This window comes from Streptomyces sp. NPDC088910 (assembly GCF_044749865.1).
Lineage (GTDB): Bacteria > Actinomycetota > Actinomycetes > Streptomycetales > Streptomycetaceae > Actinacidiphila.
The window spans coordinates 225,875-283,545 of sequence record NZ_JBIVIV010000011.1; the positions used below are offsets into that span (position 1 = coordinate 225,875).

At 72.6% G+C, this 57,671-nt stretch carries 45 protein-coding genes and 1 pseudogene (1 of these 46 cut by a window edge); 22 read left to right on the top strand and 24 right to left on the bottom strand.

Features of this window, described 5'->3' with window-relative positions:
• The 3 genes in view from ACIP4Z_RS25100 to ACIP4Z_RS25110 are tightly spaced (at most 19 nt apart) and all read left to right on the top strand, a layout consistent with a single transcriptional unit that may run on beyond the window.
• Positions 1–553 carry the 3' portion of a sugar ABC transporter permease gene (locus tag ACIP4Z_RS25100; protein ID WP_355338998.1) on the top strand. 446 nt of this gene lie to the left of the window's left edge, so the window shows 553 of its 999 coding nt (coding positions 447–999); its start codon lies off the left edge, out of view; the stop codon is at positions 551–553.
• Complete coding sequence (locus tag ACIP4Z_RS25105) at positions 546–1,415, top strand: carbohydrate ABC transporter permease (protein WP_355338995.1); 870 nt, start codon at positions 546–548, stop codon at positions 1,413–1,415. The genes ACIP4Z_RS25100 and ACIP4Z_RS25105 overlap by 8 nt, the downstream gene beginning before the upstream one ends.
• Before the next feature lie 19 nt (positions 1,416–1,434).
• Positions 1,435–2,790 (top strand): GH1 family beta-glucosidase, encoded by a 1,356-nt coding sequence (locus ACIP4Z_RS25110; protein ID WP_355338992.1) that lies wholly within the window; start codon positions 1,435–1,437, stop codon positions 2,788–2,790.
• A gap of 74 nt (positions 2,791–2,864) precedes the next feature.
• On the opposite strand, the gene allB is transcribed toward ACIP4Z_RS25110, so the two are convergent.
• Positions 2,865–4,226, bottom strand: coding sequence for an allantoinase AllB (gene allB / locus ACIP4Z_RS25115; RefSeq protein WP_401311639.1), 1,362 nt, complete (start codon positions 4,224–4,226; stop codon positions 2,865–2,867).
• Between the two features lie 233 nt (positions 4,227–4,459).
• Between allB and ACIP4Z_RS25120 the strand changes: the two genes are divergently transcribed.
• Complete coding sequence (locus tag ACIP4Z_RS25120) at positions 4,460–5,236, top strand: IclR family transcriptional regulator C-terminal domain-containing protein (protein ID WP_391049472.1); 777 nt, start codon at positions 4,460–4,462, stop codon at positions 5,234–5,236.
• Positions 5,237–5,315: 79 nt separating this feature from the next.
• On the opposite strand, the gene ACIP4Z_RS25125 is transcribed toward ACIP4Z_RS25120, so the two are convergent.
• On the bottom strand, positions 5,316–5,633 hold the full coding sequence (locus tag ACIP4Z_RS25125) for a DUF5955 family protein (RefSeq protein WP_355338983.1): 318 nt from the start codon (positions 5,631–5,633) through the stop codon (positions 5,316–5,318).
• A 72-nt stretch (positions 5,634–5,705) separates the two neighbouring features.
• Positions 5,706–7,424: a hypothetical protein gene (locus ACIP4Z_RS25130; protein ID WP_401311643.1), complete on the bottom strand. Its 1,719-nt coding sequence runs from the start codon at positions 7,422–7,424 to the stop codon at positions 5,706–5,708.
• Between the two features lie 118 nt (positions 7,425–7,542).
• Here ACIP4Z_RS25130 and ACIP4Z_RS25135 point away from each other — a divergent pair, with 118 nt between their 5' ends.
• The 3 genes from ACIP4Z_RS25135 to ACIP4Z_RS25145 all read left to right on the top strand — a co-directional run bounded on the left by ACIP4Z_RS25135 (position 7,543) and on the right by ACIP4Z_RS25145 (position 10,522).
• Positions 7,543–8,208 carry an NTP transferase domain-containing protein gene (locus ACIP4Z_RS25135; protein ID WP_401311646.1) on the top strand — a complete coding sequence of 222 codons (666 nt, stop codon included), beginning with the start codon at positions 7,543–7,545 and terminating at the stop codon, positions 8,206–8,208.
• Positions 8,209–8,337: 129 nt separating this feature from the next.
• Positions 8,338–9,957: a malate synthase A gene (gene aceB, locus ACIP4Z_RS25140; protein ID WP_355338974.1), complete on the top strand. Its 1,620-nt coding sequence runs from the start codon at positions 8,338–8,340 to the stop codon at positions 9,955–9,957.
• Between the two features lie 76 nt (positions 9,958–10,033).
• Positions 10,034–10,522, top strand: coding sequence for a GNAT family N-acetyltransferase (locus ACIP4Z_RS25145; RefSeq protein ID WP_401311650.1), 489 nt, complete (start codon positions 10,034–10,036; stop codon positions 10,520–10,522).
• On the opposite strand, the gene ACIP4Z_RS25150 is transcribed toward ACIP4Z_RS25145, so the two are convergent.
• The 8 genes from ACIP4Z_RS25150 to ACIP4Z_RS25185 all read right to left on the bottom strand — a co-directional run bounded on the left by ACIP4Z_RS25150 (position 10,503) and on the right by ACIP4Z_RS25185 (position 17,135).
• Entirely contained in the window at positions 10,503–11,294 is a 792-nt protein-coding gene (locus ACIP4Z_RS25150) for an NAD(P)H-binding protein (RefSeq protein WP_391163761.1), read from the bottom strand. The genes ACIP4Z_RS25145 and ACIP4Z_RS25150 overlap by 20 nt on opposite strands.
• Before the next feature lie 378 nt (positions 11,295–11,672).
• Positions 11,673–13,043: an 8-oxoguanine deaminase gene (locus ACIP4Z_RS25155; protein WP_401311653.1), complete on the bottom strand. Its 1,371-nt coding sequence runs from the start codon at positions 13,041–13,043 to the stop codon at positions 11,673–11,675.
• A gap of 11 nt (positions 13,044–13,054) precedes the next feature.
• Complete coding sequence (gene pucL, locus ACIP4Z_RS25160) at positions 13,055–13,993, bottom strand: factor-independent urate hydroxylase (RefSeq protein ID WP_401311656.1); 939 nt, start codon at positions 13,991–13,993, stop codon at positions 13,055–13,057.
• Between the two features lie 5 nt (positions 13,994–13,998).
• A complete protein-coding gene (gene uraH, locus ACIP4Z_RS25165; RefSeq protein WP_391163606.1) occupies positions 13,999–14,376 on the bottom strand; it encodes a hydroxyisourate hydrolase in 378 nt (125 codons plus the stop codon).
• Positions 14,373–14,960, bottom strand: a complete 588-nt coding sequence (uraD, locus tag ACIP4Z_RS25170) for a 2-oxo-4-hydroxy-4-carboxy-5-ureidoimidazoline decarboxylase (RefSeq protein ID WP_401311660.1) — start codon at positions 14,958–14,960, stop codon at positions 14,373–14,375. Before uraD ends, uraH begins: the two co-directional genes overlap by 4 nt.
• Before the next feature lie 102 nt (positions 14,961–15,062).
• Entirely contained in the window at positions 15,063–15,458 is a 396-nt protein-coding gene (locus tag ACIP4Z_RS25175; RefSeq protein WP_317452687.1) for a helix-turn-helix domain-containing protein, read from the bottom strand.
• On the bottom strand, positions 15,455–15,724 hold the full coding sequence (locus tag ACIP4Z_RS25180) for a hypothetical protein (protein WP_355338956.1): 270 nt from the start codon (positions 15,722–15,724) through the stop codon (positions 15,455–15,457). Before ACIP4Z_RS25180 ends, ACIP4Z_RS25175 begins: the two co-directional genes overlap by 4 nt.
• A 22-nt stretch (positions 15,725–15,746) precedes the next feature.
• Positions 15,747–17,135, bottom strand: a complete 1,389-nt coding sequence (locus ACIP4Z_RS25185) for an amidohydrolase (protein WP_391049458.1) — start codon at positions 17,133–17,135, stop codon at positions 15,747–15,749.
• Positions 17,136–17,350: 215 nt separating this feature from the next.
• Here ACIP4Z_RS25185 and ACIP4Z_RS25190 point away from each other — a divergent pair, with 215 nt between their 5' ends.
• Positions 17,351–17,539, top strand: coding sequence for a thiazolylpeptide-type bacteriocin (locus tag ACIP4Z_RS25190; protein ID WP_093711265.1), 189 nt, complete (start codon positions 17,351–17,353; stop codon positions 17,537–17,539).
• A 116-nt stretch (positions 17,540–17,655) separates the two neighbouring features.
• Here the strand turns inward: ACIP4Z_RS25190 and ACIP4Z_RS25195 are convergent, their stop codons facing one another.
• The 9 genes and pseudogenes from ACIP4Z_RS25195 to ACIP4Z_RS25235 all read right to left on the bottom strand — a co-directional run bounded on the left by ACIP4Z_RS25195 (position 17,656) and on the right by ACIP4Z_RS25235 (position 34,452).
• The gene (locus ACIP4Z_RS25195; RefSeq protein ID WP_401311666.1) at positions 17,656–19,755 is read right to left on the bottom strand and encodes a TOMM precursor leader peptide-binding protein; all 2,100 of its coding nucleotides are present in this window, start codon (positions 19,753–19,755) and stop codon (positions 17,656–17,658) included.
• Complete coding sequence (locus ACIP4Z_RS25200; protein ID WP_401311669.1) at positions 19,752–20,513, bottom strand: ABC transporter permease; 762 nt, start codon at positions 20,511–20,513, stop codon at positions 19,752–19,754. Before ACIP4Z_RS25200 ends, ACIP4Z_RS25195 begins: the two co-directional genes overlap by 4 nt.
• A 125-nt stretch (positions 20,514–20,638) precedes the next feature.
• A pseudogene (locus tag ACIP4Z_RS25205) lies at positions 20,639–21,553 on the bottom strand (ABC transporter ATP-binding protein); the annotation flags it as partial.
• A 1,568-nt stretch (positions 21,554–23,121) separates the two neighbouring features.
• Positions 23,122–24,291 carry a lantibiotic dehydratase C-terminal domain-containing protein gene (locus ACIP4Z_RS25210; protein WP_401311672.1) on the bottom strand — a complete coding sequence of 390 codons (1,170 nt, stop codon included), beginning with the start codon at positions 24,289–24,291 and terminating at the stop codon, positions 23,122–23,124.
• Positions 24,288–27,095, bottom strand: a complete 2,808-nt coding sequence (locus ACIP4Z_RS25215) for a lantibiotic dehydratase (RefSeq protein WP_401311675.1) — start codon at positions 27,093–27,095, stop codon at positions 24,288–24,290. The genes ACIP4Z_RS25210 and ACIP4Z_RS25215 overlap by 4 nt, the downstream gene beginning before the upstream one ends.
• 173 nt (positions 27,096–27,268) lie before the next feature.
• Complete coding sequence (locus ACIP4Z_RS25220) at positions 27,269–28,864, bottom strand: nitroreductase family protein (protein ID WP_391163597.1); 1,596 nt, start codon at positions 28,862–28,864, stop codon at positions 27,269–27,271.
• A gap of 178 nt (positions 28,865–29,042) precedes the next feature.
• Positions 29,043–31,094: a TOMM precursor leader peptide-binding protein gene (locus tag ACIP4Z_RS25225; protein WP_401311680.1), complete on the bottom strand. Its 2,052-nt coding sequence runs from the start codon at positions 31,092–31,094 to the stop codon at positions 29,043–29,045.
• Positions 31,091–33,400 carry a TOMM precursor leader peptide-binding protein gene (locus ACIP4Z_RS25230; RefSeq protein WP_401311683.1) on the bottom strand — a complete coding sequence of 770 codons (2,310 nt, stop codon included), beginning with the start codon at positions 33,398–33,400 and terminating at the stop codon, positions 31,091–31,093. The genes ACIP4Z_RS25225 and ACIP4Z_RS25230 overlap by 4 nt, the downstream gene beginning before the upstream one ends.
• Before the next feature lie 5 nt (positions 33,401–33,405).
• A complete protein-coding gene (locus ACIP4Z_RS25235; protein WP_401311686.1) occupies positions 33,406–34,452 on the bottom strand; it encodes a BTAD domain-containing putative transcriptional regulator in 1,047 nt (348 codons plus the stop codon).
• Between the two features lie 732 nt (positions 34,453–35,184).
• On the opposite strand from ACIP4Z_RS25235, the gene ACIP4Z_RS25240 reads away from it, so the two are divergent.
• The 4 genes from ACIP4Z_RS25240 (at position 35,185) to gcl (ending at position 39,970) form a co-directional block, all read left to right on the top strand.
• On the top strand, positions 35,185–36,021 hold the full coding sequence (locus ACIP4Z_RS25240; RefSeq protein ID WP_355338931.1) for a TIM barrel protein: 837 nt from the start codon (positions 35,185–35,187) through the stop codon (positions 36,019–36,021).
• Between the two features lie 72 nt (positions 36,022–36,093).
• Entirely contained in the window at positions 36,094–36,993 is a 900-nt protein-coding gene (locus ACIP4Z_RS25245; RefSeq protein ID WP_355338928.1) for a 2-hydroxy-3-oxopropionate reductase, read from the top strand.
• A 246-nt stretch (positions 36,994–37,239) separates the two neighbouring features.
• Complete coding sequence (locus ACIP4Z_RS25250) at positions 37,240–37,986, top strand: hypothetical protein (RefSeq protein ID WP_391049440.1); 747 nt, start codon at positions 37,240–37,242, stop codon at positions 37,984–37,986.
• A 196-nt stretch (positions 37,987–38,182) separates the two neighbouring features.
• Complete coding sequence (gene gcl, locus ACIP4Z_RS25255) at positions 38,183–39,970, top strand: glyoxylate carboligase (RefSeq protein ID WP_401311691.1); 1,788 nt, start codon at positions 38,183–38,185, stop codon at positions 39,968–39,970.
• 78 nt (positions 39,971–40,048) lie between these two features.
• On the opposite strand, the gene ACIP4Z_RS25260 is transcribed toward gcl, so the two are convergent.
• Together ACIP4Z_RS25260 and ACIP4Z_RS25265 are read right to left on the bottom strand one after the other, a co-directional pair.
• Entirely contained in the window at positions 40,049–41,695 is a 1,647-nt protein-coding gene (locus ACIP4Z_RS25260) for an AMP-binding protein (RefSeq protein ID WP_391163592.1), read from the bottom strand.
• Positions 41,692–43,368 carry an AMP-binding protein gene (locus tag ACIP4Z_RS25265; RefSeq protein ID WP_401311694.1) on the bottom strand — a complete coding sequence of 559 codons (1,677 nt, stop codon included), beginning with the start codon at positions 43,366–43,368 and terminating at the stop codon, positions 41,692–41,694. The genes ACIP4Z_RS25260 and ACIP4Z_RS25265 overlap by 4 nt, the downstream gene beginning before the upstream one ends.
• A 210-nt stretch (positions 43,369–43,578) precedes the next feature.
• Between ACIP4Z_RS25265 and ACIP4Z_RS25270 the strand changes: the two genes are divergently transcribed.
• The 4 genes from ACIP4Z_RS25270 to ACIP4Z_RS25285 all read left to right on the top strand — a co-directional run bounded on the left by ACIP4Z_RS25270 (position 43,579) and on the right by ACIP4Z_RS25285 (position 48,559).
• Entirely contained in the window at positions 43,579–44,400 is an 822-nt protein-coding gene (locus tag ACIP4Z_RS25270) for a LuxR C-terminal-related transcriptional regulator (RefSeq protein ID WP_355339491.1), read from the top strand.
• A gap of 123 nt (positions 44,401–44,523) precedes the next feature.
• A complete protein-coding gene (locus ACIP4Z_RS25275; RefSeq protein ID WP_391049584.1) occupies positions 44,524–45,171 on the top strand; it encodes a LysE family transporter in 648 nt (215 codons plus the stop codon).
• A gap of 256 nt (positions 45,172–45,427) precedes the next feature.
• The gene (locus ACIP4Z_RS25280) at positions 45,428–46,966 is read left to right on the top strand and encodes a DHA2 family efflux MFS transporter permease subunit (RefSeq protein ID WP_391163590.1); all 1,539 of its coding nucleotides are present in this window, start codon (positions 45,428–45,430) and stop codon (positions 46,964–46,966) included.
• Positions 46,967–47,317: 351 nt separating this feature from the next.
• Positions 47,318–48,559 (top strand): MFS transporter, encoded by a 1,242-nt coding sequence (locus ACIP4Z_RS25285; protein ID WP_401311698.1) that lies wholly within the window; start codon positions 47,318–47,320, stop codon positions 48,557–48,559.
• Between the two features lie 30 nt (positions 48,560–48,589).
• Here ACIP4Z_RS25285 and ACIP4Z_RS25290 read toward each other — a convergent pair whose 3' ends face one another.
• Positions 48,590–49,174, bottom strand: a complete 585-nt coding sequence (locus ACIP4Z_RS25290; RefSeq protein ID WP_391049429.1) for a putative glycolipid-binding domain-containing protein — start codon at positions 49,172–49,174, stop codon at positions 48,590–48,592.
• 221 nt (positions 49,175–49,395) lie between these two features.
• Between ACIP4Z_RS25290 and ACIP4Z_RS25295 the strand changes: the two genes are divergently transcribed.
• Positions 49,396–49,899, top strand: coding sequence for an SAV_915 family protein (locus ACIP4Z_RS25295; protein WP_401311703.1), 504 nt, complete (start codon positions 49,396–49,398; stop codon positions 49,897–49,899).
• Between the two features lie 69 nt (positions 49,900–49,968).
• Here the strand turns inward: ACIP4Z_RS25295 and ACIP4Z_RS25300 are convergent, their stop codons facing one another.
• Entirely contained in the window at positions 49,969–50,811 is an 843-nt protein-coding gene (locus ACIP4Z_RS25300) for a UTRA domain-containing protein (RefSeq protein ID WP_391163588.1), read from the bottom strand.
• 353 nt (positions 50,812–51,164) lie between these two features.
• On the opposite strand from ACIP4Z_RS25300, the gene ACIP4Z_RS25305 reads away from it, so the two are divergent.
• The 5 genes from ACIP4Z_RS25305 (at position 51,165) to ACIP4Z_RS25325 (ending at position 57,631) form a co-directional block, all read left to right on the top strand.
• Complete coding sequence (locus ACIP4Z_RS25305; protein ID WP_401311706.1) at positions 51,165–52,463, top strand: extracellular solute-binding protein; 1,299 nt, start codon at positions 51,165–51,167, stop codon at positions 52,461–52,463.
• Between the two features lie 78 nt (positions 52,464–52,541).
• A complete protein-coding gene (locus ACIP4Z_RS25310; RefSeq protein ID WP_391163586.1) occupies positions 52,542–53,513 on the top strand; it encodes an ABC transporter permease subunit in 972 nt (323 codons plus the stop codon).
• Complete coding sequence (locus ACIP4Z_RS25315) at positions 53,510–54,424, top strand: carbohydrate ABC transporter permease (RefSeq protein WP_401311711.1); 915 nt, start codon at positions 53,510–53,512, stop codon at positions 54,422–54,424. The genes ACIP4Z_RS25310 and ACIP4Z_RS25315 overlap by 4 nt, the downstream gene beginning before the upstream one ends.
• Positions 54,425–54,565: 141 nt before the next feature.
• Positions 54,566–56,152 (top strand): beta-N-acetylhexosaminidase, encoded by a 1,587-nt coding sequence (locus ACIP4Z_RS25320; RefSeq protein ID WP_401311713.1) that lies wholly within the window; start codon positions 54,566–54,568, stop codon positions 56,150–56,152.
• Positions 56,153–56,206: 54 nt separating this feature from the next.
• Positions 56,207–57,631 (top strand): cellulose binding domain-containing protein, encoded by a 1,425-nt coding sequence (locus ACIP4Z_RS25325; RefSeq protein WP_401311716.1) that lies wholly within the window; start codon positions 56,207–56,209, stop codon positions 57,629–57,631.
• The last annotated feature ends 40 nt before the right edge of the window (positions 57,632–57,671 follow it).

A 57,671-nucleotide genomic window follows, 5' to 3' on the forward strand; every position in this document is an offset into this window, starting at 1 on the left:
GTACGCGCTGCCGGTCTACGCGGCCGTCATCACCTGGGCGTTCATGTTCCAGCAGGACACCGGCCTGGTGAACCACGTACTGCACGACCAGTTGCACCTCACCTCCAACAAGCCGTTCTGGCTGATCGGTGACAACAGCTTCTGGGCGCTGGTCATCGTGTCGGTGTGGAAGTCCTGGCCGTTCGCGTTCCTGTGCCTGATGGCCGGTCTCCAGAACATCCCGCGCGAGCTGTACGAGGCCGCGGCGATGGACGGCGCGGGCATCTGGCAGCAGATCCGCAAGATCACCCTGCCGTCGCTGCGGCCGGTGAACCAGGTACTGGTCCTGGTGCTCTTCCTGTGGACGTTCAACGACTTCAACACGCCGTTCGTGCTCTTCGGCAACTCCGCACCGCACGCGGCCGACCTGATCTCCATCCACATCTACCAGTCGTCGTTCATCACCTGGAACTTCGGCTCGGGCTCGGCGATGTCCGTGCTCCTGCTGCTCTTCCTGCTCGTGGTGACCGCGTTCTACCTGCTGTTCACACGGAAGCGGGAAGTCGATGCCTAGGATCCCCGTGCAGCCGTCGCCGATGGCCTCCCCGAAGTCCTTCCTGTGGACCCGCCGGGTCGTTCTGACCCTGCTGCTGCTCTTCGTGCTCACTCCCGTGTACGTGATGCTCAGTTCGTCGCTGAAGCGGTTGCAGGACGTGCAGGGCACGTTCCACTGGATACCGAACGGCCTCACCCTGCGGCCGTACGTCGACATCTGGAAGACCGTGCCGCTCGGGCACTACTTCATGAACTCGCTGATCGTGTCGGTGAGCGCCACCCTCTTCTCGGTGGTCATCGCGATCTTCGCGGCGTACGGCGTGAGCCGCTACCGCTTCCCCGGCCGCCAGTTCTTCACCGTCACGGTGCTGTCGACACAGATGTTCCCCGGCATCCTGTTCCTGCTGCCGCTGTTCCTGATCTTCGTCAACATCGGGAACAGCACGGGCATCCAGCTCTACGGCAGCAGGCTCGGCCTGATCATCACGTATCTGACCTTCTCCCTCCCCTTCTCCATCTGGATGCTGGTCGGGTACTTCGACTCCATCCCGCGCGACCTCGACGAGGCCGCGAAGGTGGACGGCTGCGGCCCGCTCGGCGCGCTGTTCCGGGTCGTCGTGCCGGCCGCCATCCCCGGCATCGTCGCCGTGTGCGTCTACGCGTTCATGACGGCGTGGGGCGAAGTGCTCTTCGCGTCCGTCATGACCAATGACTCGACCAGGACACTCGCCGTGGGTCTGCGCGGATACGCCAGCCAGAACGACGTGTACTGGAACCAGGTCATGGCCGCGTCGCTCGTGGTGAGTGTGCCGGTGGTCGCCGGATTCCTCCTCCTCCAGCGTTACCTCGTCGCCGGGCTCACCGCCGGCGCCGTCAAGTGACCCCACCGAAAGGCTGCTTGTGAACGACCTCAGCTCTCTTCCCGCCGATTTCGTCTGGGGCGCGGCCACCGCCGCCTACCAGATCGAGGGCGGGGTGGACGAGGACGGCCGGGCCCCGTCCATCTGGGACACCTTCTCCCGAACCCCCGGCAAGGTCGCGGGCGGCGACACCGGCGACGTCGCCTGTGACCACTACCACCGCTGGCCCGAGGACCTGGAGCTGATGCGCGCCCTGGACCTCGACTCCTACCGCTTCTCGATCGCGTGGCCGCGGGTGATCCCGCAGGGTTCCGGCGCCGTCAACGCCGCCGGACTCGCCTTCTACGACCGGCTGGTCGACGCCCTGCTCGAAGCGGGCATCACGCCCAACGCCACGCTGTACCACTGGGACCTGCCGCAGGCGCAGCAGGACAGGGGCGGCTGGCCAGAGCGGGAGACCGCCGAGCGGTACGGCGAGTACGCGGCCGTCGTCGGGCAGGCGCTCGGCGACCGGGTCAAGGACTGGGCGACGCTCAACGAGCCGCTGTGCTCGGCGTGGATCGGCCACCTGGAGGGCACCATGGCCCCCGGCTGGACGGACCTGACGGCGGCGGTCCGCGCCTCGTACCACCTGCACGTCGGCCACGGCCTGGCCGTGCAGGCGCTGCGCGCGGCCCACTCCGATCTGCGGATCGGCATCGTGAACAACCTCAGCCCGTGCGAGCCCGCCACCGACCGCGACGCCGACGTGGCCGCCGCCCGGCGCGCGGACGGACACACCAACCGCTGGTGGCTGGACCCGATCCACGGCCGCGGCTACCCGCAGGACATGGTGGAGCTGTACGGCGTGGACCTGCCGATCAAGGACGGCGACCTGGAGTCGATCGCCGCTCCGCTGGACTGGCTGGGTCTGAACTACTACTTCCGCAATGTCATCACGGACGACCCGACGGGCCCCGCGCCGTACGCCAAGTCGGTGTACCTGCCGGGCGTCCGGCGGACCGCGATGGACTGGGAGGTCAACGCCGACGGCCTGGAGCAGCTTCTGGTCCGGCTCTCCGAGGAGTACGGCGCGAGCCGGATCTTCGTGACGGAGAACGGTTCCGCCTACCACGACACCGTCGGTCCCGACGGACAGGTCGACGACCCGGAGCGGGCCACCTACCTGGAGGAGCACCTGGCCGCCTGCGCAAGGGCGGTCCGCCGCGGGGTGCCGCTGGCCGGTTACTACGCCTGGTCGCTGCTGGACAACTTCGAGTGGGCGTACGGCTACGACAAGCGCTTCGGTCTGGTGCACGTCGACTACCCGACGCAGAAGCGCACGATCAAGGGCAGCGGTCGCCGCTACGCGGACATCATCGCCGCCCACCGGCGCCGGGTGCGGCGCGCGGCCTGAGATCGCGGTCGCGGATGAGGGGTGCCGTCCCGGGGATGCGGCACCCCTTCCGCGCGCCCGCCCCTGACGGGGCCTCAACTCCCGTCGGCCGGCCGTTCGATGAGCCGGCCGACGGGCTCGCCGGTCACCGCGCCGTGGTCGGCGATCCGCTCGCCGCGCAGCCAGGTGCCGCGTACGACACCGTGCAGGGTCCTGCCCGCGTAGGCGGTGATCGGGTTGCGGTGGTGCAGACGGCCCGGGTCGACGGTGAAGGTCTCCTCGGGGGCGAGGACCGCGAAGTCGGCGTCGTAGCCCGCGGCGATGGCGCCCTTGGCGGTGAGTCCGGCGAGCCGGGCGGGTCCCGCGGACATCCAGCGGGCGACGTCGGCGACGGTGTGGCCGCGGCGCCGGGCCTCGGTCCAGACCGCGGGCAGGCCGAGTTGCAGCGAGGAGATGCCGCCCCAGGCGGCGGCGAAGTCGCCGGTGTCCTTGCGCTTGAGGTCGACGGTGGACGGCGAGTGGTCGGAGACCACGCAGTCGATGGTGCCGTCGGCCAGCGCCCGCCAGAGCGCGTCCTGGTTGGCGGCCTCGCGGATCGGCGGGCAGCACTTGAACTCCGTTGCCCCGTCCGGGACTTCCTCCGCGGTCAGGGTGAGGAAGTGCGGGCAGGTCTCCACGGTGACGCGGACGCCCTCGCGCTTGGCCGCGGCGATCAGCGGCAGCGCCCCGGAGGAGGACAGGTGCAGCACATGGACGCGGGCGCCGAGCCGCTTGGCCAGCGCGATCAGACCGGCGACGGCGGTGTCCTCCGCGGCGCGCGGCCGGGAGGCGAGGAAGTCGGCGTAGTGCGGGCCGCCGCGCCGCGGGGCGCCGTCGATCAGCCCCGGGTCCTCGGCGTGCACGATGAGCAGGGCGTCGAACCGGGTCAACTCGGTGAGGGCTTCCTCCAGTTCGGCCGGGTCGAGCTGCGGGAACTCGTCGACGCCGGAGTGCAGCAGGAAGCACTTGAAGCCGAAGACGCCCGCGTCGTGCAGGGGTTGGAGGTCCTTGACGTTGCCGGGGACGGCGCCGCCCCAGAAGCCGACGTCGGTGTGCACCCGGCCGCGCGCGGTGTCCCGCTTGACCGTCAGATGCGCGATGGTGGTGGTCGGCGGGACGCTGTTGAGCGGCATGTCGACGAGCGTCGTGATGCCGCCCGCCGCAGCCGCCGCGGTGGCCGTCGCGAAGCCTTCCCACTCCGTGCGGCCGGGGTCGTTGATGTGCACGTGGGTGTCGACCAGGCCGGGCAGCAGGACGTCGTCGCCGAGGTCGACCACGCGCGCACCGGCCGGGTCGGGGGCCTCGTACGGCCGCACCGCGCTGATCACTCCGCCGCTGACGGCGACCGCCGCGGGCCGTTCGCCCTCCGGCGTCACGACGCGCCGCGAGCGCAGGATCAGTTCCTCCGCGTCCTTCACGTACCCTCCCACCACACCTTCAACAATTCGTTGAAACGCAATGTGCAGGAAGATCCCGCACACCGTCAAGGGCGTGTAAGCTTCCGCAGAGCGGAAACAGCATTTCGCAACACCGTCGGCACGGCTGGTGACCTGGCCGCCGACGCCTTCACGCACTGCCGTACCGCCGCACCGCCGTACCACCGCACCGCCATGATTGCCGACGAACGCCGACCTTGCCGAGGGGATCGCACGTGTCTGCTGACCGCGCCGGGGGCGTCCAGTCCCTCGAACGGGCCTTTGACCTGCTGGAGCGCATGGCGGACGCGGGCGGCGAGGTGGGGCTCAGCGAGCTGTCCTCCAGCAGCGGGCTCCCGCTGCCGACCATCCACCGCCTGATGCGCACCCTCGTGAGCTGCGGATACGTCCGCCAGCAGCCGAACCGCCGCTACGCGCTCGGCCCCCGCCTGATCCGCCTCGGCGAGACCGCCTCCCGCCTGCTCGGCACCTGGGCCCGCCCCTACCTCGCCGAACTGGTCGAGGCCACCGGCGAGACCGCCAACATGGCGCTGCTCGACGGCGACGAGGTCGTCTACGTGGCCCAGGTCCCCTCCCGCCACTCCATGCGGATGTTCACCGAGGTCGGCCGCCGCGTCCTCCCCCACTCCACCGGCGTCGGCAAGGCCCTGCTCGCCGACGTTCCCCCGGAGGAGGTACGCGCCCTGCTCGCCCGTACCGGTATGCCCGCCGCCACCGACCGCACCATCACCGACCCGGACGACTTCCTCACCGAACTCGGCCGCATCCGCGCGATGGGCTACGCCGTGGACGACAACGAACAAGAGGTCGGCGTCCGCTGCCTCGCCGTCACCGTCCCCGACTCCCCCACCGCCGCCGCCATCTCCATCTCCGGCCCGGCCGGCCGCGTCACCGAATCCGCCACCGACAAGATCATCCCCGTCCTCCACGAGGTGGCCCAGGCCCTGTCGCTCGCCCTGGCCACCACCACGGCGCCGTCGCCGTCCTCCTGAGGCGCACCGCCTCCGCCCGTCCATGGACCGGGACCGGCCCACGCACGGGCGGCGCCCGCGAAGAACGGCACCCGCACGGTCAGCACGTCGGCGTCGCGCGCTCCACCGTTTCGTGCAGCTCCGCGAGCGGTTCGGTCAGGGCGCTGACCGAACCGAGAGCGGCGGCGACGAGTAAAAGAGAGTGCCGAACGGCCTCGGCGTCGCGTATCGCGGCCGGCGCCGGCTGCGCGGCGAGCCTGGCCAGGACGGCCAGTTCGTCCTCCGCGACGGCGCGGTCCGGCAACGCCGGGCGATACGCCGCGAGTTCCCGTTGAACGCGAGCCACCGCCGCCCGTAATTCCGCCGCCCCCGGCGCACTGACCACCTGTGTCTCCCCCAGCGCGTACTTCTGTCTCACACCCACTCCGCCCCCGGTTCTCCGACGTGGCCTCCGGGGCCGATCAGTTAACGCGAAGCGAAGCCGGTCGCGCTATACGGTCTTCGAAAAATGCGCCAAATTCACTGTGCCGAGCGCTTGTGGGTTTGGAATGCCGTCCTGGTTGGCCTCGGCGCTGCGCCCCTCGGTCCGCCACACGGTGACGTCCAGACTGGCACTGGGTGCCGGAGCGCCCTTCGGCGTCAGCGTGCGGAAGACGACCAGCGCGACCGTGCCGTCGGCGGACTGTACGCAGACGCGCGAGCCCGCGCTCACCGAGTCCCGCGGGATGGAAGGGCTTGCGGCGGCGGCGCCGCGGCAGCCCGCGAGGGTGTCGGGCGCGGCCGGGTCCAGCAGGGCGACGGTGCCGTGGGCGGGGTCGGTGCCGAACGCCTCGGGCTCCGGGGTGAAGCCGATGTCCCCGGTGAAGGGGCCGGGGAGCACCACGGGCGGGTCCTGGGTCAGCGACAGGCCCGAGCCCGCCGGGAGCCGTATGCCCGCGTAACGGATGCCGCTCGGCTGCTCGGGTGCGCCGGTCGCGTCCCCGCCTCCTGCGCCGGAGTCCGGCGGCGCGGTGGTGGGCGCCGCGGCGGGCGCGGTGGAGGCGGTGGACGCGCCGCTCGCGCGGTGGTCGTCGTCGGAGCGGTCGAGGAGGACGGCCCCGACGGCGGCCACGACCGCCAGGGCGGCGACCGCCGCCAGGACGGTGCCGCCCCGGCGCCGGGCGGGCGGGCGCGGGAGGTGCGGCAAGTGCGGCAGGTGGGGGCGGTACGGTACGTGCCCGGCGCTCGGCCGCGCCCACCCGTAGTGCAGCGATCCCGGATGCCCGGTCGGCGGCGCCACCGGTATCGGCGGCGCGGGCGGCGGCATCGCCGGAACGATCGCCGCCAGCAGCGCGGGCGGCAGCCACCGGTCCGCCCGCCGCCGCGACGCGTCGGGCGCCGCCTGCGCGCACATCGCGATGATCTGCGCGGGCGACGGCCGCAGCGCGGGGTCCTTGATCAGGCACCGCGTCACGATCTCCCGCAGCTCCCCCGGCAGCTCGTTGAGATCCGCCTCCCCGCCCCCGACGGCCGCCCCTCCGACGGCCGCGTACGCGGCGATCAGCCCCAGCGAGAACACATCGGCCGCGGGCCCCCCGGTCTTCCCCGCCAGCTGCTCGGGCGCCAGGAACGCCGCCGCGGCGGGCGGCTCGTCGGCGACGGGTTCCCCCATGAGCGAGACGGGCGCCGGTCCCTGGGCGGGCGAGCCCTCCGCGGCGCCCGCGGGCGCCGTCCGGCTCGCCGACGACGCGGCGGCTGACGTATCGGACGCGGCCGCGCCCGTCAGGGCGAAGTCCTTGACGCGCGGGCCGTCGGCGGCGAGGAGGACGTGGGCGGGGGTGAGGGCGGCGTGGGTGAGGCCGCGGTGGTGGATGGTGCGCAGCGCTTCGGCGATTCCGGCGACGAGCCGCAGCACGCTGGGGACGGGGAGCGGCCCTGTGGTGGTGACGGCGGTGCGCAGCGAGAGGCCGGGGACGTAGGCGGTGGCGAGCCAGGGGCCCGCGCCGGAGTCGTCGGTGCCGCCGTCGACGAAGGGGACGACGTAGGGCCCGTGCACCTGCCGCAGGGCGTGGACGTCGGGCGGGAGCCGGTCGATCAGGCGGAGCGCGACCGGTATGCCGCCCGGCGCGTGCGCGAGGTAGACGCGCCCGCCGAGCCGCGCGCTGATCCGGTAGCCCGGGACGCCGGTCGGATCCTCGGCCGTCAGCGGCTGGAAGTGCTGAGCGCCCATCAGTCCCCGTTCCCTCGGCCGGTCACCGCCCCTTCCGGCCCTCACGCCGACGATACCGGAACACGCCACGCCGACCGCGGCCTGTTCGGCCATGGTCCCGTCACGGTATGCAGGAGTTATGCACACAAAGGGCGAGGTAGCCGGACTGCTGCTGGCGGCCGGTGGCGGGCGGCGGCTGGGCGGGCGGCCGAAGGCGCTGCTGCCGTACGAGGGGCGGCCGTTGGTGGAGCACGCGGTACGGGTGCTGCGCGCGGGCGGCTGCGGCCCGGTGCACGTGGTGCTGGGCGCGGCGGCCGACGAGGTGGTGGAGCGCGCCGACCTCTCCGGCTGCGTGGTGGTGCGCAATCCGCGCTGGGAGGAGGGCATGGGCTCCTCGCTGCGGGCCGGGCTCGCCTCGCTCGCGGCGTCGGCCGACGCCCCGGCCGCGGCGCTGATCGGCCTGGTGGACCAGCCCGGCGTGGGCGCGGCTGCCGTCGCCCGCGTGCTGGCGGCGGCCGGTGGAGGCGAGGCCCTGGCATCGGCCCTGGCCTGCGCGGTGTACGACGGCAGGCGCGGCCACCCGGTGCTGATCGGGGGCGCCCGCTGGGCCGGGGTCGCGGGCAGCGCCACCGGGGACCGCGGGGCGCGTACGTATCTGCGCGAGCACGCCGACCACACCGTGCTCGTGGAGTGCGGGGACATCGGCGACCCGGCCGATATCGACACCCCCGCCGACCTGGGGCTTCTCCGGCCCGCCCCGGACCCGGCGGAGCCTGCGGCTGCACCCCGTGCCACAAAGCGTTGAACTTCCGCACTGTGAAATCTATACTCCACCTTGCAGAACCGCCCGTACCTCGGACCGGCCCTGGCACCCGGTGCCAGTCCCGCACCCCGGCGGGCGCCAGACACACTCGCACTCTGGAGCAGTGACAGCATGTCCGCATCAGCGCCGTCTCCGGCCGTCGTCTCCGAGGCCGCCGGGCCCGTCCCCCGCGCGGAGGAGGTGCTGACCCCCGAGGCGCTGGTGTTCCTCGCCGAGCTGCACCGCCGTTTCGCGCCCCGCCGCGCCGAGTTGCTGGCCCGCCGCCAGGAGCGGCGCGCCGGGATCGCCCGCACCGGCACCCTCGACTTCCTCCCGGAGACCGCGCACATCCGGGACGGCGACTGGCGGGTCGCCCCCGCGCCCGCCGCGCTCGACGACCGCCGGGTGGAGATCACCGGCCCCACCGACCGCAAGATGACCATCAACGCGCTGAACTCCGGTGCGCGGATCTGGCTCGCCGACTTCGAGGACGCCTCCGCCCCCACCTGGGAGAACGTCATCGGCGGCCAGGTCAACATGATCGACGCCTACGAGCGCAGGATCGACTTCACCTCCCCCGAGGGCAAGTCGTACGCGCTCGGCGACCCGGCGGACCTGGCCACCGTCGTGATGCGCCCGCGCGGCTGGCACCTGCCGGAACGCCACCTCACCGTGGACGGCGAGCAGATCCCCGGCGGCCTGGTCGACTTCGGCCTGTACTTCTTCCACAATGCCCAGCGGCTGATCGACCTCGGCAAGGGCCCGTACTTCTACCTGCCCAAGACCGAGTCGCACCTCGAAGCCCGGCTGTGGAACGACGTGTTCGTCTTCGCGCAGGACTACGTGGGCGTCCCGCAGGGCACCGTGCGTGCGACCGTGCTGATCGAGACGATCACCGCCGCGTACGAGATGGACGAGATCCTGTACGAACTGCGCGACCACGCTTCGGGGTTGAACGCGGGCCGCTGGGACTACCTCTTCTCCATCGTCAAGAACTTCCGTGACGGCGGCGCCCGTTTCGTGCTCCCGGACCGCAACGCGGTGACGATGACGGCCCCGTTCATGCGTGCGTACACCGAACTGCTGGTGCGCACCTGCCACAAGCGCGGCGCGCACGCGATCGGCGGGATGGCCGCCTTCATCCCGTCCCGGCGCGACGCGGAGGTCAACAAGGTCGCGTTCGAGAAGGTCAGGGCGGACAAGGACCGTGAGGCCGGGGACGGTTTCGACGGCTCGTGGGTCGCGCACCCCGACCTGGTGCCGATCGCCCGCGCCTCCTTCGACGCGGTCCTCGGCGACCGGCCGAACCAGAAGGACCGGCTGCGCGAGGACGTGCACGTCACCGCGGCCGAGCTGATCGACATCGCCTCGCTGGACGCGAAGCCGACCTTCGACGGGCTGCGCAACGCGGTGCAGGTCGGCACCCGTTACATCGAGGCGTGGCTGCGCGGCCTCGGCGCGGTGGCGATCTTCAACCTGATGGAGGACGCCGCCACCGCCGAGATCTCCCGCTCGCAGATCTGGCAGTGGATCAACGCGGGGGTCGTCTTCGAGAACGGCGAGAAAGCGACCCACGACCTCGTGCTGCGGGTGGCCGCCGACGAACTCGCCGCGATCCGCGAGGAGATCGGCGAGGAGGCGTTCGCGGCGGGCAAGTGGACCGAGGCCCATGAGCTGCTGCTGCGCACGGCGCTCGACGCGGAGTACGTCGACTTCCTGACGCTGCCCGCCTACGAGTTGCTGGCGGACTGAGCCCCGGTGCCCGGGAACGGCCGCCGCGCCGAAACGCGCTTGCACCCGGCGCCGGCGGCCGTTCATGCTGCTCCGCATGCTCATCCGTGATGTGACCGAGGCCGACTGGCCGCGGATCTGGCCGTTCCTGCGGCGGATCTGCGCGGACGGCGAGACCTTCAGCTATCCGACGGACATCCCGGAGGCGACGGCCAGGGACTACTGGCTGCTCGCGCCGCCCGCGCGGACGGTCGTGGCCGTCGGCGACGACGGCACGGTGCTCGGCACCGCCAAGATGAACGCCAACCAGGGCGGCAACGCCGCCCATGTCTCCAGCGCCAGCTTCATGGTCGACCCCGCGCACCGCGGCCGCGGTGCGGGCCGCGCGCTGTGCGAGGAGGCGCTGCGCTGGGCGGAGCGCGAGGGCTTCCGCGCCATGCAGTTCAACGCCGTGGTGGAGTCCAACACGTACGCGGTGAAGCTGTACGAGTCACTGGGCTTCCGGGTGATCGGTACGGTCCCCGAGGGGTTCCGGCATCCGCGTCTGGGCTATGTCGGCCTGCACATCATGCACCGGGCGCTGTGAGCCCCGGCTTCCTCGGCGGGGTGCGGGCGGCGAGCCAGGAGTCGTAGGTGATCCGGCCGTCGGCGTGATCGGGGGTGAGGTTGCCGCCCGCGCGCAGCGCGCCCGCCAGGGCGCCGGGCAGCCGCAGCGGTACGACGAGCCTGCGGCGGCCCGCCGCGCGCAGGGTCGCGCGGGTCAGATCGGCGGCGCTGCGGATCTGCGGACCGCCCAAGTCCGGTGCGTGGCCCACGGGTTCGCCTCCGGCCAGGTCCGCGAGCCGGTCCGCGACCTCGGTGACGTCGACCGGCTGGAAGCTGACTCCCGACAGCGTCAGGATCGCGGGCAGCCGCCGCTGCGCGACGGTGAGCCGGGCCACCAGGTCGTGGAACTGCGTGGTGCGCAGCACCGTCCACGGCAACCCGCACTGCTCCACGACGGTCTCCGCGGCGAGTTTGGCGCGGTAGTAGCCGAGCGGGACGCGGTCGACGCCGACGATCGAGATGTACACCAGGTGCGGGTCGCCGCCCGCGCGCACCGCCGCTCCGGTCAGCCGCTCGGTGGCCTCGACGTCGCCGCGGCCGTTGGTGGTCGCGCAGTGCGCGATCGTGCCGACGCCGTCGAAGAGCGCGCCGTCGATGCCGACGCCGGTCCGCAGGTCGCCGACCGCCCACTCGTACGGCCGCGCGTCGTCGGCCCCGCGCGGGCCGCGGCTGAGCACGCGTACCGGGCGGCCGGCGGCGAGCAGCCGGTCGACCAGCGCGCGGCCGAGGGTGCCGGTGCCGCCGGTGACCAGGGTGACGGCCCCCGTGGCGGGCTCGGCGGCGGAGCCTTCGGCGGATACGGGCTCGGTCGGGCTCACGGGCGCTCACCTCTGGCTGTGGCGGGATCCTGCCTGCCGCGCCCCGCACCCGGCGGGGTGCGGACGTCCGGCTGAACGCATAGTAAACGGCGCGGAGCGGGAGTTCGTCGCGTACCCGCCGTGGCGCCCTGTCCGGTGCGCGCCGGGGTGCGGGCCGTGGTTTCGGGGAGGCGCCGCCCCCGGAGCCGCGGGGCCGACCGTGGTCCCACGGTCCGGGGGCGGTGTCGCCGGACCCGTGTCAGGACAGGGTCCGGCTACCGGTCGGGGGCCGTCCCTCCCCGACCGGTCGCTTTCGCGGCGGTGCCTACGGTGTTACGCCAGGCCCGCGATCCGCGCGAGGCGCTGCGCCTCGGTCCTGGTCAGCCGCGCGATGGCGTCCTCGTCGGCGCGGGTGAGCCGGTTGTTCTCGACCACCGGCACACCGTTGACCAGCGACAGGGTGACCGGGGCCGCCGCGCCGAAGACCAGCGCGGCGACGGGGTCGGCGATCGAGGCGTGCGCGATGCCGTCCAGCTTCCACAGCACGAGGTCGGCGAGCTTCCCGGCCTCCAGGGAGCCGATCTCGGCGGTACGGCCGAGCACGCGCGCGCCGCCGTAGGTGCCCAGGCGCAGGGCCTGACGGGCGTTCAGCGCCTTCTCGCCGCCGCCGAGGCGGTTGATGAGCAGGGCGTTGCGCAGTTCGGTGTGGAGTTCACCGGACTCGTTGGACGCGGTGCCGTCCACGCCGAGGCCGACCGGGACCCCGGCGGCGAGCATGTCGGGCACCCGGGCGATGCCCGCGGCGAGCCGGGCGTTGGACGACGGGCAGTGCGCGACGCCGGTCCCGGTCCGGGCGAAGGCGGCGATGTCGGAGTCGTTCATGTGGACGCAGTGCGCCATCCACACGTCGTCGCCGAGCCAGCCGGTGGACTCGAAGTAGTCCGTCGGGCCCATGCCGAACAGCTCGTGGCAGAACTTCTCCTCCTCCACCGTCTCGCTGCCGTGCGTGTGCAGCCGGACGCCCTTGCGGCGGGCCAGCACCGCGGCCTCGCGCAGCAGTTCGGTGGAGACCGAGAAGGGCGAGCAGGGCGCGGCGGCGATGTGCAGCATCGAGCCGAAGGAGGCGTCGTGGTGGGTGTCGATGGCCTCCTCGGTCGCGAGCAGCGCGCCCTCGGTGGTCTCCACGGCGAAGTCCGGCGGCAGTCCGCCGTCGCTCTTGCCGCGGTCCATCGAGCCGCGGGCGGCGGTGAAGCGCACGCCCAGTTCGGCGGCGGCGCGGATCTCGGCGCCGAGCAGGTCGCCCGCGCCGCGCGGGAAGACGTAGTGGTGGTCCATCGCGGTGGTGACGCCGCCGCGGGCCATCACGCCGAGCGAGCCGGAGGCCGCCGCGTAGACCATCCGCTCGTCGATCCGCGCCCAGGTCGGGTACAGCTCGACCAGCCAGTTGAAGAGGTTGCTGTTCTGGGCGAGGCCGCGGGTGATCCACTGGTAGAAGTGGTGGTGGGTGTTGACCAGGCCGGGGGTGACGAGGTGTCCGGTGCCGTCGATCCGGCGGGTGACGTTCTCCAGACCGGCCGGTGCGGGGCCCGCTCCGACGGACTCGATCAGATTGTCCGCGACGACGACGTGCCCGGTGGCGTACTCGGTGTCGTCGGCGTCGACGGTCGCGACGGCGCAGTTCTCGATGACGATGCGGTTGCTCATGGTGGTGCCTCTCAGTCCGTCACCGGGATGCGGGGCTCGGCGCCGTCACGCAGCACGGTGCCCTCGATGAGGCCGTACGGACGGTCGGCCGCGAGATAGACCTCGTTGTCGTTCTTGAGGCCGAACGGCTCCAGGTCGACCAGGAAGTGGTGCTTGTTGGGCAGCGAGAGCCGGACCTCGTCCACGTAGGAGCGGCTGGTGATGACCCGCGAGCCCATCGCGTAGAGGGTCTGCTGGAGCGAGAGCGAGTACGTCTCGGCGAACGCCTCCAGCAGGTCCGTGCGGACCTGCCCGTACGCCTTCTCCCACTGCGGGGCGCGCCGCTCGTCGCTGGTCCAGTTGAACCGCCAGCGGGCGGTGACCTCGGTGGCGAGGATGCGGTCGTACGCCTCTTTGAGGGTCGTGTACTCGTCCTTGACGAAGCCCCAGAACTCGGAGTTGGTGGAGTTCATGACCACCAGGTCCTTCAGGCCGGAGACGACCTGCCAGTTCTCGCCGTCGTAGCCGACCTCGGTGGTGCGGGTCTCCTGGCCCTTGCGGACGAAGGAGTGCTGGATCTCGTCGGCGCCGATGAAGCGGGAGCCCGCCTCGGAGGCGGCGATCCGCTCCCAGGAGTACTCCTCTATCCGTATCCGCGCCCGCTTGATCGGCTCCTGGCTGGTGACGAAGTGCCGGGCGAGGTGGATGCCGAACTGCTCGGCGGACTCGATGCCGCGTTCCTTGGCGAAGGCGAACACCGTGTTCTTGGTGGTGTCGGTCGGCAGCACGTTGGCGTTGGAGCCGGACAGGTGCACGTCGTCCATGTCGCCGGAGAGCGCGACCGAGACGTTCAGGTCCTTGATGTGGTGCGTGCCGCCGTCGCGGGTGATCCGGACGACGCGGTTCTCTGCCTTGCCGTACTGGTTCTGGCCGAGAAAAACCGGGTGGGACGGGCGGGAAGTGGCGGTCATCGGTGCTAGCTCCCTCGGTATACGGAGTAGCCGAACGGATTGAGCAGCAGCGGTACGTGATAGTGCTCGCCCGGCCTGACGGCGAAGACGATCGCCACCTCCGGGAAGAAAGCTCCGCTGTCCCTTGCGCGGGGGGCGTCCTGCTGTGCGTTGGCTTGGCGGGTGAGGTACGGCTCCACGTCGAAGTGCAGCCGTACGTGGGTGGTGCCTTCCGGCAGGGCCGGGAGATCCTTGCAGCGGCCGTCGGCGTCGGTCTTCGACGACCCGTGCGGCGACCAGATCCCGCCGGACGAGGCGCGCACCGACAGATGGACGGGCACGCCTTCCGCCGGGCGGCCGACGCTCGTGTCCAGGATGTGCGTGGACACCGACGTGTCGGTCATGAGGGATCTCCTTCGGACGCGGCCTCGCGTGCGGCTCCGGCGGTGGCACTGGTGCCGGTATCGGCTCCGGCTCCGGCTCCGGCTCCGGCTCCGGCTCCGGCGAGGCGGGTGAGCCGGATGCGGTTGATCTTTCCCAGTTCGGCGCGGACGATCTCGCGTTCGGTGTCCGTGTCGTTGCCGATCCGCTCCTTGAGGGCGGCCAGCATCTGCTCACCGGTCCTGCCGGTGGCGCAGATCAGGAAGACATGGCCGTGCGCGTCCTGGTAGGCCAGGTTGAGCGCGAGCAGTTCCTCGCGCTCGGCCGCGCCGACCCCGCTCTGCTCCCGCGCCGACGTGGCGTCGCCCGGGGTCGGGCGGCCGATCGGCGGGTGTCCGGCCATCGCCTGCGCGAGGTCGTCCGCGGTGAGCGCCGCCATGGCGGTGTCGCTCGCCGCGAGCAGGTCGTCGAGGCGGTCGTACGGCCGTCCGGCGGCCAGCGCGGCGTCCCACGCCGTACTGGCGCACACCTCGTGGAGCAGCGCGGACGCCGCTGACGAGGTGGCCTCATTGAGCCGGGAAAGACCCGGCGATGCGCTGGAAGTCACAGTCGCAAGCTAAGAGCCGCCGCCGTACGACGTCAACAGTTTGTTGAAAACTTCCGGTAACAAAGCCGTCCGGGAGCGGACGGAAGAGGAAACAACGGCCGGTCACTCGCTCTCGCGGGCACTCTTCTCGCTGTTCAGGGCGTTCTCCCTGTTCAGGTAGTTGTAGACGGTGAAGCGGCTGACGCCGAGCGCGGACGCGACGGTCTCCACGCCGTGCCGCACGGAGAAGGCGCCGCGCTCCTCCAGGATGCGGACGACGGTCTGCTTGTCCTTGCGGCCCAGGGCGGGCAGCGAGCCGTGCCGGCGTTCGAGGTCGGCCAGCAGGTGGTCGAGGGAGTCGGCCAGATGGGGCAGCCGGACGGCCACCACCTCCTCGCCCTCCCAGCTCAGCACCACGTCGTCGCCGCGCGCCTCGTCCGGCGCGACCATCTCCGCGCCCATCGCGTCCACCAGCGGCTTCACCGCCGCGGCGAAGGGGTGCCCCCCGGTGCCCGTCACTTGCCGTCCTCCTGCGCCCGCCCGGCCGCCGCGACCACGTTGACCTGGAGCGACACCCGGGTGGCGCCCGCCGCCAGCGTGCGCCGCAGCAGCTCCGCGACGGACGCGACGACCGCGTCGGCCTCGCCCTCGGCGGTGTTGCCGAACGGGCCGACGTCCACCGCGTCGAGCGACGCGCCCTCGACCACCTCGCGGGCCACCACCGCGTGCTCGGGCGGCTCGTCCAGGTCGAACGGCTCGGTCGTGAATTCCAGCCTCAGTCTCACCAGGGCCCCTCGGGTGGCTGCGCTACGTGCCCGCCGTCCCCCGCCCTGCCGGACGGTCCTGCCGGGACGGCGTCGTCGATACGCTCGACGCGGTCGATGCGACCTTAACCGACGGCATACGGGCCTGTACCGCCACAGTCATCGCCGCGATACCCGCTTCGAGGGTGAGGCGGGGGTGCGGGGCGAACCGCGAGGAGTGGTTCGGCGGCAGTGCCGCCAGCCGCCCGGCCGTGTCCGTGTCGCCGCGGCCCGCCTCGACCCACTGCCGGGGGCCGACCGCGCCGAGCATCCAGTAGCCGGTCCGTATCCCCGGCACGCCGTGCAGCGCGCGGCCCGCGTCGCCGTACAGCGCGAAGTCCTCCGTGGCCGTCGACGGCTGCCAGCGGGTGACGCGCTGCGGACCGAAGGCGGCCTCGTGCGCGCGGCGCACGGCGGTGGTCAGCTCGGCGTCGGGCACGGTGGGGCAGGAACGGGACAGGACGCGCAGGTCGGGAGCGGGCGGCTGCGGGTCGGGCGAGGCGGCGGACTCGGCGCGCGCGATCCGGTGGACGGCGGCCACGGCCCGGTCGAGCGCGGCGTCGGAGAAGGCCCGCACGGTCACCTGGAGGGTCGCGGAGTCCGCGATGACGTTTCCCGCGCCGGGCGTGCCCGCCCGTACCGAGCCGACCGTGAGCACCAGCGGCTCGCCGGGACCCGTCTCGCGCGACACGACGGTCTGGAGGCGCAGGACGACCGCCGCCGCGGTGATCACCGGATCGGCGGCGAACTGCGGTGTGGAGGCGTGGCCGCCGCGGCCGTACAGCACGATCTCCAGGGTGACGCTGCCCGCGAGCAGCGGGCCCTGCGCGTGCGCGACCATGCCCGCGGGCAGCGGCACCACATGCTGCGCGAGCACGTCGTCGGGCACGGGGAAGCGCCGGTAGAGGCCGTCGGCGAGCATGGCGGCGGCGCCGCTGAGCGTCTCCTCGGCCGGCTGGCCGACGACGACGAGCGTGCCCTGCCACCGGTCGGCGGCCCCCGCGAGCGACGCCGCCGCGCCCGCCGCGCACGCCAGGTGCATGTCGTGGCCGCAGGCGTGCATGACGGGGACGGGAGCGCCGTCGGGTCCCGCGGCGGTGGCGGAACTGGCGTACGCCAGGCCGGTGTTCTCGCGTACGGGGAGGGCGTCCAGCTCCGCGCGGAGCATGACGACGGGGCCGGGGCCGTTGGCCAGCACCCCGACCACGCCGTGGCCGCCGACGCCGCGTTCGACGCGCAGTCCCGCGGCCCTGAGCGCGGCGGCGAAGCGGGCGGCGGTGCGCTCCTCGGCCCCGGACAGCTCAGGGTGCCGGTGCAGGTCCAGATACAGCTCGGCGGCGCGGGTCAGGACGGCGTCGGAGACGGTTCCTGAGACGGGCGGGGGCCCGGACATGGGTCCGGATACGGGTGTGGGTCCGGTCGGCGGGTTCATCGGGCGCTCCGGGCGGGGGTCGGGGGCGGGGGTGCCGGAATGCGGGTCACGTGACAGGGGCGGCGGGCGGTGCAAGCGGGATGACAGCGGGCGGCAGGGTGATTCGCCAGTGGACGCGCGTAGAAAGATGGGGCCGGCCCGTCGCGGGCCGCGCTCCCTGCTGAGAAGGAGTCATCATGGCTGACATCTCCAAGCTGGACACGCCGCTCGCCTCTCTGGCCCAGGAGATCCTGGAGCTCGAGTCGGAGACCTTCGAGATCACCGACTACTCGGACGCCAGCGAGGTCATGCTCGGCTCGTCGACGAGCTGCTCCAGCACCAGCACCTGCTCCAGCACCACCAGCACCACGAGCTGCACCGCCTGACGAGCCACCACCCGCTTCACGCTCCGCGGACCGGCCTCCCCGGTCCGCGGAGTAGTCATGTCGCGGCGTCGTCATCGTCGGTTTCCTCGGAGATTCCTCAGGGTTCCTGCGGGTTCCTACGGGAACGGGTGCGGCACGCGGCGCACCTCGTCGTCGCGCAGGTCGTCGGGGCGCAGGCCGCCGCGGCGCTGTGCGGTACGCAGCCGGGGCATGGTCAGCGCGCGCTGCCGCGGCCAGCCGAAGTCGATCGGCAGCAGACCTGGCGCGAGCGTGCAGACCGTCCGCAGGCCCATCCGCCGCTGCTCCGGGGTGGTCTGGTCGACCACCACGACATCGCATCCGGCGCGCGCCAGTTCGTCCCGGCACCACAGGACGTCGTCGCGCAGGTCGAGCCCGCGCGGCCGGTCCCGCTCCCACCGTGCGTAGACCTCGTCCAACGGCCGTACGGCGGGCGGCTCCAGGTAGCTGCCGACGTGCTCCCTCATCCGCGGCAGGCCGAACAGGGCCGCGTGGTCGGGGAGTCGGCGGACCAGGTCGAAGTCCTCGGCCATCGCCTCCAGTTCGGCCGGACGCTCCGTCACCTGCCGTGGCAGGTGCGGGAGATACGTCAGGATCTCGGAGACCGCCGACTCCACCGCGGTCTCCGGGTCGAAGGCGGCGCCCGCGGCGAAGGCGAGCGTGCCGGGGCCGCCGTCGCGGCGGACGGCGAGGCCGGTGACGACCGGCACGGCGAGGTCGATGCGGTTGTCGAAGGCGTGCACGTCGTAGCCGCACAGCGCCGCCCGGTCGGTCATGGCGCGCACCACCGGGCTGCGGCAGGAGCCGAGGTCGATCTCGGTGAGCCGGGCGTTGCCGTACCAGCCGAGCAGGAACGCGTCGCGCTCGATGAGTTCGAGCAGGCCGAACAGCACGGCCTCCTCCAGGCAACTGCCGATCGCGCAGCCGTTGGAGCACTCGAAGACGAAGTGGTCGGCGGCGGTGCCCGCGCTGTAGTAGACCAGCCGGGCCGGCACCAGCACCTCCCGCTCGTCGCGCAGCGACCAGCCGCGTACCCACGGGATCGGCCGCGCCGGGTCGAAGGGCGCGATCATCGGGTCGGCGGCGTAGGTCTCCGGCGTGTAGAGCCCGCAGTCGCGCGGGTCGAGGGCCGCGTCGCCGAGGTTGTCGTACGAGTCGGTGACGATGCCGCCGGTCTCCCTGCGATGGGTGCCCGCGTACCGCTCCAGCCCTTCGAGGAACGCCAAGTCCCTGCTGTGCGCGAAGGAGTTGGCCTGGCCGCTCCACGTGACGTCGGTCAGGCCAGCGTAACCGCGCATGAAGACGCTGCCCGCGACGGGCGCGGTGGTCGGCGAGGTGACATCGCTCCAGGTGCCCGCGCCGAGCACCCCGCACACGGGGTTGGCGAGCGCGGCGGTCGGCAGGGCGTACGCGCCGGGCGACCGCAGCCGGTAGCTGTCGGGGGTGGGCTTGTGCCGCGAGACGGGAAAGGGCTCGGCCTCCGGCCCGGTGGCGAGGAAGTGCCCGGGCCCGGACGGGCCGGTGCCGGATACGTCGGCGGCGGGTACGTCGAGGCCCGCCGCGTCGGGTGCTGGCAGGTCGGGCCGGGTCGGTGCGGTCGTCGCGGGCGCGGCGCCGTGCGGGTGCGGGCACAGCGGATCGGCGAGCAGCGGCACGGTCTGGACGAGGCCGGTCTCCAGGTCGTACCGGGTGACCCGGGGCAGGTCGTGGCCGCCGGTCCCGGCCCCCGTCTCCGCCCCGGTCTCCGAACCGGTCCCCGCCTTCCGCCCGAGGGTCAGTTCGTAGAGGGCCCAGACCGCGTCGACCGTGAAGTCGGGCAGCACGGGCCAGCGCCCGGCGGCGGTACGGGCGAGGCCCGTCTCCAGCGCCTCGCGTTCGGTACGGGTGCGCAGCCGCTGCCAGCGGATGGCCAGGCAGGTGCCGCAGGCGGCCTCGGCAGGCGAGCCGCCCCAGGGGCCGAGGAGCACGGCGTCGGCGGTCAGGTGCACGGTGGCGCGGGCGCGCCGCCCCGCGGTCTCGGCCGGTTCCGGGCGCAGCACATCGGTGCCGCCGACGACGGCGGTCCCGGGCGCGGGCGCGGCGGCGCGGGCGGCTCGCGCGGCCAGCCGTCGTTCCAGGTCGCGGCCCGCGGACTCCAGCGGCGTCTGCCCGGGAATCTCGGGCACGTGAGCGGGCCGTACCGCGGTGTCGAGGCTCATGTCCGGTTGCTCCAGCGGAAGGTGCGGGCGGCGATCAGCCCGAAGACGACGGTGAAGGCGGCCAGGCCGCCGCAGTCGACGGCGAGCGAGGCGAAGTCGGCGCGCCCCGCCAGCACATCGGTGAGGCCGTGGTCGAGGTAACGCAGCGGCAGCACCCACGACATGGTCTGGATCCAGCCGGGCAGCAGGTCCGCCGGGTAGAAGGAGCCGGACAGGAACGCCATCGGGACCATCACGCAGTTGGCGATGGCGGCGACCGCCTCCGGGGTGTCGGCGAGGCTGCCGACGACCAGGCCCATCGCCAGGAAGGCGGCGACGCCGAAGAACAGCAGCGGCAGCGCGAGCGGCCAACTCCCGTCCAGGTGGAGGCCGAAGAAGGGCAGCAGCGCGACCGCCGTGAACAGCACCGCCTGCGACAGACCGACCACGACGGCGACCACGAAGCGCGAGGCGAGGACGGTGGGCAGCGGCGTGGGCGTACGCCAGATCAGCCGCAGGATGTCGTCGCGCCGCCAGTGCATCAGCGCGAAGGCCGGGCCGAACAGCGCCGCGTTGCCGACGCCCCACGAGAGCACGCCGGGTGCCACGTAGTTGATGTACGCCAGGCCCCCGTCGACCGACTGGCCGCGGAAGAGCAGACCGAAGACGACCAGGAAGACCAGCGGGAAGGCGAAGGTGAAGAAGACGGTGGTGCGGTCGCGTATCGACGCCAGGTATGTGGCCCTGGTCAGCGCGGAGTAGGCGGTGGTGGTGGTCATGGACGGTGCTCCGTTCCGACGGCGGCCGTCGTGGTGGCGGTCCCGGTGTCGAGGTCGGGACCGGGGCCGGTGTCGGGGCCGGTCCCGGTGTCGGGGCCCGAGGCTTCCGCCTTTCCGGCTCCCCCGGCGCCCGGTCCCGTCAGCCGCAGATACGCGTCCTCCAGGGTCGCGGTCCTGGTCTGGATCGCGTCCATGTCGACGAACTCGCCGAGCGCGACCAGCACCCGGTTGGCGTGCCGGGTCTCGACGACGACCTCGGCGCCCTCCAGGAACGCCCGGTCGACGCCCTCGACGGCGCGCGCCTGGTCGAGCGTGATCCGGCCGGCGGGGATCAGCAGCCGCGCGGGCGCGGCCATCGACCTGATCAGCGAGCCGGGGCTGTCGAGCGCCACGACGCGGCCGTCGGCGATGATCGCCACCCGGTCGCACAGCGCCTCCGCCTCGTCCAGGTAGTGCGTGGTGTAGACGATGGTGCGGCCCTCGCCGCGCAGGTCCCGCAGCACCGACCACAGGGCGCGGCGCGCCTCGGGGTCGAGCGCGGCGGTCGGCTCGTCGAGGAAGATCAGGTCGGGCTCGTGGACCAGCGCGGTGGCCAGCGCCAGGCGCTGCCGCTGGCCGCCCGACAGGTCGTCGACCCGGCTGCGCTCCTTGTCCCGCAGCCCGACCAGGTCCATCGCGTGCCGCGCGGCGGCGCGGTCCACGCCCTGGAGCGCGGCGACCGTCTCCAGGTGCTCCCACGCGGTCAGCCGTGTGAAGAAGGCCGACGCCTGGGTCTGCACCCCGATCCGCCGCAGCAGCGCGATGTTCCGCGGCCACGGGCTCTGGCCGAACACGGCGACCTTGCCCGCGTCCGCCTTCCGCATCCCCTCCACGATCTCCACGAGCGTGGTCTTTCCGGCCCCGTTGGGCCCGAGAACGCCGAAGAACTCGCCCTGCTCGACCGTCAGCGACACCCCGTCGAGCGCGTGCACCTCGCCGTACCGCTTGCTGACCCCGACCAGTTCGATCGCCGGCCCCGTCGGACGTGCGGTTCGTTTCATGTCGCCTTTCTCCCGCTCCTGAGGTGTCCCCGCTGACGCGGGCCGTTCAAAGTCCTTCGCGCCCTCCGCGGCGCCCGTAGCGGTCGTCGCGGACGACGGCAGGGCGTGCGCCACGCCGGACGGCCGCGCCCCGTCGGCCGCGGACGCCCGCCGCGCGGCCGGGGAGCCGGTGGGCGCCGACGCTCCCGCGCCGACGGCGCCCGTAGCGGTCGTCGCGGAGCCGCCGTCCGGCCGGAGGTCGGCCGTCTCCCCCGGCGTCCGGCGCGCGAGCGCCGCCTCGCGCACGGCCGCGGCGCGCAGGCCGAGCAGGCGCAGGAGGAGGGCCGCGGCGACCAGGGCCACCGGGAGGTACGGGGTCCAGGTGCGCCAGTCGTCCGGCAGCGCCGCGCGGCACAGCAGTCCGGCCACGGCGAGCGCCGCCAGGGCCAGCACCGCGCAACAGGCGGCGTATCCGCCGTAGATGACGCGCAGCCGCGTGGGATAGGCGGCGAGCCGCGCGCGGGCGTTCCGGCCGGAGCCGGGCACTCGGCCAGTCGTCGCGGCGGCGGCAGCCGCGCCGTCCCGGCCGGAGTCGGCCCTCCGCCCGAGCGGGGCACGCGCGGCCACGCCAAGGAACTGGCGGCTCTCGGTGGCCAGTTGGAGCGTGCCCAGGGTGTAACCGAGGGCTTTGTAGCCGTCGAGCGGCGGGAGCGGCAGGAGATTGAGCAGGGCCATGGCGGTGCCGAGGAGGATGAGGCCGCCGAAGAAGGGGAGGGCCTGGGCGTGTTCCGGCAGGAGGGCCCAGACGAGCCAGAACGGCGCGAGGAAGAGGAGGTTCATGACGGCGCCCGCCGCCGCGACGGCGACCTGACGGCCGCGCCGGTCGAGGAACTGGACGTCGTGCACCTCGCAGTAGAGGTACGTCATGAAGCCCCAGACCCGGCGGAGCCCGATCTCCCCGACCCGCAGCCCGTACGCCCGCGCGACCAGCCCGTGGGCCAGTTCGTGCAGGCCGAGGCTGACCCACAGCACACAGCCGACGGCGGCGAGCGCGACCGGCTGGTCGTACAGGCGCCCGGTCTGGTCGGCCAGTTGGCCGAAGCGGAGGCCGACGAGGGCGAGGACGGCGACGGCCAGCGCGAGCAGCGGGAACAGGACGGCGCGCCTGCGGGCGAAGGCGGTGGCGCCGTGCAGGGCGTCCATGAGCGCGGGGGCGTCCGCGACCATGCGCGTCTTCCCGCTCAACAGCGTTGACTTGAAGGCCGGTTCGGCACTGGCGACGGGCACGACGACCGGTCGGCCGCCGCCGTCGAGGAGCTGACGGGTCGACAGCAAGCGCAGCATCTGCTGCCACTGCGCGTCGCCGAGCCGCGCGCCGAACCGGTCCGCGTACTCCGCGCCGATCTCGGCGAGCGACCGGCTGCCGTCGAGCCGGGCGATGATGAAGTGCTCCTTGGCGCCGACTTCGAGCCGTACCCCGGTGACCGGGTCCTTGAGCAGATGGACGAGGGCGGGGCCGCGCATCAGGGCGGGGCCGACCAGGATGCCGGGGCGCAGCGCGGGCCGCAGTTCGAGCAGGCCGCCGGTGGTCATGGCGCCGCCGAGGGCTGCGGCTCGGACCGGCCGTCGGAGTCGGCGCCGGGCGGCGTCCGGGGCTCGCGCAGCGCGCGGGCCAGGACGTACGACAAGAACGCCTCGTCGCGGACGGTGACCGACAGCCGGTTGTTGGTCATGTGCATGTACGGCGACAGCAGCATCGGCAGCGCCTGGCCGGGGTCGGTGACCGGCAGGTCGCGGGTGCCGTCCCAGGAGCGGAAGACCAGGTCGCCGCCGTCCGCCAGGGCCACGACGCGTTCGCGCAGCTCCAGGCAGTGCTCGGCCCACCCGGCGAGGAATGTCGGCAGCCGCTCGGGCGCGGGTTCCGCGACCGCCGCGCGGATCTCCTGAAAGCGCTGGGGCAGCGCCTCCATCGTGCCGTAGGCGCGGTCGTAGCCGTCCTGGGCCGTGTAGTTGGTGCCGGAGAACGCGGAGTTCCAGAACTCGTGGTAGCGGTCGAGGAATTCCAGCAGCGCGGTGTCGTCGCGCAGCAGGCACCCGGACATGGTCATCATCAACTGGGCCGATACGCCCAGCAGTACGGTCCGCAGGTGCAGGTTCATGGTGGCGAGCGCGTCGATGACCAGGTCGCTGGAGCGCTGGAAGTGCCACTCGGCCAGTTCGACCCCGGCCGGGCCGCCGTACTTCCCGTACTCGGGCTCGTAGGGCTCGGGGCTGAAGGAGTTGTTGGGCCGCAGGCGCATGCGGCCCTCCTCGTCGACCAGGCCGTTGCGCTCGCCGCCGGGGAACTCCAGCTCGAAGAGGGTGTTGTACAGGTCGGCGAGGAAGCCGCCCTTGACCTCGTAGAGCGCGGGGCGCTTGCGCAGGAAGGCATCGACGGCGGCGGCGGCGCGCGCGGTGACCACGGGTGCGGCCTGCGGTGACGAGGGGCGCAGCCGCACCCTGATGTGCGGGCCCTCCAGCCAGTAGTTGATGAAGAAGTAGCCGCTCAACAGGCCGTCGCGGGTGAGCCCTTCGACCAGCGGGCGCACGCACTGGAGCAGGAAGGGGCGGGGGCTGGCGGCGTAGAAGACGTGGAACGCCTGCCAGTCGCCGCGCCCCGAAGCGCCTGCCGGTGCGGGCACGGCCGCGGATTCGGGCGCGGACCGCGGTGTCGAGCGCGGGCCGGTGACGGGGGCGGATCGCGCCCCGGAGGTGGTCATACGGAGCTGTCCTGCCTTCCGTGGTGGCCCGCCGCAGCCGGTTCCGCCGCGCGGGGGACGATTTCGACGGCCAGTTCCGCCACGTGGTGGCCGCGCGGGGAGCGGACGTGCAACTCCTGCTCGCCCGGCAGCATTTCCTCGAAGACGGTCCTGGTACGGCCGCCGCCGGTCAGCCCGTCGAGCGCGATCAGTGACAACGGGCTGTCGAAGTCGACGAATTGCGGCTTGGAGCCGCCGAAGACCGCGCCGAAGCCGCTCGCGTCGTCGGCCTTCTCCTCGTGGACGGTGGCGAACACCCGGTCGGGCAGACCGTGGTCGCGCCGCCATCGCTGCCAGCGCAGATAGAACCCGGCCTCGTCCAGGCCCGGTTCACGGGCGGGCAGCGCGCCGGGCGCCGCCGTCCACGACCTGCGGTGCAGCACCAGGCTCCGGAAGCGGACCCGGGGCCGCGCGGTGACGCCGTCGCGCTCGGGGCCCGCGGGTACACCGCGCCACACGTCGACCGCCGCGCGGGAGGTCGGCGAGAAGAGCAGCAGCGTGCGCGGCACCTCGGGCAGCACCATCGGGACGAGGTAGCCGAGGTAGAGCGGGACGACCTCGCGGCCGAGCCGCCGGGACCGCAGCACCAGCCGGTCGTCCACCGGGTCGTGTTCCGCGTACAGGTCGTCCAGGTCGATCCGGCCGGCGGCGGGCACGGTGCTGCTCTCGCCGGGGCAGACGATCTCGTGGTCGGTGAGCCGTCCGTGCAGGTTGAGATTGGTGGTGGCGGACCCGGCGGTGATCTCGGCGAACACCGCGCCGGGCGGCTGCCATTCGCGCAGGGTCTCGCGCAGCCGGTCGGTGAGGCCGCCGGGTGCGGGGTCGCCGCCGGGTGCCGCCGCGCCGCCGCTCTCGGGTGCCGCGTCGAAGCAGTGCGTGAAGCGGGTGAAGGGGAAGGACAGGCCGCCGTAGGAGTTGTTGAGCACCACCAGCGGGTCCTCGGGGCGGCGGGCGAGTTGCAGGAAGTGGCTGTGCGGGGCGAAGGACGTGCCCAGCGGGGCGAGTTCGGCGGTGACGGCGGCCACCGTGTCCTCGTCCAGGCGCAGTTCGCCGCCGGGCGCCGCCGCGTACGCGGCCCAGGCGTCGCGCATCCGGCGGGTGAATTCGGCGCGGGCCCGGTCCACCGCGGTGACCTCGGGCATGCCGAGCCAGTTCTCCTCCGGCGCGTGGCCGCCGTCGGCCGCCCAGGGCGACTTCATCGAGGTGAACTGGAGGTACTGCGTGAAGATGTCCTCGTGGAAGTCGTGGACGAGCCGCAGCAGGTCGTCGCACCGGCCGCCGCGGCCGTAGCGGGCCAGGAAGAAGCCCTTGAGGACCAGGCGCTGCGGGAGGGCCACGTCGAAGGCGGGCAGCATGCCGGTCAGGGCGTGCAGCGGCGCGGCGGCCAGCTCCGTCCACTGCGTGACGTCGGCCTCGACCGCGTCCTCGCGGACGTCCTCGTAGAGCAGGGTCTGCGGCAACGACGGCGCGGCGGCGCCCAGTTCGGTCTGGAGCGCGGTCAGGTCGCGGCGCAGCCCGGCGAGCAGCGCGCGCCGGGCGGGTACGTCGGCGGTGGCCCAGGCGTCGACGCGGGCGGCCGGGGCGTCGAGCCGGTCGGCGACGGCGTCGGCCCAGTCGCGGCCGAGGCCGCGCAGCGCGCTCTGGAAGGACCGCAGCGGGTCGGGGGCGTGCACATCGGTGGCGAGGCCGGTCATCTGGAGGATGCCGAGGTCGAGCAGGGTCGCGGCGTAGTGCGCCGCCTCGTCCCGGCTCGCTCCGGTCTCCGCCGCCAGCCAGGCCGTCAACTCGGCGTATCTGACGGGCTTTTCGCCGTGGAAGAGGGCGATCATCCGCTCCAGGATGTCGCTGTGGCGCAGGAAGAAGAGCCGGTCGTGGGCCGCGTCGAAGCTGACGGCGGCGCTGTCGTCGCCCGCGGTGACCGAGCGGCGTACGTAGCGGATCCGGTTCTCGTCCAGTTCCCAGCCCGCCGACAGGGCGACGGGAAGGTCGCCGCGCCGCGTGTCGTCGGCGCCGATCAGCTCGGCGAGCCTGGCGAGCACCACGACGTTCAGCCGGGGGTGGCTGGTCCAGTCGCCGCCGGTCCGCACCTCGGGCCCGACCTCGCGGAACCGGCCCTCGGCAACGGCGGTGAAGGTGCTGAACGGGCTGGTCTTGCAGGCGGTCCTGTAGAGGTACGCCAGCAGCGAGCGCTCCTTCTTCCTGGTCCGCTTGTCCGGTACGGCGGCGCGGTCGGCGATGAACGCGTCGAGCTGGCCGTCCAGCGTCGGCGAGGCCAGGGCGAGGGCGAGCCGCAGCCGCTCCTCGCCCGCGAGGCCGCGCAGCTCCGCGCGGCTCGCGGCCAGGTCCCGGTCGAGCAACGGGCCACCATCGCCGCGCAGTTGCTCAAGCCCGAGCCGGGACTCCAGCCAGTCGGTGAGGAGTTCGCCGGTCGGGCCGCCGAGCGCGGCGGCGAGGTCCCGTACGGCGTCCGGGTCGCGCGGCAGCCGGTCGTTGAAGACCTGGCGGCGCAGCGCGAGCACGGCGCGCCGCTCGGTATCGTCCTCGGTGGCCTTGACCAGGACGGTCAGCGGGTCGCTCAACTCGGCGGCGAGCGCGGCCAGTCGCTCCTCGGCGGCGAGCACGCGGTCGGCCCAGCGCCGGGTGTCGGGGCAGCGCAGCCGGTGGACGGCCTCGACCGGCAGTCCCGCCAACCGCAGCATGAAGCGGCGGTGCAGCAGCCAGCTCCGTGGCGCCTCGGTGTCCTGCGCGTCGGCGATGACGCTCATGCCGCTCCTTTCCGTCCTGCGGTCGTAAGGCCCCTGCGGTCCTCGGGCTCTGCGGTCGTAAGGCCCTGAGGTCGTAAGGTTCTGCGGTCCCTCGGGCCCTGGGGCCGTGTGAGGTCGTGCGGGGTCGTGCGGGGTTCTGGACTCGGCCGCCGTCAGCGGCCGTTGCCGCCCGGTCAGGCGATCTCGTAGCGGAAGTCGGCCGGGCGGGGCCGTTCGTGGCCGATCATCATGATCAGCAGCGGCACTTCACCGGTCCGGTCGAGCGCCAGCTCCTCGGTGAAGGAGATCGCGTCGAAGCCGAGCGCGACGCCGCAGGAGAGCCCGGCCGCGGCGGACGCGGTGTAGACGGCCTGAGAGACGGCGCCGATCACGGCGTTGACCAGCCGGTAGCCGCGGTCGCCGACCGCGTCGAGCACGGCGGTGGTGCGGGCGACGGGCACGATCACCGCCCCCGCCTGCTCCAGGTTGTAGTTGGCGAGGAAGTAGTTGCGCTGGAGGAATTCACCCGGCGCACCGGCCTTGACCAGCCGCAGCGAACGGTCCTCCCGGTCGTAGAGGTAACTGCCCTGCGCGATGCCCGCCACATGGTTGACGAAGACGTAGGCGCGGCTGAGGGGTGGGGCGCCGGGGGTCTCGGTGTCGGTGTCGAGGCTGCTCGCCGCGTCGACCGCGGCCAGTACGGTCGACAGCGCGTCGGCGGGCAGCGGGCGGACGGCCTGGAAGCGGCCGAAGCTGCTGCGCCGGGCCCGCAGCGCCTGCCCGACGGGGGTGTCCAGGGGCCGGGGGGCAGGCAGCGCGGTCCGCTCGCCGCCCTCGGGCACGGGCAGCGCGAGCGCGGTGTCCAGCGTTCCGGGGGCCGGTCGGTCCGCGGCGCCGTCGAGGGTCGCCGCGTGCATCCGGCGTACGGTCTCGAACGTCATGGTGGTGCGGGAGCGCTCCTGGTCGGCGTGGCGGACCCGTGGCGCGGTCGGCGGGTCGCCGGCCGGCAGCGCCGGGGCCGCCGACGGGGCGCCGTCCCAGGTCAGCGGTACGACGGCGAAGACGCCCTCCTCGTCCTGGCCGAGGCCGAGCAGCCGTCCGAGCCGGGCCTCGTCGAACCACAGCGCGGCGCCGATGTGCAGTCCGCGGGCCCGCGCCCAGATCCGCCAGGTCTGGAGCAGCGCGCCGATGTCCATCGTGACGACGTGGTAGCTGAAGCTGTTGTACTTGAAGGCGTTCTGCCAGAAGCGCACGCCGAGGACGAGGAACTGGTCGCAGTCCGCGCCGAGTCGGCCGCCGAGCGCGGCCCGGACCTCCCCCGTGGCGTCCCCGGCGAGCAGCCGCCGCATGTGGTGGTGGGGCGTCGAGTAGTAGTACACGCCGGGTGTGAGCGGGCCGGAGGGGCCGCTGACCCAGTGCACGCCGATCGGATAGAGGCCGCCGCCCGACGCGGTGCCGCGCGACCAGTTGGCCTGGGTGTACATCGGCAGGGTGCCGAGGTCGGAGTTGGCCTGTACGGCAAGACGCCTGCCGACCAGGCCGTAGGACTCCTGGAGCATCCCCGCGAGCAGCGGCAGGGTGAAGGCGCCGGTGCCGCGCGGGCCGAACAGGCCCTGCTGGACGGTGGCTTCGGCCGGTGCCTCGTCGCGCGGGAGCGGAAAGGTCTCCGCGCCGGGGAAGTGCTTGCCCTTCCTCGGCCGGTCCGCCCAGTCGGGCACGAAGTCGGCGGGTTCCATGGGATACCGGCCCCGCCGGACGATGGCGGTCGCGTACTCATGGGCGAATCCCACGGGCGTTCCTCTCTCGGTCGACGGTCGGGGCTCAGGTCTCGGGGCTCGGGGCTCAGGTCTCGGGGCTCGGGGCTCAGGTCTCGGGGCTCGGGGCTCGGTCGGGGTCTCGGGTCGGGGCTCGGTGCTCTGTTTCGGTCTCGGTCTCGGTCTCCGTGAGGCCGCGGGGACGGCGGGCGGCTCAAGGGAACGGATGCGGGGCCTGGTTGAGTTCGTCGGCCGTCAAGTCCCGCTCGCGCAGCCCCGCTTCCCGCAGCGCGGTCCGCGTCCTGCTCATATGGCGTGCGCGTTGGCGGCGCCAGCCGAAGTCGATGGGCAGCAGACCCGGCACGATGACTCCGGCCGTGTGGAAGCCGAGGGCCCGCTGTTCCGGCATGGTCTGGTCGACGGCGATGACGTCGAACCCGGCCTTGGCGACCGCCTCGACGCAGGCGGTGACGTCGTCGGCGAGGTCGTCGGCGGGCGGTACGGCGCCGACCCCGGTCGTGGTGAGGTCGCCCAGCGCCACGCGCGGCCGGTCGTCGCCGCGCAGCAGGAAGTCGGCGTGGACGGCCATCTCGGGCAGCCCGTAGAGCAGCGGGTGGTCGTGCAGCACCTGGACGCGGTCGAAGTCGGCGGCCAGGGCGCGCAGTCGCGGCTCGTCGCGGGCGGTCCTGCGGCGCAGGTTGACCGCGTCGGTGGCGATCTCGCACAGTCCGGCCGCGAGCGCCGCCTCCGGGTCGAGGCCCGCGCCCGCGCCGAAGCAGAGCCGGCCGAGGCCGCCGTCGATCCGTTCCGCGACGGCCGTGACGACCGGGATCGGGAAGGTGACGCGGGTGTCGAAGAACCGGGCCCGGTAGCCGTACATCGCGAGCCGGTCGATCATCGCGCGGGTCTCGGGGCTGCCGCTGCCGCTCGCGTCGATCTCGGGCAGCGGCGCCTTCGCGTACCAGCCGAGCAGGAACGCGTCACGCTCGACGACCTCCATCAGCCCGAAGTACACGGCCTCGGCCAGACTCCCGCCGGACGCGCAGCCGTTGGAGCTCTCCTGCACGAAGCGGTTCTCCAGGCCGCCGGGCGCGTGGTAGTACGCCAGGATCTCCGGTACGAGCACCGGCCGTTGGTCGCGCAGCGACCAGCCCCACACCCAGGGGATCGGCCGCTCGGGGTCGAAGGGGCGTACGCCGGGCTCGGCGCGGTGGAAGTCGTCGGTGTACAGGCCGCAGGTGCGCGGGTCCAACACGGCCTCGTCGCTGGCGAGTTCGCTGTACGCGGCGGTGACATCCGTCCGTTTGCCGCGCGGGCGCATCCCGGCGAAGCGCTCAAGTCCTTCGAGCAGGCCGACGCGTTCGCTGGAGCGGTAGCGCGGGGTGTGGCCGCCCCAGAAGCACTCGCGCAGATAGTCGCCGGATCGCAGGAGGAAGGAGCCGACCGTCGAGGACGTGGACGCCGAGATCAGATCGGGCACGACCGAGGGGCCGAGCATGCCCGCCGCCGGGTTCACGAACGCCTCGAACGGCACGTCGTAGTCGTCCGCGGGCCGCGCCCTGAACACGTCCGGCGCGGGCTTCGGCGACGGCGCGAAGCCGATCCGCGCGCCCTCGGCCGTATCGGCGGCGCGCTCCCCGCACTGGGGGCACTCGGCGTCCGGCACGAAGGCGAAGCGGGTGACGCGCAGGGTCTCCATGTCGACCAGGAACGCGTACGGCAGACGGCTGTCGCCGCCGGTCTTCCCGCCTCCTGCCCCGCCCCGCTGGTGGTGGGCCGCGATGAGCGCGGCGAGGCCGTCGACTCCGAAGGCCGTGGCCCGCGGCGGCCGTCCCGCGGCGCGCGTGCCCGTACCCGTCTCCAGCGCCTCCCGCAGCGCCCGCGCCCGGACGCTCTGCCACCGCCGCGCCAGACACCGCCCGCACCCGGCCCGGCCGCCGGGCGCGAAGGGACCGACGACGGTGTGGTGCCCGTAGACGCGTACGCCGACGGTCTCGGTCGACGGACCGTCGAAGTCGCGCGCGGGCGGCGTCAGTTCGTCACGGACACCGAGCGCGCTGACCACCACGGCCGGTACGGCCCGCGCCGGGGCCGGACCGGCGGCGACGGCGACGCCACTGGCCTGACCACGAGCACCGACCGCCACCGGCGTACCGGTCCCGGCGGGCCCGGCGGCTGGGTCGGCGACTGGCGCGTGGGCCGCCAGGCCGGCGGTGAGGCGATCGGCCAGGGCCGTGCACGCGTCCGCGAGGAGATCCGCGGTCATGGCCGGTCCGGGGCGGTGGTGAGCAGGACGCGGGTGGTGTGGACGCGGCCCGCGGCCAGGTCGGGGGCGTGGGTGGGGGCGGTCAGCAGGTCGCGGCCGGTGGCGCGGAGGCGGTCGGCGACCGTGGGCCAGTCGGTGGCGGCGGCCAGGTCGGCGCGGGTCTCGGCGGTCACCGCGACGGCGCCGGGGGCGAGGTCGGCCAGCAGCGGGTCGCCCGCGTCGGGCGCGCCGCCGACCTGCACGGCGCCGAGCAGGTCGCGTACGGCGTCGAGCGCCGCGTCGCGCCAGCGCACCCCCGCCGCCACCGCCCAACGGGCCTGTCCGGTCGCCGGATCGGCGGCGCGGGCCAGCACGACCGGCAGGACGCGCTCCTCATGGGCGCCGAGGTCGAGGATCTCCAGGTCGACGCCGAGCCCGGCGGCCGAGCGGGCGAGGAAGGTGAGTTCGGCGTCCGCGCCCTCCAACTCGGCGGTGGGGACGTGCTGTACGGCGAGCGATCCGCCGACGGCACGGCGCAGCGCGTCGTGGGCGAGCGCGGTGAGCACACCTCGGGTGGCGGCCTCGGCCGCGGTGCCGCCCGCGCCGGTGCCCGCGCAGGTGGCCTCCACGATCCGCTCGCGGTTGTCGGGGCCGAACGGCCGCAGCGCCGCCGCGGGCACCAGCAGCGTCTCGCCGCTGAGCAGCGAGGTGGCCGCGCACCAGCGCGGGACCAGCGCGGCCGCGGTGCCGAGTCCGCTGGTGATGCTCAGCGCGGCCGGGTCGACGGACCGCCACTTGCCGCGCGCCGCCTCCAACTCCACTCCGGACAAAGCTTGTTGGACGGGCACGACGTGCTCCGCGTAGACCTCGGCCGCCCGGTACAGCGCCCGCAGCCGGGCGCCCGCGACATGGTGGACGTCGAAGGCGGTGATCTCCCGCCGGGCGCGGTGTCCGGTGCCGAGTACGACGGTGCTGACCTTCAGCGGTGTCTGCGCCCACTCCTCGTCGGCGTACGCCTGGAAGACGCCGGTCCTGCGCTGGACGAGGACGGACCGGCCGGTGATCTCGGCGAGGGCGGCCTGCGCGGCGTCCTCCTCGCCCGCGCCGTCCGAGACGGGTCCGCCGAGCGGCGACGCGGCGGCCCCGACCTCGGCCGCCGACTCGCTGTCCAGGGCGGCCAGTTCGAGCGGGGCGTCCGCGGAGGCCGCGTCCGAGGCCGTGGCCGACTCCGAGGCCGCCGCCGTACCGCAGTGCGGGCAGCGCGGGTGCGGGAGCAGCGGTTCGGCGACGGTGTCGAGCGAGTCGATGTCCTGGACGAGGAGTTGGTTCTCCGTCTCGGCCGGGAGGACGCCGGTGGTGCGGCGGAAGACCTCGTACGCCAGGAGGTTGCCGATCATCGCGGCGAGCGGTCCGCCGACGGCGGGGGCGGCGCTGTCGCGGGGCCCCGCGGGGGCGACCGCGCTCCACAGGTCGGCCGCGGCGCCCGCCTCGCCGTTGGCGCCGAGCCGCAGCGCCGCGCAGGTCCAACAGCCGGCGGTGTCGGTCGCCATGAGCGGGCCGATGACGACGGACTCGCCGAACGTCCAGGCGGGGAGCAGCAGTCGGCCGGCGGGCAGGCCCGCGTCGAGGAGCCGGGCGATCTGCCGGGGGCCGCGTTCGCCGGTGACCAGGACCGTGTCGTAGCCGTCGAGGTGTTCCCAGCCGTATGTGCCGGGCGCGCCCTCCGCGTCGGCCGGGTCGTCCAGCCAGTCCAGCTCGACCGGGCAGTTCTCGGCGCGCAACGCCCTTGCTTCGTCGAGGACTTCGGCGAAGCGGTTGCCGGGGCTGTCGACGGCGCGCGGCACGGCGACGGCGGCGCAGCCGTTGCGGACGAGGCCGAGGACGGCCCAGCGGGCGAGGGCGTCGTCGCCGAGTACGGCCACGCGGGCCTGCCGGAAGCGCCGGAAGCGGTCGGCGGCGCCGTCGGTGTAGTGGTCGACGTAGTCGATCTGCGCGGCGAAGCGCTCGATGACGGCGGGGTCGAGCGGTTCGGTGTCGCTCGGCGCGGGGACGGCGTCGCGGGCGAAACCACGCGCGTAGAGCGTGCCTACCAGCCGTACCACCATCTCGCGCTGCTTGTCGCCGAGGCCCTGGCAGAGCGCGGCCACGGTGTGGTCGCCGGTCAGGTGCGGGACGATCAGCGTCGCGAAGCGGTAGGCGGAGGGCATGACGACGCTGAAGCCGCCGCGCGCGTTGTGGAAGTGCACGCCGGTCGGGGTCTGCGTGTAGAGCACGTCCCGGCGGATCCGCGGCCGGGTGTCGGCGATCTCGTCATACGGTGACACCATGTCAGTCACGCCTCCGTAGGATGCAGTTCCACGGCGCTCGGCCGCTGCGATGGGGTGGGGGTGTGCCCGGTGCGTCCGGGGGGCGCGGCGCCGCCGACCCCGTCGGCCGCCGCTGCGCGGGTGAACACCCGCAGGAGTTCGTGCATCCGGTAGAGACCGCGCGGACCCTCTTCGAGCAGTCCCGCGCCGACCAGGCTGTCCAGGACGCGACCGCCCTCGACGGGTTCGCCCGCGACCGGGTCGGCGCCCGCGTCACGGACCGGCGCCGGGCCTCCGGATGCCGCCGGGCGCGGGTCGCCGCGGGTCACCGGCCGGCCCTGCGGCGGCGGGCTCTGCTCGGATTCACCGCGCAGGATGGCCAGTTCGAGGCGTTGCAGCCCGGGTCCGGGGTCCACGCCGAGGGCCTGGGCGAGGTGGTTCTTGACCCGCCGGTACTCGGCGAGCGCTTCGGCGCGGCGGCCGACGCGGTACAGCGCTTCCATCAACTGCTCGGTGAACCGCTCGTGCAGCGGGTGGGCGCGGGCCGTCGGCCAGATCTCGGCCACCGCCTCCCGGTGCCGCCCGCATGCCAGTTCGAGGTCGAAGACGCGCTCGATCGCGCGCAGCCATTCCTCGTGCAGCCGGGGCAGTTCGTCGCGGTGCAGCAGGTCGGAGGGGACGTTGGCCAGCAGCGGCGGCTGCCACAGGGCGAGCGCGGAGCGCAGCAGACGCAATTCGGCGTCGGGCTCCTCGGTGGCGTACGCCTGGTCGAGGAGTTCGCGGAACTGCACCAGGTCGAGGGTCGCGGCGTCCGCCGTGAGCCGGTATCCGCCGGGTACGGCTTCGATGGTGTTGCCCGCGATCCCGTATTTGCCGAACAGCCGGCGCAATCGCAGGACGCAACTGTGCAGGGCGGACTTGGCCTGGGCAGGAGTCTCCTCGCCCCAGATGACGCGTTGCAGGAAGTCGGCGGAGACGACGGAATTGGCATTCAGCAGCAATGCGGCCAGGAGTGCGGCGGGCCGCGACGGCTGAAGCACCGCGGATTCGCTGCCGTCGGTGACGGCCAGCATTCCGAGTACCGTGAATCGCGTCTGCGGGACTACCTGCGGCGGCGTATCGCCTTTTGCCGTTGGTAATCCAGCACTATTTTCGAGCGCGTTGGACCAGACCACCAATCCACCATCCCCGTTGCCCCGTTACGACCGCTGTCACACCCGGCGGGAGTGGGCCGGAGTGAGGCAGAATCCCCTGAGGGTCATACCTATTGGCGGTCACCGAGGACAGTACGGCAGCACTCTTTGCCTTGTCCAGGGAAAAATCACGTGACACCGGGTTACCGGTCTGTTAGATGGGGTCGGTGTACCCAAAATGTGAACTCGCTCCCGGAATCGGGACACACCGGACCGTATCCCTCCGGTACGGATGCGAGTAATCGGACATACTTCGCAGTATTGCGGGAGCGTAAAGCGGCATTCCCCTTACCCCTCACCGGGCGGCTTTATGCCCGTCACCCCGAGGTCGACTTTGATTTACGTGTCAAGTTTCTGTCGGATTTTGACCGGGCGTGCTCGCCAGAGGAATAGACCAGCGCCATTCCGTGACACCCGCGCCCGGCCTGAGCTGCGCAGGGGCGCCGCCGACCGGATCGCACGCGGACGCGCGCACGGGAGAAGGCCCGGACGGGCGGAGGGGCGCGGACCGGCGGCGGACGGGGCCGCGGAGACTTGACAGCCGCCGAAGGGCTGATTCAATGTTCCACAAGACAGAAAACAACTTCCGCAATACGGAAGGGGCGCACACTAGTGAGCTTCACCGACGCGCGCTTCGATGTGAACCTCTCGATCCTGTTCACCGAACTCCCGCTGCTGGAGCGGCCCGCGGCCGCCGCCGCGGCGGGCTTCGACGCGGTCGAGCTGTGGTGGCCGTGGACCGACGACCCCACGCCGGACCAGGCCCGGCTCGACGGGCTGCGGTCCGCGCTCGAAGCGGCCGGGACCCGGCTCGTGGGCCTGAACTTCTACGCGGGCGAGCTGCCGGGGCCCGACCGCGGTGCGCTGTCGGTGCCCGGCGCCGAGTCGGACCGCTTCCGCGCCAACATCGACGTCGCCGCGGACTTCGCCGCGTCCGTCGGCTGCACCGCGCTGAACGCGCTGTACGGCAACCGGGTCGACGGCGTCGACCCGGCGGTCCAGGACGAGCTGGCGCTGGAGAACCTGGTGCTGGCCGCGCGCGCCGCCCACCGGGTCGGCGCCACCTTGCTCATCGAGGCGTTGAACGCACCCGAGTCACCGCGCTGTCCGCTGGTCAGCGCCCCGGCCGCGGTCGCGGTCGTCGACCGGGTCAACGCCGCCACCGGCCTGGACAACGCGCGCTTCCTGCTGGACCTGTACCACCTGTCGATGAACGGCGAGGACCTGCCGGAGGTCATCGACCGCTACGCCGACAGGACCGGGCACGTCCAGATCGCCGACAATCCGGGCCGCGGCGCCCCCGGCACCGGCACCCTCCCGCTGGAGGAGCTGCTCGGCCGCTTGCGGAAGGCGGGCTACACCGGCTGGACCGGTCTGGAGTACAAGCCGGGCGCCGACGGCTCGGGCAACGCCTTCGGCTGGATTCCCGGCAGGCGGCCGCGCCCGTAGACGCGCGAGGAGCGGCGCGCCCCCGACACGCGGGCCGCGCTCCCGTACCCCACCATCCCCTGAGAGGACCCCATGAGCACCCACCTTCCCAAGGTCGCCTGGATCGGACTCGGCATCATGGGCTCCCCCATGGCCGAGAACCTGATCAAGGCCGGATACGACGTCACCGGTTACACGCTGGAGGCGGCGAAGCTGGAGCGGCTGGCGGCCAACGGCGGCACGGCCGCCGGGTCGATCGCCGAGGCCGTACGGGACGCCGATGTGATCGTCACGATGGTCCCGGCGTCGCCGCAGGTCGAGGCCATCGCGTACGGCGAGGACGGCATCCTGGCGCACGCGCGGTCGGGGGCGCTGCTCATCGACACCTCCTCCATCACCCCGCAGACCTCGGTGGACCTGGCGAAGGCCGCCGCGGACAAGGGCATCCGCGTGCTGGACGCGCCGGTGTCCGGCGGTGAGGCGGGCGCGGTCGAGGCCGTACTGTCGATCATGGTCGGCGGTGAGCGGGCCGACTTCGACGAGGCCAAGCCGCTGCTGGACGCGCTCGGCAAGACGGTGATCCTGTGCGGCCCGCACGGCGCGGGGCAGACGGTGAAGGCCGCCAACCAGTTGATCGTCGCGGTCAACATCCAGGCGTGCGCCGAGGCCGTGGTCTTCCTGGAGAAGTCCGGCGTCGACCTGAACGCCGCCCTTGAGGTGCTCAACGGCGGTCTGGCCGGCTCCACCGTGCTGACCCGTAAGAAGGACAACTTCCTCGCGCGCGAATTCGCGCCCGGCTTCCGGATCGACCTGCACCACAAGGACATGGGCATCGTCACCGACGCCGCCCGTACCGTCGGCGCCGCGCTCCCGGTCGGCTCCGTGGTGGCCAACCTGGTGGCCTCGCTGCGCGCCCAGGGCGACGGCGGCCTCGACCACTCCGCGCTGCTGCGCGGTGTGGAGCGGCTGTCCGGCCTCCCGGTCGAGGACTGACACACCCGATGTCCTGACCCCATGAACTCCGCCCGGTGGTGCGTGACTTGTCCTGTCGCGCCCAAACGCACCACCGGGCGGTACCACCCTCTTCCTCTCTTCGGGCCCGCTCGTCACGGAAGGCCGTCATGCCCTGGCGTACGGGGAGTGCTCCCGGCCGTGGTCCAGGTGCGGCAAACTCCTGCACTATGGGATGTGCACGTTGTCATAGGCACATTCCGCCGCCGCAGACCGGGAGTTGTCCACATGGCAGAGAGGGTGCTCGTGCGCTGTCCGGCCTGCGACCGTGAGCACACGTACACCGCGCCCACCTTCCCGTGCGCGTGCGGTGCGCCGCTCGCGCTCCCGGTGCTGTCCGGGGGCGCGCCCGAGCAGATCGGGCACAAGACGTGGGACGACTCGTGGGTACGGCTGCGGTGTCCCGACTGCGGCCGGGCCGACGAGTGGCCGAAGCCGGAGTTCGACTGTGCCTGCGGCGCCCTGATCCGGCTGCCGTTGGCGGGCGAGGCCGCGCAGGAGGCCGGGGCCGTGCCCGCGGGGGCGCATCAGGCGGATTCGCCGCCCGAGCCCACCGGGCAGGTTCCGCCGCCGCCGACGGACCGGCCGCCGTTCCGGCCGGTCACGATCAGGACCGGCAGGGACGCGCTGACCGCCGCCGCGCAGTTCCTGAAGTGGCTGGGCTTCGGCGGGATACGGCTGGCCGGGGACCGTACGGCCAACGGCATCGATCTGCGCGGGGACGGACTGGTCGCCCAGGTCGACCCGACCACGCAGCCCACCGCGGCCCGTGACGTGGAGTGCCTCTGGCTGAACTGCGCCAACGAGGACGCGGTCGGGGCCTTCTTCTCGCTGGCCGGTTACGCCCACGACGCGCGGCTGCGCGCCGACCAGCTCGGCGTACCGCTGTTCGTGATGGACCTGACCGGCACCCCGCAGCCGGTGAACGACGCGGCGGACGAGTTGATCAGGACGGGCCCCGGCACCCCCGGCTGACCCGCCCCCCTTCACGGTGCCCCGAGGCGCCCGGCAGCGCGAATTCCCGCGCGCCGGGCGCCTTTTCGCTGCCCGGGACGCCTCTTGACGCGCGCACCGGCACGGCTTACGTTCATTCCATATCGCAGAACTACTTTTCCACATAGCGGAAAGCGTGGAGGGAAGTAGTCGCCGACAGAAGCAGGAGAGGGACCTCATGCCTCGTATGACCGCCGCCCGCGCGGCCGTGGAGATCCTCAAGCTGGAGGGCGTCGACGTCGCCTTCGGTGTGCCCGGGGCCGCGATCAACCCCTTCTACGCTGCGCTCAAGGCGTCCGGCGGCATCCGCCACACGCTGGCCAGGCACGTCGAGGGCGCCTCGCACATGGCCGAGGGCTACACCCGCACCAGCCCCGGCAACATCGGGGTGTGCGTCGGCACCTCGGGCCCCGCGGGCACCGACATGATCACCGGCCTGTACTCGGCGACCGGCGACTCCGTCCCGATCCTGTGCATCACCGGCCAGGCCCCGACCTCCGTGATCCACAAGGAGGACTTCCAGGCGGTCGACATCGCCTCGATCGCCGCGCCGGTCACCAAGGCGGCGACCACCGTGCTGGAGGCCGCGCAGGTCCCCGGCGTCTTCCAGCAGGCGTTCCACCTGATGCGCTCGGGCCGTCCGGGACCCGTGCTGATCGACCTGCCGATCGACGTCCAGCTCACCGAGATCGAGTTCGACCCGGAGACGTACCAGCCGCTGCCGGTCTACAAGCCCGCCGCGTCCCGCGCCCAGATCGACAAGGCGCTCGCGATGCTGCTGGCCTCGCGGCGCCCGCTGATCGTCGCGGGCGGCGGCATCCTCAACGCCGACGCCAGCGACCTGCTGGTCGAATTCGCCGAGCTGACCGGCACCCCGGTCATCCCGACCCTGATGGGCTGGGGCGCCATCCCCGACGACCACGAGCTGAACGCGGGCATGGTCGGCCTCCAGACCTCGCACCGGTACGGCAACGCCACGTTCCTGGAGTCGGACTTCGTCCTCGGCATCGGCAACCGCTGGGCCAACCGCCACACCGGCTACAAGCTCGACGTCTACACCGCGGGCCGCACCTTCGTGCACGTCGACATCGAGCCCACCCAGATCGGCAAGATCTTCGCCCCCGACTACGGCATCGCCTCGGACGCCAAGGCCGCACTCGCGCTCTTCGTAGAGGCCGCCCGCGAGCTGAAGGCCGAGGGCAGGCTGCCCGACCGCCGCGCCTGGATCGACTCCACGCTGGAGCGCAAGGCGACCTTGCAGCGGCGTACGCACTTCGACGACATCCCGATCAAGCCGCAGCGCGTCTACGAGGAGATGAACCGGGCCTTCGGCCCCGAGACGCGGTACGTCACCACCATCGGCCTCTCGCAGATCGCGGGCGCGCAGATGCTGCACGTCTACCGCCCCCGGCACTGGATCAACTGCGGCCAGGCGGGCCCGCTGGGCTGGACCATCCCGGCCGCCCTCGGTGTCGCCACCGCGGACCCGGACGCACAGGTCGTCGCCCTGTCAGGCGACTACGACTTCCAGTTCATGCTGGAGGAGCTGGCGGTCGGCGCGCAGCACCGGATCCCGTATGTGCACGTGCTGGTGAACAACTCGTACCTGGGGCTGATCCGGCAGGCGCAGATCGGTCTCGACATCGATTTCCAGGTCAATCTGGAGTTCGAGAACGTGAATTCGCCCGAGCTGGGCGTCTACGGCGTCGACCACGTCAAGGTGGTCGAGGGCCTGGGCTGCAAGGCGATCCGGGTCACCGACCCGGCCGAGCTGGGCGCGGCGTTCGAGCAGGCCAAGAAGCTGGCGGCCGAGTACCGGGTGCCGGTGGTGGTCGAGGCGATCCTGGAGCGGATCACCAACATCTCGATGAGCACGACGGCCGACATCAGCAACGTCGTGGAATTCGAGGAGCTGGCCACCGAGCCGGGCCACGCGCCCACGGCGGTCGTGCCGCTGCGGGTCTGAGGTCCACGGGTCTGAGGTCCACGGGCCGGCGGGCCCAGCAGTCACGGCCCGGCCGTCACGCGGCTTCGGGCCCGGCGGTCACGCTCCTTCGGGCTTGAAGTCCTCCCGCAGCTCCACCTTGCGGATCTTGCCGCTGACCGTCATCGGGAACGCGTCCATGATCCGCAGGTGGCGCGGCACCTTGAAGTGCGCGAGCCGGTCGGCGCAGAAGTCCTTGATCTCGGCGAGGGTCGGCGGGTCGGCCGGGTCGCGCGGGATCACACAGGCCAGGATCTCCTCGCCGTACCGCTCGTCGGGCACTCCGACCACCTGCACGTCGGAGATCTTCGGGTGGGTGTAGAGGAACTCCTCGATCTCCCGCGGGTACACGTTCTCCCCGCCGCGGATGATCATGTCCTTGATCCGGCCGACGATGGCGAGATAGCCGTCGTCCCGCATCGTCGCGAGGTCGCCGGTGTGCATCCAGCGCCCGGCGTCCACCGCCTCGGCCGTGCGCTCCGGCTCCTCCCAGTAGCCGAGCATCACCGAGTAGCCGCGGGTGCACAGTTCGCCGGGCTCGCCGCGCGGCACGGTGACGCCGCTGACCGGGTCGACGACCTTGACCTCCAGGTGCGGCAGGACCCGGCCGACGGTGGCGGTGCGGTGTTCGAGGGCGTCGTCCATCCGGGTCTGGGTGGAGACCGGCGAGGTCTCGGTCATCCCGTAGCAGATGGACACCTCGGCCATGTGCATCTCGGCCATCACCCGCTTCATCACCTCGACCGGGCACGGCGATCCGGCCATGATGCCGGTCCGCAGCGACGACAGGTCGTAGTCGGCGAAGTCGGGCAGTCCCAGCTCGGCTATGAACATCGTGGGGACGCCGTAGAGCGAGGTGCAGCGCTCCTCCTGGACGGCGCGCAGGGTCGCGGCCGGGTCGAAGGAGGGGGCCGGGATGACGATGCACGCGCTGTGCGTGGTGATGCCGAGGTTGCCCATCACCATGCCGAAGCAGTGGTAGAAGGGCACCGGCAGACAGACCCGGTCCTCCTGCGTGTAGCCGACCGTCTCGCCCACGAAATAGCCGTTGTTGAGGATGTTGTGGTGCGAGAGCGTGGCGCCCTTGGGGAAGCCCGTGGTGCCCGAGGTGTACTGGATGTTGATCGGGTCGTCGCAGCTCAACGTCGCCTCGACGGCGGCGACTTGATCCTCGGACACACCGTCGGCGGCGGCCAGCAGGGCGTCCCAGGTCGGGTCGCCGATGAAGACGACCTCGCGCAGCAGCGGACAGTTGCCGCGCACCTCGCCGACCATCCCGCGGTAGTCGCTGGTCTTGTGGCCGGTCGAGGCGATCAGCACCTCGATGCCGGACTGCCGCAGGACGTAGTCGAGTTCGTGCACGCGGTAGGCCGGGTTGATGTTGACCATGACCGCGCCGATCCGCGCGGTGGCGTACTGCACCAGCACCCACTCGGGGCAGTTGACCGCCCAGATGCCGACGCGGTCGCCCTTGATCACCCCGCGGCCGAGCAGTCCGCGCGCCAACCGGTCGACGTCCGCGCCGAATTGGGCGTACGTCCAGCGCCGCCCGCTCGCCACGTCCACCAGGGCCTCGCGTGCGGGGTGCGCGGCGATCGCCCTGTCGAGATTGCGCCCGATGGTGTCCCCGAGCAACGGCGTCTCCCCTGTCCCGTGCGCGTAGGAGGGCTCGGCGCTCCGGGCCGCCGGGCCGCCCGCCGCGCTCACTTGTAGTCCTCCTCGTGGAATTCGCCGCTCCCGTCGTGCATCGTGCGTTCGCGCAGCTCGATGCGGCGGATCTTGCCGGAGACGGTCTTGGGGAGGTCGGCGAACTCCAGCCGCCTGATGCGCTTGTACGGGGCGAGGACGGCCCGCGAGTGCGCGAAGATCGCCTTGGCGGTCTCGCCGTCCGGGGCCCAGCCCTCGGCGAGGACGACGTACGCCTTCGGTACGGCCAGCCGCAGTTCGTCGGGCGCGGGCACGACCGCCGCCTCGGCGACCGCCTCGTGTTCGAGCAGCGCGCTCTCCAGCTCGAAGGGCGAGATCTTGTAGTCGGACGCCTTGAAGACGTCGTCGGCGCGGCCGATGTACGTGATGTAGCCGTCGGCGTCGCGCGAGCCGATGTCGCCGGTGCGGTAGAAGCCGCCGCCCATCGCCTCGGCGGTCAGCTCGGGCTCGCCCGCGTACCCGGTCATCAGGCCGACCGGCCGGCCCCGGCGCAGGTCGAGGCAGATCTCGCCCTCGTCGCCGGTCTCGCCGGTCACCGGGTCGACGAGCGCGACCGTGTAGCCGGGCGTCGGCCGTCCCATGGAGCCGGCCTTGACCAGTTGGCCCGGGCTGTTGGCGACCTGCACGGCGGTCTCGGTCTGCCCGAAGCCGTCCCTGATCAGCACGCCCCACACCCGCCGTACGTGCTCGATGACCTCGGGGTTCAGCGGTTCACCGGCCGCGACCGCCTCGCGCGGCGGGGTGCCCAGCACGCTGAGGTCGGCCTGGATCAGCATCCGCCAGACCGTGGGCGGGGCGCAGAAACTGGTCACCCGGGCGCGTGCCATCTCGGCCATCAGCCGGGCGGCGTCGAAGCGCGTGTAGTTGTGCACGAAGACGGTCGCCTCGGCGTTCCACGGCGCGAACAGACTCGACCAGGCGTGCTTGGCCCATCCGGGTGACGAGATGTTGAGGTGGACGTCGCCGGGCCGCAGCCCGATCCAGTACATCGTGGCGAGGTGGCCGACCGGGTACGAGAGGTGGCTGTGCTCGACCAGCTTGGGCTTGGCGGTGGTGCCCGAGGTGAAGTAGAGCATCAGCGGGTCGCCCGAGGGGGTCGGCCCTTCGGGTACGAAGCCGGGGTCCGCCGCGTACGCGTCCTCGTAGGGGAGCCAGCCGTCGGGGGCGCCGCCGACCGCGATCCGCGTGTAGTCGCCGGGGACTTCGGCGAATTTCCCGGTGTCCGCGGCGCGTACGACGACGTGCCGGGCGGCGCCGCGGTCGATACGGTCGCGCAGGTCGGCGGGGCCGAGCAGCGGGGTGGCGGGGATGACGACGGCCCGCAGCTTCATGGCGGCGAGCGCGGTCTCCCACTGCTCCGCCTGGTTGCCGAGCATCACCAGGACCCGGTCGCCCGCGCGGACGCCGCGCGCCCGCAGCCAGTTGGCCGCCTTCGCGGACCGCTCGGCCATCTCCGCGAAGGAGATCCTGACCTCGGTGCCGTCCTCCTCGACGATCCACAGCGCGGTGCGGTCGTTGTCCTTCGCGATGGCGTCGAACCAGTCCAGCGCCCAGTTGAATTCCTCGGGCTCCGGCCACCGGAAGCCCTCGCGGGCCGCCTGGTAGTCCTCACGGTGCCGCAGCAGGAAGTCACGGGCGGCCCGGAAAGCACCGGTCGCGTCCGTTGCCGCCATCTGTCCTCCTCATCGATGGACCCCTCGGTAGCATCGTGCGGTAGTGACCTGGGTCTCACTACCCCCGGACGGGGGTGAGAGCCGGTGTCCGATTCCGTCCGGCCGGGAGTCACGGGCTCCTGGCCGGGGTGGACGGTCGGGGGCGAGGAGGTGGATCGGGTGGACGGTCAGCGGGGCGAGGCGGTCGAGGTACGGGCCGCGTTGCTGCGAATGCGCAGGTCGGGGCTGTTGCCGGTGGCCTTCGGCGGGCTGGTGACCGGCGCCGCGGGGCAGGCGGGCGGCTACGGCGCCCGGCAGTTCCGTATCTCCGAGATGTCCGGTACCGACACCGAGTCGCTGCGGGGCCTCGCCATCACCACCGGCAACGGTCTGGGCGGCAAGACCCTCGCCACGGTCCGGCCCTGCTCGGTCACCGACTACGGCTCGTCCCGTGTGATCAGCCACGAGTACGACCCGCCCGTCGCCGCCGAGGGGCTGCGCTCGGTGCTCGCGGTGCCCGTCGTCGTCCGTCGCCGGGTGCGCGGGGTGCTCTACGGCGCGCTGCGGCAGCCGTACGCCCTGGGCGACCGTCCGCTGTCCGTCGCCCTCGACGCGGTCCGCGAACTGGAGCAGGCGCTGGCCGTACGGGACGAGGCCCAGCGGCTGCTCTCCTTCTGCCAGCAGCCGCTGACCGCCGACCCCCGGGCCTGGGAGCAGGTGCGCGAGGCGCATCTCGAACTGCGCGCGCTGGCCACCCGCATCCCCGATGTGCGGCTGCGGCAGGAACTGCTGTCCGCCTGCGCCCGGTTGGCCTCGGCCGCGGTCCCCTCCGGCGCGGCGTCGCGGGTCCCGCGCCCGGCGCCGCTGACCCCGCGCGAGCTGGACGTGCTGGCCTCGGTGGCGTCGGGCGCCACCAACGCGGCGGCTGCCGCGCGGCTTCGGCTGCGGCCCGAGACGGTGAAGAGCTATCTGCGGTCCGCGATGCGGAAGCTGGGTGCCCACACGCGCCTCGAGGCCGTGGTCGCGGCGCGCCGCGAGGGCCTGCTGCCCTGACCTCGGGCGGATGAACGGCGGCGTTATTGGGGAGCCTCGGCCGGGGGCCCGCCGTTACGCTCGGCGGACCTGCGGCGCGCCGACGGCGCGGACGGCGGGAGTCGAGGCGTGGAGGGGGACGGGATGTCGGTCGACCGGTTGGCCGGGTTCGCGGCGATGTCGTTGGTGCTGGTGCTGATTCCGGGTCCGAGCGTGCTGTTCGTGCTCGGCCGGGCGCTGGCCCACGGGCGGCGGACCGCGCTGGGCAGTGTGCTGGGGAACGCCACGGGCGCGTATGTGCTGGTGACGGCGGTGTCGGTGGGGCTCGGGGAGATCGTCGCGCGGTCGGTGACGGTGTTCGTGGCGCTGAAGCTGGCGGGCGCCGCGTATCTGGTCTATCTGGGGGTGAAGGCGTTCCGGCAGCGGGGCGCGCTGTCGGCGGCGATGAGCGCGGACGAACCGGCCGGGGCCGCCCGGGGGGATCTCCGTACGCTCTGGGAGGGGTTCGTGGTCGGCGTGACGAATCCGAAGACGATGGTGTTCTTCGCGGCCGTGCTGCCGCAGTTCGTCGACCGGGGCGCGGGGCACGTACACGAGCAGATGCTGCTGCTCGGGCTGGTGTTCACGGTGATCGCGCTGATCTGCGACAGCGTCTGGGCGCTGACCGCGTCGGCGGCCCGTACCTGGTTCGCCCGCTCGCCGCGGCGGCTGGCGGCCGTGGGCGGCACCGGGGGTCTGGCGATGATCGGCCTGGGTGTGACGGTCGCGGTCACGGGGCGCGCCGACCAGTAGGACGGACCCCGCCGCGCGCCGGATGTGACATGTACGCGCGCGGTGGACCAGCGCCCTCACCCCTCCCGCCCGGCCGTCGCGCCTGGTGGGACGGGTGGATCGGGTGATGTGATCAGAGGCACAGGGCGCGCGGCAACGAAACGTTTGCGTTTCGATAGGTCGGGTCGTACCGTCGTTGGAGTACGAAACCGTTTCGTTCATGCAGCGGTTCCGGTCGGTTCCTGCCCGTCCCGTTCCTCCTCAGGAGTCCCGCCTCATGTCATCCCAGTCCACCGCCGACGCGCACGTCGGCGACTCCGCCGCGGCCTCAGGGCCCCTCGGCGCGGGCCCCACGGGCCCGGTGCAGAAGACCGAGAAGGCGAACCACCGCTGGTGGGTGCTGAGCGTCATCGCGCTCGCCCAGCTCATGGTCGTCCTCGACGCCACCATCGTGAACATCGCCCTGCCGTCCGCCCAGAACGCCCTCGGGTTCAGCGACGGAAACCGGCAGTGGATCGTCACCGCGTACTCCCTCGCCTTCGGCTCCCTGCTGCTGCTCGGCGGACGCCTGGCCGACCTCATCGGCCGCAAGATCGTCTTCCTGATCGGCGTCGTCGGCTTCGCGGGCGCCTCCGCCCTCGCCGGCGCCGCGCAGAACTTCGAGGTGCTGGTCACCGGCCGCGCTCTCCAGGGCCTGTTCGGCGCCCTGCTCGCGCCGGCCGCGCTGTCGCTGCTCAACACGACCTTCACCGACGCCAAGGAACGCGCCAAGGCGTTCGGCATCTACGGCGCCATCGCGGGCGCGGGCGGCGGTGTGGGCCTGCTGCTCGGCGGTGTGCTCACCGAGCACCTGAGCTGGCGCTGGACGCTGTACGTGAACCTGATCTTCGCCGTCCTCGCCTTCGTCGGCGGTATGGCCTTCCTGCGCAAGGGCGCTCCCGCCGACCGCCCCAAGCTCGACGTCCCCGGCACGGTCATGGTCGTCGCGGGTCTGTTCGGCCTGGTCTACGGCTTCTCGAACGCCGAGACCCACCACTGGGGCTCCCCGATGACCTGGGGCTTCCTGGTCGCGGGCGGCGTGCTGGTCGGCGCCTTCGCCTGGTGGCAGACCAGGGCCGCGCACCCGCTGCTGCCGCTGCGCGTCCTGCTCGACCGTGACCGCGGCGCGTCCTTCATCATGCTGGCGATCTCCGGCGCCGGGATGTTCGGCGTCTTCCTCTTCCTGACCTACTTCCTCCAGGCGTCGCTGCACTACACGCCGGTCAAGACCGGTCTGGCGTTCCTGCCGATGATCGGCGCGCTGATGGTCTCCGCGCAGATCGCCACCAACAACCTGATGCCGCGGTTCGGGCCCCGCCCGATCGTCCCGCTCGGCATGGCGATGGCCGGCGCCGGTATGGCCTGGCTGACCGTCCTCGACCTCAACAGCACCTACGCGGCGCACGTCCTGCCGCAGTTGCTCGTCATCGGCTTCGGTATCGGCCTGGCCCTGCCGCCCGCCATGAGCGTGGCCACCGCGGGGATCGCCGCCGACGACGCCGGTGTGGCCTCCGCGGCCGTCAACACCATGCAGCAGGTGGGCGGTTCCATCGGTACGGCGCTGCTCAACACGCTGGCCGCCAGCGCCGCGACGAGCTACCTGTCCAGCCACAAGCCGTCCCCGGCCGTGGTCGCGCAGGCCCAGCTCCACAGCTACTCCACCGCCTACTGGTGGTCGGCGGGCCTCTTCGCCGTCGGCTTCGTCCTCGCCGCCCTCATGTACCGCAGCGGCCGTCCCAGCCAGGGCGACACCACCGTCCAGGCCGTCCACATGTAAGCAAGCCTCCGGGCTCCCCTAGCCCCCCCGGCCCCGCAGTGAGCGGTAGTGGGCCGGGGTCAAGGGGACCGGGCCGCCGGGTCATCGTGGGGACGGGACACCCGGCACCCCCGGCCCCCCGACCGGCCGCCCGGCCAGTGCGCCGCCCCCGTGCGCACAGGCCGGGCGGCCGGTCTCTCTTTTCCCGCACCCTGTCCGACGGGTAGGGTGCGGCGCATGATCCTCCCCCACCGTGTCTAGGCAGCGGTAAGCGCCCACAGACGACCGGCCCCGCCCTGACGGCGGGTTGACGGCGCTGCGCGGCATACGCGAAACCGCCCGCCTTCCCCCGGAAACCCGAGGATCACTCCCATGTCCGCGCCTGCCCAGGCTGCGTCCTACGCTGCCGTCTTCCGCCTTCCCCATGCCCGCCGCACCTTCGGTGCGGCCCTTTTCGGACGCCTCGGCTACGGCGTCGTCTCGCTCTCCCTCGTCCTGTCCCTGACCTCCGCCACCGGGTCGCTGTCGCGCGGCGGGCTGCTGGCCACGCTCTTCGCGACCGTGTCCGTCCTGCTCGGCCCCGCGCGGGCCGCGCTCGTGGACCGCTGGGGCGCAAGGCGCGGCCTGACCACGCTGGCGCTGCCGTTCGCCACGACCCTGTTCGTCCTGGCCGCGGCCGTACGGGAGCCCGGTACGCCGCTGTGGGCGTTCGCCGGGCTCAGCGGCGCGGCGGGGGCGCTGTGTCCGCCGCTCGGGCCGACGATGCGCGCGCTGTGGGACGCGCTGACGCCCGACGAGGCGCTGCTGCAAAGGGCGTTCAGCGTCGACACGGTCGCGGAGGAGCTGATCTTCCTCAGCGGGCCGCTGCTCGTGGTGGCCGTGCACCCGGTGAACGGGCTGGTGCTCTCCGGCGCCCTGATCGGCTGCGGCACGCTCGCGATGGTCACCTCCCCCGCCGCCCGGTTGCTGCCGCCGCGCCACACGTCGACCGCTTCGGCGGCCGGGCGGCTGCGGCTGTTCGGCGAGAAGGGCGGCGGCGTCCGCAGGGCCGCGTACGCCGCCGCCGGGATCGGCTGCTGCCTCGGCTGCGTGGAGCTGTTCGTGATCGCCTTCGCCGACCGGCACCACCACCCCTCGGCGGTCGGCTGGATCCTCGCCGCGCAGTCGGCGGGCAGCGCGCTCGGCGGTCTGCTGTACGGCCGGATCTCCTGGCGGCTGCCCGCCGCCGCCCGGCTCCCCGGCCTGCTCCTCGTCCTGGCCGCGCTCGTCTCGGTCACGGCCGCCGCCCCCGTACTCACGGTGTTCGGCCTGTGCGTCGCCGCCGCGGGCACCTTGACCGCGCCGATCCTCTCAACCGCCTATCTCGCGGCGGCGGGCGCGGCGCCCGACGGCGCCACCACCCGCGCCACGACCTGGGTCAACTCGGCCGTCAACGCCGGGTCTTCGGCCGGTGGCGCCGTGGCCGCGCTGCTGGTCGCCGGCGTGCCGCCGGCGCTCTGCTTCCTCCTGGCGGCGGTCCCGCCCCTGCTGGCCGCCGTCGCGATCGGCCGGGCGCGGCGGACGAAGGGCGGGGCCGAGGGTCCCGTGCTCGCGGAGGAGGGCGGAGGCGTCTGAGCACCCGGCCGCGGGGCGGCGGGCGGGCCCTCAGAGCTTGGGGGCCGCCCGGTTGAGGCGCGTGGCCAGGCCCTCGTAGTGCACGACCAGACCGTCGGCGTCCACGTCGATCTCGCTGCGGTACGTGCCGGAGGCGTAGCCGAGCCGGGCCCCTGACATCAGCGGGGTCAGGTGGGTGTAGCCCTGGATGGAGGGGCGGACGGCGAGGGTCGGGACGGGGACGAAGGCCATCAGGAAGTCCTGATGGCCTTCGTTGCGGTGGAGTTGGTGCCGCAGCACCGGCATCGTGTTGGTGAGCGGTGACATGCCGAGGTCGCAGTCGAGCGCGCCGTCGAGCGCGAGGACGACCTGCCCGTTGGCCGTCCAGCGGCTGCGCTCGTCCCGGCGCAGTTCGAGGTCGTAGGTGCCGTCGACGGTGTGCGAGGTGACGTGCAGCCGCCGGGTCACGTACCCGGCGTCGGTGTCCAACTCATAGCTCAGCCAGTACGGTTCGGGCTTCAGTCCGACCGCGCGGCCGTGCGCGCGCAGCCGTCCGGCGGCCAGTTCGACCCACGCGGTCTCGTATCCGCCGGTCTCCTCGACCTGCCAGGTGAGTACGGTGTTCGGCGCTGTCATGGCGCAAACGTAACGTTCGCCCCGGATCGGACGCCATAAGCGTGGCGAGGACACATGGACGACGGCGGTCCGCGGCCGTGACCGGCGGACGCGTCACTCGATCGGCGGGTGCCGGGCGCGGGGCGGGCGGGCGGCCGAAGCGGCGCGCGCGCCCGGTCGGCGCGGTGTCCACGCCTCGACCTCGCCGAATGCGCGTCCGGCGGCCGGGTTACGGTGGCTGCATGCACGTGAGCCAGCACGACGGACCCGGTGACCGGACTCCCGAAGGACAGCCCCACGAGCAGACGGCCCCCGCGACGGCCCGCGAGACGCCCCCCGGGCCGGTCTCGCCGACCGCGGAATCCGTGCCCGTACCGGAAGGGCCGCTGTATGTGCCGGTGCGACAGGGGCCCGCGGGCTATGTCGTACGGCTGTGGCGTACGCCCGTCGGCAGCAGGACGGCGGTCGCCTTCACCAGTGACCAGCGGCTGCGCTCGGTGCTGGGGCCGACCCAGCCGTGGATCAAGCTCTCGGAGAGCGCGCTGCGCGCGATGGCCGAGCCGCTGGGCGCCCGGCATCTGACCGTCGACCCGCTGCTGACCGCCCGGCCCCCGGCTTCCTGGACCGATCCGGCGGCGGGCCGCCCCTGCCCGCGGCGCGGCTCCGACGGCGCCGCGGCGGGCACCGCTGAAGGGGACGAGGGCGGCGACGGCATACGCCAGCAACCGGCGGGCCTGGCACCGTAGTTCGCCGTTCGAGACCCCGGCACGCTGAGGGTGCGCCGCGGCGCACCCTCAGCACGTACGCCCCCGGCCTCAGCCCGCGGGCTGCACCTCCCCCACCATCTGCGCCGTCACGTCCCCGCGCCCCGCGAGGTCGCCCGGCGGGATGCCCGGGTGGTGCCGGTCGGCGGACTGCGCGGTCGCGGGCGCGGCGTCGCCGAGGGCCAGCCGGGAGACGATCCGGTAGCGGTCGCCGCGGTAGACGGAGTGGACGTACTCCACCGGGCGGCCGGTGGCGTCCTTGGTGAGCCGTTCGAAGAGCAGCGCCGGTGACAGGACGGGCACGCCGATCAGCCGGGCCTCCTCGTCGTTGGTCACGGTGGGCTCGATGGACTGGACGGCCTCGTGCACGTGGACGCCGTGCCGGGCGCGCAGGAAGTCGTAGAAGTCGCCGGACTCCATGTCCGCCGCGTGCAGGCCGGGCACGAGGTCGGCCGGGACGTGCAGGTATTCGATGGCCATCGGCTCGTCGTCGACCAGCCGGAGCCGGGCGATGTAGGTGATCTCGGCGGCCGGGGAGATGCGCAGCTTGCGGCCGACGCGGGCGCCCGCCTGCACGGTGGTGAACTCCAGGACGCGGCTGGCCCAGGTGCCGGACGCCTGCGGGAGGCGGTGCGCCTGGCCGTCGAGCGCCAGCTCCTGAGTGATCTTGGCGCGGGCGACGAACATGCCGCGGCCGTGTTCGCGGACCAGCAGTCCCGTGGTGACCAGTTCGTCCACGGCGGAGCGGAGCGTGGGGCGGGAGACGCCGAGCTGCTCGCACAGGGTGCGCTCCGACGGGATCGGGTCGCCGGGCGCGCGCGACTCGACCAGTTCCATCAGGTAGTCGCGGACCCGTTCGCGTTTCAGCGCCGAGCGCGGCGGCTCGCTGGCCATGGGGGGCACCTTCCTGCCGCCGACGGGTCACCGGTGTGCCGCCGTCGTGCGGGTGAGTTCGTATGACGTGCTGCTGAGTTCGGGGGACGTGCCGGTGGGTTCATGTGACGTGCTGGTGAGCTGAGGTTATCCAGATGCTGACCAGTATGCCAGCGCTCCTTGCCACCTGGCTTTCGGGGGCCTCATTCGTATACGGCCTGCGTGTGGCGGGTGCGCGGCGGACGGCGGGTCGGCGGGCGACGGGTGCGCGAACTCTTGACGTGCTCAGTGGTCTATGCCATTTTCACTGACCAGCACTAGACCAGTTGGCAAGTGGTAAGTCCTGTTCGCTCCCTGCCCGAGGTGACATCCCCGTGAGATCCAGACTCGTTCCCGGCGCCGCGGCGCTCGTCCTCGCCGTCGCCGCGCTCTCCGCGTGCGGCTCCTCCTCCGGATCCGGCGGCTCCGGTGACTCCGGCGACACCGGCGGTTCCGCCAAGACGCCGGCCCCCGCCAAGCTCACCGTGTGGATCATGCGCGGCAGCATGTCCGACGGATTCCTCAGCCGCTTCAGGTCCGACTTCGAGGCCGGGCACAAGGGCACCACCCTGGACATCCAGATCCAGGAGTGGGACGGCATAGGCCAGAAGATCACCAGCGCGCTGGCCAGCAACGACGCGCCCGACGTGATGGAGGTCGGCAACACGCAGGTCGCGCAGTACGCGGCGAGCGGCGGCGTCAAGGACCTCACCGACAAGGTGACCGACCTCCAGGGCGCCGACTGGATTCCCGGCCTCGCCGACCCCGGCAAGATCGACGGCAAGCAGTTCGGCATCCCCTGGTACGCGGCCAACCGCGTCGTGATCTACAACAAGGACCTCTTCTCGAAGGCGGGCATCGCCGCGCCGCCCAAGACCCGTGACGAGTGGATCCAGGACACCACCAAGCTCAACACCGGGGGCAACGACGGCATTTACCTGCCGGGCCAGACCTGGTACGCGCTGGCCGGATTCATCTGGGACGAGGGCGGCGACCTGGCGGTCCAGGACGGCGACAACTGGAAGGGCGCGCTGGACACCCCGCAGGCCAAGGCGGGCATGGAGTTCTACAAGCGGCTCCAGGCGCTCGGCAAGGGCCCGAAGGACTCCGACGAGGCCAAGCCGCTCCAGGCCGACGTCTTCGCCAAGGGCAAGAGCGCGCAGATCATCTCGGTGCCCGGCGGCGCCGACGCCATCGTCAAGGCCAATCCCGCGATGAAGGACAAGATCGGCTTCTTCCCGATCCCCGGCAAGACCGCCGACAAGCCGGGCGCGGTCTTCACCGGCGGCTCCGACCTGGTGATCCCCGAGGCGTCCCGGCACCAGGCGCTGGCCTACGAGGTGGTCAAGGCGCTCGCGGGCACCAAGTGGCAGACGGACATGGCCAAGGAGATGAGCTACGTGCCCAACCGCACCTCGCTCGCGGGGGTGTTGGCGGGCAACGAGGGCGCCTCGGTGATGGCGGTCGGCGCGGCCAACGGCCATGCCACGCCCAACTCGCCCAACTGGGCGGCGGTCGAGGCCAACAACCCGATCAAGCAGTACATGACGCAGGTGCTGACCGGCAGCGACCCGGACGCGGCGGGCAAGACGGCCTCGGCGGCCGTCACCAAGGCCCTCAACACCGCCTCCTGACCGGCCACGCCCCGCCCGCTCCCTATCTGATCCGCGTCCGCCCGACAGCGTCCGATCAGCGCCCCGAGGAGAACCGCCGTGCTCACCGCTCCCAACGCCGCCTCACGGCCGGCCGTCGCGGAACCGCCACCGCCGCCCCGCGAACGCCGGCGCCGCCGCCGCCCGCTCGCCGCGGTCTGGCCGTATCTGCTGGTCGCCCCCACCGTGGTGGGCACGGCCTTCCTGCTGGTCTACCCGCTGGTCAGAAACACCGTCATGTCGTTCCAGCACTTCGGCCTCGGCGAGCTGATCCGCGGCGGCGCCACCTGGGTCGGCTTCGCCAACTACCGTACGGTGCTGGACGATCCGGAGTTCTGGACGGTGGTCCGCCGCACCCTGTGGTGGACCGGGCTGAACGTCGTGCTGATCATGGTGCTCGGCACGCTGGTCTCGCTGATGCTCGTCAAGCTCGGCAAGCGGATGCGGCTCGCGGTGATGAGCGGTCTGGTCCTGGCCTGGGCTACTCCGGTGATCGCGGCCACCACGATCTTCCAGTGGCTGTTCCAGTCCCGTTTCGGAGTGGTCAACTGGCTACTGGTAAAGCTGGGCTTCGAGTCGTACCGCGACTACACCTGGTTCGCGCACGGCGGCTCGACCTTCGCGATCCTGGTGACGCTGGTGGTCTGGCAGTCCGTGCCGTTCGCCGCGCTGACCCTCTACGGCGGCCTGACCACGATCCCGGCGGAGCTGTACGAGTCGGCCAGGATCGACGGCGCGGGCGCCTGGCAGACCTTCCGGCTGGTCACCTTCCCCATGCTGCGCCCGCTGTTCGCGCTGATCACCTCCCTTGAGGTGATCTGGTGCTTCAAGTGCTTCGCCCAGATCTGGGTGATCAGCGAGGGCGGTCCCAACGGGGCGACCACCACGCTGCCGGTCTACGCCTTCCAGATCGCGCAGTCCCTGCACAAGTACGACCTCGGGTCCGCGGTCTCCACGCTGACCGTCCTGATCCTGCTCGGCGTGCTGGTCTTCAACCTGCGCCGGATGTTCCGCGAGGAGGGCGCGCAGTGAGCACGTTCACCGCAACTGGTAAGGCCCCGCGCGCGGGCGGATCGGGCGGACCGGGCGGCGCGGGCCGTCGGAACCGGCCGGGCCGCGGGTCCCTGCGGCGGCTGCCGCTCAATCTGGCCGCGCTGTTCACGCTGGCGGTCGCCGCCTTCCCCGTTTACTGGATGGTGATCACGGCCTTCAAGCCGACCACCGCCATCCAGGCCGACACCCCGTCCTTCCTGCCGCTGCACCCCACCTTCGCGCACTTCCGCACGGCCATGCACGCCGACGGCTTCGGCACCTTCTGGCGCAACAGCCTGACCGTGACGCTCGGCGCGGTGCTGATGTCGCTGGTGGTGGCGCTGCTGGCCGCCTTCGCGGTCGGCCGGATGCGCTGGCGCGGCCGACGGGCCTTCATCCTGCTGGTCTTCACCGCGCAGATGGCGCCGTGGGAGGCGCTGCTGATCCCGATGTACGTGATCGCGCGGGACACCGACATGCTCGACAAGCTGTCGATGCTGACGCTGGTCTACTTCATGACGACGCTGCCGTTCACGATCGTGACGCTGCGCGGCTTCCTCGCGGCGATCCCGGTGGAGCTGGAGGAGGCCGCCCAAGTGGACGGCTGCACAAGGCCGCAGGCGTTCCGCCGGGTCACCTTCCCGCTGCTCGCGCCCGGCCTGCTGTCCACGTCGCTGTTCGGCTTCATCACGGCGTGGAACGAGTTCGCCTTCGCCAACACGCTGATCATCAAGAACCAGGACGCCCGCACGCTGCCGGTCTGGCTCTCCTCGTTCAGCAATGTCTTCGGTACCGATTGGGGCGCCACGATGGCCGCCTCCTCGCTGTTCATGCTGCCCGTGCTGCTGGTCTTCCTCGTCCTCCAGAACCGGGTCACCACCGGAATGACCGCCGGCGCCGTGAAGGGCTGACCGCGCGACCGCTGTTCACGCTCCCTGCCCGCGACCGCTGTCCACGCCCCCTGCCCCCGCGACCGCTCCCCACGCCCGCTCCCAGGTCACCTCGCTCGACGCCGTCGACCGCCGACCCCCGCCGCCCCCACTGGAGCCGCTGTGATCATTCCGCACCCCTCCCATCTCGCCCGTATCCCCGGCCACTTCACCTTCGACGCGACCACGTGCGTCCGGGCGAGCGACGGCGCCCAGGGCGCGGCGGACCTGCTGCGTACGCTGCTCGCGCCCGCCACCGGGCTGCCGCTGCGGCCCTCGCCCACCGGCCGGGTGGTGCTCGCGCTCGACCCCGAGCTCGGCGGTCTCGGCGCGGAGGGCTACGGCCTGACCGTCGGGCCCGACGCGGTGCTGCTGCGGGCGGCCAGGCCGGCCGGGCTGCTGCACGGTGTGCAGACGATCCGTCAACTGCTGCCCGCGCAGGCCCTGTCGGAGCGCCCGGAGAGCGGGGTCGCCTGGCGCATGCCGTGCGTGCAGGTCACGGACGTGCCGAGGTTCGGCTGGCGGGGCATGATGCTGGACGTCGCCCGGCACTTCCAGCCGGTGTCGTTCCTGCGGCGCTTCGTGGACCTGCTGGCGTTCCACAAGCTGAACGTGCTGCATCTGCACCTGACCGACGACCAGGGCTGGCGGATGCCGGTCGCCGCCTACCCCCGGCTCACCGAGGTCGGCGGGGCCAGGTCCCGCTCGATGATCGGGCGTTCGGGCAGCGGCCGGTTCGACGACCTGCCGCACGCGGGGGCGTACACCACCGCAGAGCTGCGGTCGCTGGTCGCCTACGCGGCCGAGCGCGGCGTCACGGTGGTGCCGGAGATCGAGATGCCGGGGCACACCCGCGCGGCGCTGGCGGCCTATCCGCACCTGGGGAACGTGCCGGGGCGCGAGCTGGACGTGTGGACCGAGTGGGGTGTGTGCCGCAACATCCTCGGCGTCCACGACGAGGTGCTGGACTTCTGCCGCACCGTGCTCGGCGAGGTGCTCGACGTGTTCCCCTCCTCGTACGTGCACATCGGCGGCGACGAGTGCCCGGTCACCGAGTGGGAGGAGAGCCCGGCGGCGCGGCGGCGCGCGGCGGAGCTGGGCCTGGCCGCGCCCAAGGACCTGCGCGGCTGGTTCCTCGGGCGGATCGGCGACTTCCTGATCGAGGCGGGACGGCGTCCGCTGTGCTGGGCGGAGGACTCGGGCACGCTGCCGCCGGAGTTCACCGTGATGCCGTGGCGGGACACCGACCACGGGCTGGCCGCCGCCCGGCGCGGCCACGACGTGATCATGGCGCCGCACCGCTCCACGTATCTGGACTACCCGCAGACCGAACAGCCCGGTGAACCGCTCGGCCAGGCGGGCGGAATCGTCGACCTGCGGGCCGTGCACGGCGGCGAGACCGTACCCGCCGACTGGGAACCGGCCGCGGCGGCACGGGTGCTGGGCACGCAGGCGCAGCTCTGGAGCGAATTCGTGCCGACCGCCGAACACGCCGAGTACCTGGTCTTCCCCCGGCTGTGCGCGCTCGCCGACCGGGCCTGGAATCCGGCGGGCGACTGGTCGACGGACTTCCTGCCCGCCCTGCTCCGGCACGAGGACCGGCTGGCGGCGCTGGGTATCGCCCACCGGACGATCCCGCACCCCGCGGTCCCGCCGCACACCCCCCGAGCCACCTCCCGCACCACCTCTCCCCGGACCATCTCCCAGTAGTCCCGCACCATCACCCCCCTCTGGAAAGGGATCACCGTGTCAGGAAAGTTCCGCATGTCGACCCGCGTCCGTACGGCGATGGCCGTCTGTACGGCGGCCGGTCTCGCCTGCGCCGCGCTCACCGCGATGCCCGCCTCGGCGGCGCAGGACTCGCTGAGCGCGCAGTACCGCACCAGCGCCTCCGGCGCCACCGCCGACCAGTCGGAGCCGTGGCTGGAGGTCACCAACACCGGCAGCACCACGGTGCCGTTGAACACCGTCACCGTGCGGTACTACTTCAAGTCCGACGGCCCGAACGTCAGTTACCGCTTCGCGTGCTCGTGGGCGGTCAAGGGCTGCGGCAACATCACCGGCACCTTCGGGACGCTGGCCAATCCGACGGCCACCGCGGACCGCTACCTGGAGATCGGCTTCACTTCGGGCGCGGGTTCGCTGACGCCGGGTCAGAACACCGGTGACATGCAACTGCGGTTCTACCGCGCCGACTGGCAGACCCTCACGCAGTCCGACGACTACTCCTTCAACGGCTCGCAGACGGCCTACGCGAACTGGAACAAGGTCACGGTGCAGAAGAGCGGCGCCGTGGTCTGGGGCACCGCGCCCGCGGGCAACGACCCGACCAACCCGCCCACCACTCCCCCGACCACCCCGCCGACCGGCAACCCGACCGGTCCCGCGATGTTCGACGACTTCAACTACACCTCCAGCTCCGACCCGGCCGTGCAGCAGCACGGCTGGACGGTCAAGTCCGGTCAGGGCGGCCCCGGTGTGGCCGGCGCCACCTGGTCGCCGCAGGACGTGACCTTCGTCGCCGACGGCGCGAGCAACAAGGTGATGAATCTGCGGCTCACCACCGACGGCACGGCGGCGGGCACCAAGGAGACCGAACTCCAGACCACCGCAAGGAAGTTCAAGAACGGCACCTACGCGGCCCGGGTCAAGTTCAACGACACACCGACCGGCGGCCCCGACGGCGACCACGTCAACCAGACCTTCTTCACCTTCACGCCGCTCAACGCGCCGATGGACCCGAACTACAGCGAGCAGGACTTCGAGTACCTGCCCAACGGCGGCTGGGGCGAGACCCAGAACATCATGTACGAGACGTCCTGGGAGACCTACAACCCGGACCCGTGGAACGCGGTCAACACCCACGGCCAGCAGTACGGCAGCCTCGACGGCTGGCACAACCTCCAGATCACCATCGACAACACGAACATCACCTACTACATCGACGGCAACCAGGTCGCGCAGCACGGCGAGCCGTACCTGCCCGAGACGCCGCAGTGGATCGACTTCAACCACTGGCTGATCGACCTCGCGGGCCAGACGAGCAACACCCCGCGCTCGTACAACCAGCAGGTCGACTACGTGTACTTCCTCAAGGACCAGGTGCTGACGCCCGCCCAGGTGCAGACCCAGGTCGCGGCCTACCGCACGGCGGGCACCACCTTCACGGACACCGTGCCGTCCTCCTGATCCGGTGGCGCGGCCGGGCCCCCGGACCGGGGGCCCGGCC

Bases quoted from the DNA above. Each gene is read 5' to 3' on its own strand.
- ACIP4Z_RS25265 (WP_401311694.1), bottom strand. From the start codon at position 43,368: ATGGCGGCAACGGACGCGACCGGTGCTTTCCGGGCCGCCCGTGACTTC.
- ACIP4Z_RS25130 (WP_401311643.1), bottom strand. From the start codon at position 7,424: ATGGGCGCTCAGCACTTCCAGCCGCTGACGGCCGAGGATCCGACCGGC.
- ACIP4Z_RS25325 (WP_401311716.1), top strand. From the start codon at position 56,207: ATGTCGACCCGCGTCCGTACGGCGATGGCCGTCTGTACGGCGGCCGGT.
- ACIP4Z_RS25105 (WP_355338995.1), top strand. From the start codon at position 546: ATGCCTAGGATCCCCGTGCAGCCGTCGCCGATGGCCTCCCCGAAGTCC.
- ACIP4Z_RS25245 (WP_355338928.1), top strand. From the start codon at position 36,094: ATGAGCACCCACCTTCCCAAGGTCGCCTGGATCGGACTCGGCATCATG.
- aceB (WP_355338974.1), top strand. From the start codon at position 8,338: ATGTCCGCATCAGCGCCGTCTCCGGCCGTCGTCTCCGAGGCCGCCGGG.
- ACIP4Z_RS25190 (WP_093711265.1), top strand. From the start codon at position 17,351: ATGGCTGACATCTCCAAGCTGGACACGCCGCTCGCCTCTCTGGCCCAG.
- ACIP4Z_RS25295 (WP_401311703.1), top strand. From the start codon at position 49,396: ATGCACGTGAGCCAGCACGACGGACCCGGTGACCGGACTCCCGAAGGA.
- gcl (WP_401311691.1), top strand. From the start codon at position 38,183: ATGCCTCGTATGACCGCCGCCCGCGCGGCCGTGGAGATCCTCAAGCTG.
- ACIP4Z_RS25155 (WP_401311653.1), bottom strand. From the start codon at position 13,043: ATGAGCAACCGCATCGTCATCGAGAACTGCGCCGTCGCGACCGTCGAC.
- ACIP4Z_RS25250 (WP_391049440.1), top strand. From the start codon at position 37,240: ATGGCAGAGAGGGTGCTCGTGCGCTGTCCGGCCTGCGACCGTGAGCAC.
- ACIP4Z_RS25270 (WP_355339491.1), top strand. From the start codon at position 43,579: ATGCGCAGGTCGGGGCTGTTGCCGGTGGCCTTCGGCGGGCTGGTGACC.
- pucL (WP_401311656.1), bottom strand. From the start codon at position 13,993: ATGACCGCCACTTCCCGCCCGTCCCACCCGGTTTTTCTCGGCCAGAAC.
- ACIP4Z_RS25285 (WP_401311698.1), top strand. From the start codon at position 47,318: ATGTCCGCGCCTGCCCAGGCTGCGTCCTACGCTGCCGTCTTCCGCCTT.
- ACIP4Z_RS25200 (WP_401311669.1), bottom strand. From the start codon at position 20,513: ATGACCACCACCACCGCCTACTCCGCGCTGACCAGGGCCACATACCTG.
- ACIP4Z_RS25280 (WP_391163590.1), top strand. From the start codon at position 45,428: ATGTCATCCCAGTCCACCGCCGACGCGCACGTCGGCGACTCCGCCGCG.
- ACIP4Z_RS25145 (WP_401311650.1), top strand. From the start codon at position 10,034: ATGCTCATCCGTGATGTGACCGAGGCCGACTGGCCGCGGATCTGGCCG.
- ACIP4Z_RS25195 (WP_401311666.1), bottom strand. From the start codon at position 19,755: ATGAGCCTCGACACCGCGGTACGGCCCGCTCACGTGCCCGAGATTCCC.
- ACIP4Z_RS25230 (WP_401311683.1), bottom strand. From the start codon at position 33,400: ATGGTGTCACCGTATGACGAGATCGCCGACACCCGGCCGCGGATCCGC.
- ACIP4Z_RS25185 (WP_391049458.1), bottom strand. From the start codon at position 17,135: ATGTCCGGGCCCCCGCCCGTCTCAGGAACCGTCTCCGACGCCGTCCTG.
- ACIP4Z_RS25215 (WP_401311675.1), bottom strand. From the start codon at position 27,095: ATGAGCGTCATCGCCGACGCGCAGGACACCGAGGCGCCACGGAGCTGG.
- ACIP4Z_RS25275 (WP_391049584.1), top strand. From the start codon at position 44,524: ATGTCGGTCGACCGGTTGGCCGGGTTCGCGGCGATGTCGTTGGTGCTG.
- ACIP4Z_RS25290 (WP_391049429.1), bottom strand. From the start codon at position 49,174: ATGACAGCGCCGAACACCGTACTCACCTGGCAGGTCGAGGAGACCGGC.
- ACIP4Z_RS25300 (WP_391163588.1), bottom strand. From the start codon at position 50,811: ATGGCCAGCGAGCCGCCGCGCTCGGCGCTGAAACGCGAACGGGTCCGC.
- ACIP4Z_RS25225 (WP_401311680.1), bottom strand. From the start codon at position 31,094: ATGACCGCGGATCTCCTCGCGGACGCGTGCACGGCCCTGGCCGATCGC.
- uraH (WP_391163606.1), bottom strand. From the start codon at position 14,376: ATGACCGACACGTCGGTGTCCACGCACATCCTGGACACGAGCGTCGGC.
- ACIP4Z_RS25135 (WP_401311646.1), top strand. From the start codon at position 7,543: ATGCACACAAAGGGCGAGGTAGCCGGACTGCTGCTGGCGGCCGGTGGC.
- ACIP4Z_RS25210 (WP_401311672.1), bottom strand. From the start codon at position 24,291: ATGACCACCTCCGGGGCGCGATCCGCCCCCGTCACCGGCCCGCGCTCG.
- ACIP4Z_RS25235 (WP_401311686.1), bottom strand. From the start codon at position 34,452: ATGCTGGCCGTCACCGACGGCAGCGAATCCGCGGTGCTTCAGCCGTCG.